Origin of the sequence: Streptomyces sp. NPDC050704 (genome assembly GCF_040654355.1) — a bacterium.
Lineage (GTDB): Bacteria > Actinomycetota > Actinomycetes > Streptomycetales > Streptomycetaceae > Streptomyces.
Genome location: NZ_JBFAHW010000017.1, coordinates 57672 through 115342, shown reverse-complemented (window position 1 = coordinate 115342; position 57671 = coordinate 57672). Strand labels below are relative to the sequence as shown.

Below are 57671 nucleotides of genomic sequence, written 5' to 3'. Positions count from 1 at the left end.
CGTCCCTGACCACTGCGACATCGTCGTACTGGCACCCAGGACAGGCCGGGCACTCCGAGGCAGTCAACCTCAGCTTCCGACCGGGCTGGCGCAAGAAATTCCGGTAGCTGTGGAGGAATTGCGAGGTTCGCCCAGGCTGGACCTCATAGCTGTGAGAGCTATGTTCCACCAAGTGAATCGCGGCACTCGTGTCAGCCGACAGACGGTCGATGGTGGGCAGTTCACGCGCCCATTCGGGAGGTTGGCGCTCGCGCATGGCGCGGATTGCACCCGGGCGCTTACGCGGCATGAGCCTTTCTGGTGATCATCATGGAGGCCATCCTGCCATCAGCGGTACTTGCCGCGCCAGAGCAGTGGCTGCTGACCCCAGACGAGGGCACGACGAAACGCGTTCAGGGGCGCGGGGGCAGTATCTCGATCACGGTGGCCGTGCCAGCTACAGGTCGGGCTTCGTGCATGGTGATGACATCGCCGCACTTCAGATGTCTCCACTGTTCGGGGCTCAGAGGAGCCAGCCGAACGTCGGCGGTCTCTCCCGGGCCGAGCTCCTGCGCGTACTCCACCCACAGCCTTGCGATGCTCAGCTCTCGTTCTCCACGAGCATTGCGGTTGCCAATGTCCCACGTCGGCCGGAGTCGACCGTCTCCAGAAAAGGCAGTCCGGCGTCGGCCCTCCTCCGCACCCACCAGGCTCAGGGTTGCCCGGACGGTGCCGTGTTGAAGTTCCCAGCCCCGCCACTCGCACCAACGGCAACTGCGGTCGAGCATCATCTGGCGAGCGGCCTCGGCAAGGAGTTCCCAGAAGTCCACTGACACGGGGTGGATATCCCCGATCTCGATGAGAACGCCGAGCACTATCTCCCACTCCTGGCGCCCGATGTCCTCGCGAACGTCCCCAACCGTCTGCCCGTTCTCTGCTGCGGCGTCCTCGGACAGCAGGTCGACGGCCCGCCGAAGGAGTGTGAACGCGTCATCCATGTCCTGCATTCTCCCCTGTCCCCGGACGCCCGTTCATCGGCGACAAGGCAGGAGCCAGCCGCACGACACACCCGGATGGTCCCAGCAGGCGAGATTTCTGCCCACTACTTTCAGCAACTCGACGGCGATCCACCCCACCAGGCTGCCAGCTGGGCTAGTTCGGATAAGCAGGCATCCGCTGCCCCGTGCTCCAGCTCGATCCGCAGCAGCGGCCCCACCTCATCGAGATCATCCGCACCCTCCGTGAGCGCATCACCGAGGCCCGCGCCAACGGCTGGCTCGGCGAGGTGGAAGGACTTCAGGTCAGCCTCAACGCCGCCATGGCCAAACTCACCAGCCTCAACCGGACCTCCACCGACGGGCGCCCCCAGCTGGTCGACCTCGGCATGCCTCTCTTCACCGACCCACCGGTATCAATCCGACTCGGCTCCATGACAGGGGACCCACATGCAACTAATCCTCCCGATTTCGGTCAGTTCAGGTCAGGAGGATCGGATTGCTGAGCGCCGCCATGTGCCCCTCGGGATGGCGTACCTCGATACGGATGAACGCCGAATCCGCCGCACTGATGGGCCACTCCACGGCATCCGATCCCGAGCAGGTAAGCGACGCGCGGTGCACCATCCCTTGCTCAGTGTGAAAGCTGACAGTGCCCGACGGCACACCACGTACGTCCACTCTTGCGACGGCCGGCTCATCGCTGGCTTCCAACCGTTCACCGATCCCGGCGCTCTGATCACCCGCAGAGACCGTGAAGAACAGCTCGACTGCTACCGATTCAGTGATCCAGCTCCGACCCGCACGGATCCCGGCGAGGATCTCGTCGGCACGCAGTTCCTCGGCCAGTACGACGGTGTGCGGGACGGCGATCTGGTCCTCAAGATGGGTGTCGCTGTTACCTATCGCCGGACGCCACCGTCCCTGGTGGATGTCCGCAGCCAGGCTCCGCCCCCATTCGGCCAGGGCCGCCTCGTTGTCTGCCTGCCATGGCACGTCCGAACTCCACTGCCCGTTCCATACCTCAACCACATCGAACCCCTGGTACGGGTACATGAAAGTGCCTGAAGGGTATGGCGCGTGCGGGTGGGCGGCGACGCAGAGCCCACCCGCACGGTGGACCTTTTCCAGATGCCGGTCGATCATGTTGTCCCGCACGCCATAGCGCCAATCGACCACTTGCCCTGAAGGAATCCCCAGAGCGAGCCAGTGCCCGGTCCGGGTGACAACCTCCTGGCCCAGGATCACCAGCGGATCGTCGCCGACCTGCCGACTCCAGGCGCCATGCGTCTCGGACGTGTTGTGCTCGGTGGCCGCGAGGAAATCAAGCCCCGCCGCACGGGCATCAGCCACAAGCTGCTCCGGCGTCAACTCGCCGCCGCTCGAAACTACCGAGTGCACATGGCAGTCACCCCGGTACCAACCGCGCCCTCGGTCGGACAGTGGCGGTGAAAATTCCAACTCGGACACCCGTTCCCCCTGCTGCCTCATTGGGAATCTCGAAGTTCGCGAGCCCACCACCTGGCTTCGAGATCATCCCATGGGCCCCTTTGGACCTGCCCCGGCCGCGTCTCTCAGTCCGGAAAAGAGCGGACTCACAGAAATCCTTGCCCGAACCCCCCGCGAACGCGTCCACCAGGTCGAAGTCGAGCATCTGCACGTCCACCTGCCCCGCGTGCTGAAGACGACGGCCCTGTGATCGCCGGGATGCATGCGTCAGTGGCTCGTGGCTACAGAATGACGGCGACCACGGCGGCCGCGGTCAGAAAGGCCATGCCCGCAAGCATGAGCTCTACTGCCCATCGAACATAGGTGAACTTCGTCCGGGCCAGGTCCGAGAGAACTTTGATGCGACCTGCACGCCTGTCCTCGCCCATCCGTCCATAGATCTCGTCGCGATTGAGCCTTGACCAGTGAGGCCAGCTTGCGCAGTCGTCATTGCTCAGATGCGGACGAATAGTCGGAAGTAGAAACACGATAGCCGCGGCCCAGGCTGCTGATCCAAGTCCGCCCATCGTGAGTACGGCTGCGGGCGGATCTGCTTCTGCAGAAGCAGGAACGACTATCGCCAGCCTGGCGCCTGTCAGAGCCAGCAACACGCTTGCCTTGTTGTCGCATCTCCCGAGGGTTCCGGTCAGCGTCTCAACTGCCACGTCCAGGCGTCGATCTATCTGATCTGACGTCGTCGGCGCTGTTCCGTCTGGCTGCGTTGTCGTCACTGCCACTCCTTCGCCGGATGCAGAGACCTCTCACAGTTTGTCCCGACTCCTGACCGTCCGGGAGCGGCGCGACGCTGAATCTGAAGCGACGGAGGCACCGAGCAGATCGGTTCGAGAGACACCCTTACTGAGGATCTTCGTGTGGTGTCGCACTGCGGCCGAAAGTTGCGCCAGCTCAAGGGGCCTTCAATCAGCGACAACACGTGGGTCAGCTCAGTAGTCCGGAAAAGGGGCCTGTTTCAGGCGGCGGGCCTGGACTCGGCCGTGCGTCGCCGGAGCGCCGACGTGGTGAGCGAGGGCGGAGCCCAGGCGCCGTCCGGGGAGTAGACGTCGGTTCCGGGCGACACGATTTCGTCGATCCGGTCGAGGACGGCGTCGTCCAGCACCACGGACATGCCCTTGAGCGTGCTCCGCAGTTGCTCCATCGTGCGCGGGCCGATGATCACCGACGTGACGGCTGGATGCGCGAGCGGAAACGCGATGGCCAACTCCGGCAGCGAGCAGCCCACTTCCATGGCCACGGCCACAAGCTGCTCGACCACCTCCAGCTTCGCGGCGGTGCGCGGCGCCGACGGATCGAAGCGGTCCGGGTTCAGGGTGGGACGTCCGCTGCTCAGATCCAGAGCCCGGCCCTTCCGGTAGCGGCCGGTCAGGAAGCCCGAGGCCAGCGGGCTCCAGGTCAGCACTCCCATTCCCAGGCGCTGCGCCACCGGCAGCACGTCCTTCTCGACGCCTCGGGCCAGCAGCGAGTAGGGCGGCTGCTCGGTGCGGAACCGCTGGAGCCCGCGGCGGTCGGCCACGTGGTACGCCTCGACGATCTCGTGCGCGGGGAACGTGGAGCAGCCGAACGCCCTGATCTTGCCCTGTCGCACAAGATCGGTCAGGGCGGAGAGCGTCTCTTCGATGTCGGTCGTGTGGTCCGGCCGGTGCACCTGGTACAGGTCGATCCAGTCCGTTTCCAGCCGCCGCAGGCTGTCCTCCACCTCCCGGATGATCCAGCGCCGCGAGTTGCCACCGCGGTTGGGGCCGTCACCCATGGGGAAGTGGACCTTGGTCGCAAGCACCACTTCGTCGCGGCGACCCCGCAGGGCCTTGCCGACGACGGTCTCCGACTCTCCGGCCGAGTACATGTCAGCGGTGTCGATGAAGTTGATCCCCTCGTCGAGCGCGGCGTGGATGATCCGGACGCAGTCCTCGTGGTCGGCATTGCCGACGAAACCGAACATCATGGTGCCGAGGCAGTAGGGGCTGACCTCGATGCCGGTCCCGCCCAGAACACGGTGGCGCATGCATCTCTCCTTGGACGTCGTCCTGTTGGGAATACCACGACATTACGAGCTGGAGTCCACTTCAGGGCAAGCATCGCCTCCGCTTGCTCCGGCCCTGCCGGAGCGACCTTCGTTCACAGCTGTTCGCGGCGTTCCTCGGTGCGGGCTGGAAGGTATGTCTCGCGTACCTCTTCGGGTTCGCCGGCGAGGACTTGGTCCATGCGCTCGCGGATGTACCGCTTGAGGTTGACGTGTTCCATGAACACCTCGGTGATGCGGGCCTCGACGAGCTGCCCGAGAAGGTGGTCCAGGAGTTCGACCGGGTGGCGAAGTGGGGGGTAGGAGCGGGCCGACGAAGGCGTAGGTGGGGATGCCGGCGGCGTTGAGTTCGGTGAGGGTGCGCACGCGGCCGGGCGACTTGGTCAGGATGCGGACCAGCCCCGGGTATTCGACCGCTCTGAGTTCGCGCAGGATGCTGCGGGTGCGCCGGTACTTCGCCTCGTGGCCCTGGTAGGGCTCGGTGAATGAGCTGAGCAGGATCGTGCCCCGGCGCTTGCGCTCGGGTATCTTCGCGAGCTCCTTGCGGGCCAGGTCGACGGCGCTCTTCTTCACGTACAGGTAATCGCCCATTCCGTCACCGACCGGCCGAACTGCCGTCCCGCGAAGCTGGCGAGGCAGTAGGCGCAGCCCAGCATGCAGCAGGTGTACGGGTGGTGACGTAGTCGTTCGACGGCGTCTTCGACTTCTGGATCAGGGACTTCGCCTCGATCTCCACCGGCTCCATGACAGGCCTCCTGGCTCTTGCGGGCCACACGCCCCTCCGCGTCGTTCCTCGATGCCTGGCAGGCCGTACGCCACACCCAGTCAGATCATCGCCACACGGAACAATGATGCCAGGAAGTTGCTTCTATGGAATCTAAATGCTTGGCTGGACGGTGACGGACCGGGGACCGACTGATCGAGGCCATGGCCCGCTAACGCCGCATCCCGGACAACGTCAGCGCGCAGGAGCGGTCGGATCGTCAACGCGGCTCCCCGCGCTGGCCGCCCATGGACGGGACGCTGCGAGGTAGTCGTCGCCGCGGTGCCGATACGGCTCCAGGCGCACCACCTCGCCGGGCCTCGGTGCGTTTGATCATGTAGCCGTTTCCGACGTACAGGCCCACGTGGTGCACGTTCGACGGGCTTCCGTAGAACACGAGGTCGCCCGGCAGCAGCGGTTCCCCAGCCGGCACACGAGGGCCGGCATCGTATTGGTCCTGAGCCACCCGCGGCAGCGTGATCCCGGCCGCGGCGTACGCCGCCTTCGTCAACCCAGAGCAATCAAAACCACCCCTGACCTGGGTAGCCTCCGAAGGAAGTTCAGTCAACGAGGGGCCGTCGCCGCCCCAGAGGTAGGGGAGGCCGAGTTGGCCCTCGGCGTAGTTGATGGCGCGCAGCGCGGCCGGGCTTGATGTCGGGACGCGGCGGTGAGAAGTGCTGGCGCGGTAGGTCTGGGCCTGGGCCAAGACCTTCGAGACGTACCAGTTTGCGCGGTTGTACGTGAAGATCGCTTTGCGCAGGTTGCGGCCGTCGCGGGCGCCGGAGTCGCACAGGTAGGCGGCGGCCGCGTGGACCGCGTCCTGCGGGTTGTACGGAGACGGCGCGCGGGAGCGGCTCTCCGGTAGGTCATGCCTAGCCACGACCTGGGCGAAGGTGGAGCTGAGGAACTGCATGGGTCCTCGTGCCCCTGCGTAGTTGGCGCCGCTGTGGACGCCGGGCAGTGTGGAGCGGCCGTGGTCGGTTTCGACCTTTCCGATGGCGGCGAGGACGGACCAGTCCAGGCCGGAGCATGTGGTGGCGGCCCTTCGGTAGAGGGCCAGGTATTCCGTCGGAATATCTTTGATCGCGACGGTGCTGGGGCGGCTGCCCGCTCCGCCGACCAAGGAGGAGAGGACACTGCCGGCCCCGGCGGCCGTCACCGCGAGGATCAGGCACAGGACTCCGGCCACGGCGGCAGCGAGTTTGAGCACGGGGATCACCTCCTGCCGTGTGTGCCCCGGGAGTTCGGGGGGCGTGGCGTGGGCGGAGGGAGACGGTTGTACGCGGTGGCCGTCGCTGCGGTTCCGTCGTCCGGTGTGCCTGACAGGGGTGGCAGGTGGGGCCACACCGTGCCCAAGTCCGCGAGGCGAAGGCGCTGTTCGCGCGCTTCGCTCAAGTCGAGGGGGAGCCAGTAGGCGGACGACGGGTCGTGTAGACCTGCGTCGGCCATGTGTTCGGCGCTGGTGGTCGCGACCGGTACGGACCGCGGGTCGGCGAGTGCGGCGTGTGCCTCGGTGAGGGCGCGGCGGACGCGGGCTTCCCGGTGTGCGGTGGGCGTCCATACGAGAACCGGCGTGGCGATGCCGGTGTGGTCCGCGAGCTTGGTGTATGCGGCCAGCTTGGCGCCGACGCGGTCGGCTGGGCGCTCGGTGCCGCAGTCGTATTCGAGGAACCACTCGAACTCGCCTGTCGGTTGGCGCCAGCGGCCGTAGGCGTCGGGGCGCACGATGTCGCCGAAGTGGCGGTGGCAGCGGGCTTCGGACCACCAGGCGGTGAGCCGTCCGCGGGCGTCCGGTCGGCGGGAGTGGGCGGTGAGCGCGGTGAAGAAGCCGTTGGTGCCGGTCGTGTGGGCCAGGCGCAGTGCGTGCGCGATGCCGATGGCCTGCTCGTGCCGGTAGCCCAAGTCGCTGATCTCCAGCCCGTGTTCGCGGACGAGTACGGCGGCTCCTGCGACGTCGAGGACGTAATGCATGGGAGCGGAGCCGTACGTGGTGAAGGGCTGGAAGCGGTCCAGGATCCGCCACTTGTACAGCTGCAGGAGGCGGAAGTTGGCTGCGCGGGTCGTGGGCCAGGCGAGTTCGGTGATCTGGTCGGTGGTGAGGACCTTGTGCTCGTAGAGCATGTGCGTCAGCCATCGGTCGCGGGGCGTGAGGCGGGGAGCGAGCCGGGCTATTTGTTCGCCGGTGGCGGCGACTCGGCCGCTCAGGCGCCTGGGGTGGTGGCCGCGGAGGGAGCGCTGGGGAGTGGGGTTGGTGATCACGGCGGCTTTGGTCCTTTCCTGCGGCGGGGGTCGGTGCTCCGCTGGTCGGGTTTGAGCAGGGCCGTGCGTTCGGGTGCGACGCGGGCGATGCAGCGGGCGGCGGCGCGGATCTGCCGGGCCCGGCCGGGAATCGGCGGGGGGAGTTTCTGCGTGACCGCGGTGAAGGCGGGGGCCTCGGCACCGTGCAGCACGGGGCGGACGGCGGCGTGGAAGGCGTCGAGGTGGGACAGGTCGTGCGCGGTCACGCGGGGCTCGGTGTGCCGGGTGAGGTGTTGGGCGTCCCCGGGGGAGGCGTTGAAGAAGATCTTGGTGCGGGCGTTGGTGCTGATGCCTTCTTCGAGGTCTTTGGGGAGCTGGCGCAGGTACTGGTGGGCGAGGGTCATCGACAGCCGGTAGCCGCGGGCCTCGGCGAGCATGTCCTCCAGGGCGTAGGGGAGGTTGAGGAAGTGGTGTGCCTCGTCGATGTAGAGGGAGGCGTCGGGGCGTTGGGCCTGGGGGAGGCGGGCGCGGCGGGTGGCGGCCTGCCAGGTGTGGGCGACGACGACGGAGCCGACGAGGTGGGCGGTCTCGGCGCCGAGGGCGTCGCGGGCGATGCGGACGAGGCAGATGCCTCCGTCGTTGAGGACCTGTTCCAGGTCGATGGTCGAGGTTCCTCCGGCGAGTGCCTCGCGGACGAAGGGTCGGAGCAGGAGGCCGCGGAGCTTGTTCATCAGCGGGGCGGTGACCTGGGCACGGGCGGGCGCTGACAGGTCGTCGTACCAGAGCCAGAAGCCGCGCAGTATGTCGTCGTGGATTTGGCTTACTGCGCGCTGCCGGAAGGCGGGGGTGGACAGCAGCTTGGGCAGGTCGGTCAGTGTCGGTGTGCCGGGCAGGGCGCGCAGGGTGAGCAGGCCGGCGCGGAGGATGTCGTCGGTGCGTGGGCCCCAGGAGGAGGCGTAGACGCGGGAGAAGATCGACACCAGGTTGTCGACGGCGCGGGCGGTGTCGTCGCCTTCGAGGGGGTTGAGGACGGGTGGGCGGGAGCGGCTGTCGGCGTCGAAGAGCACGACCTTGTCGCCGAGGTGTTCCGGCAGCCGCATCAGGACGTCGGTGACCAGGTCGCCTTTGGGGTCGACGACGACTTGCCCGCGACCGGCTGCGGCGTCGGCGAGGATCATGTGGGCGAGGAGTTCGGACTTTCCGGAGCCGGTGGCGCCGAGCAGGTGCACGTGCTGGCGCGCATCGGGAACCCGGAGGCCGACCGGGCGAGGGCGACCGGCGTCGGTGAGCCCGATGGGCTTGGCCGAGGGACCCGGGGCGGTGATGCCGGGCGGCGGAGGGACCGCGCGGGCACCGGCGCGTTGCAGGCCGGGGACGGCGGTGTCCCAGGGCAGGTGCGCGAGCGCCGCCAACTCCGCGACCGACAGGAGATCGCCCTTATCGAGGCGGCGTTCGGCGAGATTAACGAGGGCGTGGCGGGGCCGGGTGCGACGGAAGTAGTTGTGGTCCGTGTAGGTCGCGTAGGCGCTCGCGAGAGCGTGGGCGTGGCCCCGGAGGCGGGCGCGGACACGATCGCGGTCCGCCGTGCTTGCGATGTCCGGCAGGGCGGTGGTGACGGCGTAGCGGACCCTTGTCTCGTACGAGGCACCGCGTTGCTTGGCCACTATCGCCCGGTCCTCGGCAGCCGACGCGAGTGCCGTCTGATGATCTGTCGTGGGCGGTGTCGAATGCCCCCGCGCGTGCAGGCCGGGAGTGACGGCATCCAGCACGCGGCTCACGAGGCGGGCGGAGCCGCCGGATCGGATGCGCCGGGCCGTGCGACGGGCCTTCTTCAGGCGGCGACCGGTGACCGGGCGGGCCAGGATCTGTACGACGGCGAGCTCGCCCGGGCCGAGGCCGATCGGGGCGCCCATCAGGGACCGCAGAGGATCGACGGGAAAGTCGGTGCGCAGGGGCAGTGCTTCGCTGCGTGCGAGCCGTAGTTCTCCGGTGGCCGCCTCGTGACGATGCCCCGCGTGGAAGGGGATGGTGGCCGCGTTCGTACGGGTGTGGGCTCCCGGCCATGCCGCCTCGATGGCGCGTTCCACCATTCCGGGCGGTGGGCCGCCGGGGATCCACAGCTGGATCCGAATGGTGTCGTGGTCGAGAAGGTACTCCCAGGCCAAGTGCGGTTGCCCGGTCAGCCATCGATGCCAGGCGGGCCTCAACAGGCCGATCAAATGGGACCACAGGGCCACGGCTCCCGCCTGGTCGACCTCGGGTGGCGGGAGGATGCGGATGATGCGTGCGCCGTCGGCCAGACGTCGTCGACAGCGGCGATTCCACCACCAGCGGATGGCGATCAGCGCAGACAGGACGAGCGCCAGCACCGGGGCCGCAATCGGAGCCCACCCGGTGAGCTGTTCCTTCAGGTACGCGAGGAGGGCGTTCATGGCGCCCTGCGGATCTCGCAGGTACCTCTCCAGCGGCGAGGTACCTTGCGCGACGCCCCAAGCGATGCCGACGGGAGACATGACGGCTACGTCCGGTCGAGCGCGATCTGATCGTCCGACGTGTCACCAAGCCCGTCTGTCGGGTCGGTTGACGCATCGAACTCGACGAACGCGCCCTCGGAGGTGGCGGTCGGCGGCTCGTCGTCGGCGTACGCGGCGAGCTCGGCCGGGTCTGTCGTGACGAGATAGTGCTCCGTCGACGAGGCGACGCTCTGGAACGAAACGCGCTGCGAGCCTGCGCAGAGGAGACCTTGTCCGCGATCCGCAGTGAGTACGAACTGTCGTTCGCCTTCGGAGAGATCGAAGGTCCGGGCGATCTCGTCGATGGCCTGGGGAGCCTGGCGGAGCAGGATCTGGGTGGCGGCGTTGGCGACCACGGCCTTGCCGAGCTCGCTGCCCAGCACGTCGGCGGTGTCCTGGGTGGCGACGGTCAGTCCGGCCCAGTGCTTGCGGCTCGCCTTGGCCATACGGAACAGGAAGTCGGCCCCGGCCGGCTCGCGCATCAGCAGCCAGGCCTCGTCGACGACCACCAGGCGAGGCCTGCGCAGCGCGGGGTTGGACACATGCCGCCACACCGCGTCCAGGGTCAACAGGGTGCCGATGGGCTTGAGTTCGTCGGGCAGGTCGCGCAGCGAGAAGACCACGAGATGCCCTTCGGGGCGGTGGGTGGTGGGCCCGGCGAACGGGCCGGAGAAGGCGCCGCGGACGTAGGGGTGCAGGCGCGCGGCCAGTCCGTCGCCTCCGCCGGAGCGTTCCAGCACGGCGGCGAGGTCGGACAGCAGGGGTGCCGGGCGCGTCCAGGTACGTGGATCCGCGATGATCCCCGCCTGCTGGTACGCCGCCACGAGGGCCCGGTCCAGGGCGGCCCGCTCTGCCGGATTCAGGACTCCGCCGAGCAGGACGCCGATGACGGTGTGCAGGAACAGCGAGCGGCGCACGAGCGCGTCCCTGGGGGCGGTGCGGCGGCCGTCCGGGCGGGTGTGGACGGGCAGGTCGAAGGGGTTGAGCCGGACGTGCTCGGCTCCGAGGTGGAGGTAGGTACCGCCCACCGCATGGGCGAGGCGGGCGTATTCGTCCTCGGGGTCGATGACGTGGATTTCGATGCCGCGGTAGAGCGAGCGCAGCAACTCCAGCTTGGCCAGGTAGGACTTGCCGGAGCCGGAGCGGCCTAGGATCACGGCGTTGTGGTTGTCCTGGGCGAAGCGGTCCCAGTGGACCAGGCCCTGGCTGCCGGTGTTGTACCGGTACAGCACGCCGCTCGGCGCGGTCGCCGTGGCCGGGTCGGCGGGCGGCAGGGCGGGGCTGGTGAACGGGAAGGCCGCGGCCAAGGCGCTGGTGTCGAAGGTGCGGCGCAGCTTTAGCTGGTCCAGGCCCATCGGCAGGCAGGTGACCCAGCCCTGCAGGCTGCGGTAGGTGGCCGGCTTTGCGTCCAGCAGCAGGCTGGCGGCCAGCGAGCGGACGGCGGCCACCTCGTCCACCAACTCCTCCTCGCCCAAGGCGTGCACGGTGAGGTAGAGGCCGAAGCGGTAGAGCTTGCCCTCGCCGCGGGCGACGCGGGCGGACAGGTCGTAGGCGTCCTCGGTGGCGGCCTCGACGTGCGGGTCGAGCAGGCGTCCCTTGTCCTGGGTGTAGCGGCGGCCGGACTCGAGCCGGGCGAGCTGCCGTTTGAGGCGGTTGGCGGCGGTGACCGGGTCGATCGGCTCGATGTGCAGAGAGACGTCCACGCGTCCCGGGTAGGTCAGCAGCGGCTGCAGCCAGCCGGGGTGCACCTCGCGCGGGTAGCCGGTCACAGCGAAGGAGGCCACCCGCTCGGCACCGATCTCCAGATGCCGGGGTGCCACGGTCAGGACGTCCGGCGCGAAGGCGCTGCCGTCGTACTCGGCCGCAGTGATGGACGGGTGCTGTCGGGACGCGAGCTCGGAGGACCGGCCGCGTCGCCGATCACGGTGCTTCATACAGGTCGACCTCCGTTCCGGCCGGGAGATATCCGCGGTGCGTGGACCGGTCGGTCTCCACCCGGCGGAGACCAGTGATCACGTCGCCGGACGCGGCCACGGCGGAGGACGGCGGCACGAGGCTGTCCGGATTGCACGCCGCGGCCAGGACGGCGGTGGATTGCCCGGCGTCCAGCGGTGAGACGACGATGCCGACGGGGCCCAGCAGCTCCGCGGCCTCCGCGAGCCGCCGCATCAGCCGTACCTCGGCGGCACGGTGGACGGCGTGGCCACCCGCGGGCGAGTGACGATCGGCCCTGCGCCGACCGGGCCCGCCGAACGGGGAGGCACCGCCGAGGCCATCCGCGGGACGCATGGAGCGGAGCGGTTCCCGCAGCACCAGCAGTACCTGGCGGCGCAGCAGGTCCGCGTCCCGAGCCAACTGCTGCAGGTAGTCGGCGTGTTCACGGGCGGCCGTCTCCAGCGCGGGGTGCGGCAACTGTGCGGCGTACTCGCGCAACTCGCTGATCTGATCGGTCCGATCGAGGTGTTCGGCACGTACGAGGATCTGCACCGGAGCAGTGAGCGAATGCAGGTAGCGCCTGAAGGCGCCGACGAGCGACTCCTGCTCGGCCGCAGTGCGCAGCGCGAAGTTGACGGTGCCGCAGACCGCGACGACGGCGACGCCGTCCGTCCCCAGGTCCACCACACCGGGCTCAGTGACATCTTGGACTGGCAGCCGCAATGGAGCCGGAGTCGGAGCGGTGTCCGAGGACATCTGCGGCGAGTTCGCCCCCGAGGGATCGTTGGGGGCGCGCTCCAGCAGCCAGGCGGGCGGCGGCGCGATGCCCTCGGGAGCCGTGATCAGGTGCCGCGGGGCCATGCGCTGGCGTACGGCCGCCAGGGCAAGCCGATCCAGCGACACCCCGTCGCGGCTGCCGAGCGCGAGCAGCACCGCCGTACCGCCTAGGGGGACGGCTGCGAGTAGGAAGACCGCTGGTGGCACCACGTCCCGGGTGAGCGACCAGATGCCGTAGAGCACGATGCCGGTCACCGCGAGGATGAGGAGCTGTCGGGCGTTCAGACCCGCGAGAAGATCGTCTTCGCGCTCGACGTCGGCAGGGATACGGACGGGAGTGGTCATCAACGATCACCTCCGGATCGGGTCGGGCCGCCGGGTGGTGGAGGCGGCGGTGTCCTGCGCGGCGGCCGTCCGGCGGGGAGGGGGCGCGGAATGTGGTGGGGGCCGGTGGCCCGTTGGTACGCAGCGGGGGCGCGGAGGGCGGTTGCGGGATCGGTTGTTGGAAGCGGGGCGGTCCTGGGGCCTGGGTGGCGCGGCGCACGAGCCCCGGAGCGGTCTCGGCCCCGCCACCGGGCGGCCGGAACAGCGGCGGCCCGGGGGCACGGGTGGGCCGAGGAACCTGGGTGCGCGGTGTCCCGGTAGCCCCGCCCGGCGGAAGGAATTGCGGCATGGGCGGGGTACCGGCCGCAGGCCTCACGGTCGGCGGCGTGGCCTGGCCGGGCGAACCCGGTCCCTGCGCAGGCTGATTCGGCGCGAGGAAGAGGGGCGGACCGGGCGGCCGCCGCGGCACCGCGGGTGCCAGCCCTCCCGGCTGAGGGCCGCCCCCGCCGGGCCGACGCCGGGCACCGGTCGGCGGCGGTCCGTGGCCGGGCGGCGGATTCGGGTTGACGGCAGTGGGCCCGGTGCCGCGGTGGATGTTCCGGCTGCTGCGGGTCGTGCCCGACGTGCCGCGCAGCAGCCCGATGGTCTTGTAGACCACAGCGGCGCGCACAATCCGGCCGGTGAACGACCGGCCGTGGCCGATCCGCACCGCGCCCAGGATCCAGAACGGGATCTTGAACAGGACGTAGACCAGGGCCAGCGCGACGAGAACGTTGACGAAGCCACGGGAGGTCGTCGTGCCGAAGGGGCTGAAGTTCCCCGGCGTCAGGAACACCCGGATCGCCACGATCAGGGCCATCGACTGGGCGACCTGGATGGCCAGCAGTCCGCCGAAGATCCGCCACCACCAGCGGGCGACGCCCTCGGTCACCGGCAGCGCATGGCACATCAGGGCCAGTGGAGCCCCAGCGACCAACAGGATGGTGAGGGTGACTCGCACCACGTAGGTGACCAGCAGTGCTACCAGGAGGACGGCGAACACGCCCCACATCAGGACCAGGAAGATGCTGTCGTCGGAGGTGAAGGAGGCGAGCACGAACTGCTGCAGTGCCTCCCCCGCGGAGTCCTCGTCCAGCCCGGCGCCGAGCACGCTGCGGGACAGCGCGTTGGCGAACTCGACCGCCTTGGCGGCCAGGACGAGCGACAGCGCGGCGGTCAGGAAGCCCAGCGGGATGCGCGGAGCGAGCTCCCGGAGTGAGTAGCGGGTCTGGACCGTCTCGTGTGCCATCAGCAGCACTCCGGCGGCCATGACCAAGAGCGCATAGACGGCGATCGTGATCTGCCACGAGTGGTCCCACAGGTCACGGACGCCCGGCAGGGTCGTGGGATCGGGCGTGGCGAGCAGCGTGTCCCCGAGGAGTTCGAGCAGTGGGTTGAGCGCGGCGCGCACCAGCCCTTTGAAGAAGGCGTTGATGGCGGCGGCGACGCCATCGGCGATCCAGTCGTCCACGCCGACAGGAGCGGCGTCGCCGACCGCGTGCGGCCTCTCCGCCGAAACGGTGGTGGCCGCGAACGCAGGGGCAGTCTGCTGAGACCGGCAGCCGTCAGCGACGCAGGGAACGGGGGCGTCGACCGGTGCGACGGTCGGCACTGCCACCAACGCTGCATGACCCTGGCCGACAGTCACAGGAGCGGGGGCGGGATCATCACGCCCCGCGTGCACACCCGCCAGCGCGGCCAGCAACACGCACGCAAGCGCGACCGCGGTGCCCCACCGCCTCGTGCGGCTCCGCGGTCGCGGGCGGCAGGCCCGGTAGGGCAACGAGACCGGAGGGGTCACACCGAAGGCCATCACCCCTCCGCCCCGACGATCCCCTTGAGGATCGCCACGACCAGCGGTGCCAGAGCCGCCAGGCCGTAGCCCCACCCGGCGCTCTTGAAAGCGGTCTTGGCCTTCTCGACCTCCCCGGGGTCCCCGCCGGCCATCAGGTAGCGGACTCCGCCAACGGTCAGGAACACCGTCGCCAACCCGGCGAGGATGCCCATGATCCAGTTACGGATGTTGTCCAGCACCTCGTTGACGGACTCGGCCAACGCCAGCAGCTGGCCGGGTCCGGTTTCCACTGCGTGCGCGGACGAGGCGCAGAACACGGATATCGAGGCGGAGAGGAGGGCGAGCAGCGCCCACCGGGCTGCCCGCTTCCGGGCTGTGCGCAGAGACTTCCGGTACATCTGGAGCACCTCCGATGGCGGGAGGGAACGAGCGGACGCGGAAGCCGATGGGGAACCCCCGCACCCGACAAGACCGCCCTACGCGGCGCCTTTGGACACGCCGGCCGAGACCGCGGCTCCGATCCCGGGCCGAGCGCCAACCAGCCGTGTGGATACGGACGGTGACGACCGGGCCATCCGATGACCGGGCCGCGGAGTGGCAGGGCTCGCGACATTCGCCATCGCGGCACCGGCCACCGGATCCTCCTCCCCGCCGGTCCGGATCCCCTCCCGCAGGAACTCGATCAGTCGGTACTCGGCCCGGCGCCGGGCCTTGTAGACGGCGCCAACGGTGGCACCGTGCGCGACCGCCCAGTCGGTGACGGACTCCTCATCCAGCCGCGTACTCCCGATCAGGTCCGCCTCGGTCCGGGTCAGGACTCCCGCCCGGACCGCACTGGCCAGCACCAGATCGGGATGCCCCCACGGATGCCTCGGCGGAGCGGACTCGAATCCGGGCCCCACGGGAGTAGGCGCATCCAACTCCTCGGACAGCGCGGCGAACCCCCGCCGGTACGCGGCCCACTTCAGCCGTACGAGCACACGCGGCCGATCCAGATCCACCGTGGCCAGCGCCGCCAGGAACCCGGAGAGCACCTCGGCATGCACGTCGTACGGGTCCGCGGGATACCGCGCCGTCAGTTGGCCCGAGACCTTGGCCAGTGCGGGCAGTGCCATCCCGGCGCAGGCCAGCGTCCAGGTGGCCCCCTCGGCCCGGGAGCGCCGCACCAGCACGGACCAGACGGCGTCCTTCGTCGCACGCGGGCAGTTGCCGCGGAGCAGCCGGCGGAGCAACTCATCCAGCGGGACCTGGCCATCGGGAAGTCCAGGAAGGTCGCGGCAGTCCAAGGACAGCGGCTGCGGGCCCGTCACCAGCAGGGTGAAGCACTCCCGGGCGATGTCCAGCGGGAGCTGTCGATCCGGGCGCGTACCCGCTGTCTTGTCGGCGCGAGTCCGTTTGCCTGACATGGCGGCGCCTCCTTCACGAGCGAGCGAACGTGATGACGCCCCCAGCAAGCACGCCCGCCGCCAAGAAAAGAGCAACGGACACCTAAAGCAGAACGTCGGCGGTCCGCTTTGGCGTCTAACGGTGCGGCGGTCTCATTGCGGCGTGCGACACCGTTGTGAGACGGCTCTGGGCGGAGGGTCGTAAGCACCGCTTAGTAACGCCGTAGTAGGGGCTGACCAGCCCATTTAGTAGCGCTCTAGGAGTTGTTCAGTACGTCGGTAGCAGCCGCGACGTCGATCACGAGCGCGCCAGCTCGTCGGCCAGTGTCGAAAACCAGGACGAATCCCGGCCTCTTGAAGCGACAGAGCACCTCGCAGCCGAGGAACAAGAGGGATCGGAGATGTCGCAGCCACATGACCCGGCGTACAGACACCGCGACACCGGCTGGCTGACAGAGATCGTCCGAGAGGTGGTCGCTGCTACTGGTGGTCTCACAAGAGCGTCCTCATGCCGGCAGCACCCCCAGAGGGACCCCACGAATCGAAGGTGCAGGTGGGGTCCGAATCCGCCAGCCTCCAGCAGCGACCGGTCCGCCGTCGGCGCCCGTGCGCCGACGCCTCAGTCTTCCTCGTCGCTTCCGCGCCGACGGAGCACTCGCTCGGCGATCCCGCTGGACAGGTTGCCTGTCACGGATCTGGCTCGGTCGAGGGTCTCGCTACCGAGACGTCTGGCGGCATTGACGCCCTCTGCTCCCGTCTCGAGCGCCCTGTCCCTCGCCTCCGCGGCCGCGTCCCCCCATCGTCTCGCGTCCAATGACCGTCGGCCGTTCTCGATCCCGAGCCGGCCGTGGAAGTCGACGACGGCGATCGCGACGTGGTTGCCCGAATGCACCACGGCCGGGGACGCGGTCGGGTGCAGCAGCACCTTCGTGTTGGCCGTGCCGACAGCCGCATCCACGCGGGCCATCAGACGCTCGGTGCTCCGTGAGATGAGTTCCATCCGGTTCTGCCGGGCAGCCCGAAGGGCGAGGCGATGGCTGTCCAGCTCATCCGGAGACGCATCCAGCACGCGGTCGAGTTCGAGCACGGCGATCGCGTCGTGCAGTTGGAAGCAACGAGCCAGAACGGCGAGCCACTCCCGAACGATGGACTCCGCGTCCTTGGACACTTTGGCGAGATCACCGATCTTGGTCTTGTGCTCCATCTTCTCGGCGAGCGCGTCGAGTTGGCGCAACGCGTAGGCTTGGGTCCGCGCGATCGTCATCGGCGTGGCCTGCACCTTCGGCCACGTGATCTCGGAGACCCGACCCACCTGCTCCCGGACGGTCATGGCCTCCTCGATGACGAAGCCCGCTCCGATCATGTCCGCCAACACCGCGTCCTGCTGAGCGCGGAGCACGTCGTCGACCTTCTCGTCGATCGCGGCGAGATAGTTGGTGATCTCGTCCATGGTCTGCTGCATCGCAAGCTGCGCCATGAGCCCCGCGGCACCCGCCAGACGCGCCGGATTGGTCAGAAACGAGCCGGGCGTCCTCGCCAGTTCGAGGAGGCCCTTGATCTTGCCGTCCTTTGTCAGCACGGCACGGCTGACATCCGCGTGCGAACCTTTCATCAGCTCGTACTTCTTGAGAGCTTGCGCGGACTGCTCGGTCAATTTCACCCAGCGACCCGAGCCGGCTGCAATCTCGGAACCTGTCTGCGCGGCTCCGGCCACGGCACTGAGGGTGGATCCGAGCCTTGGCAGTCCGAGGTCCTTCGACGGCAGTCCTTCGGAGACGAGGAAGCGCTCGACAGCCGTCGGACTTCCGATGACCGCCAGGCCATCGCCGTCGCTGATCAGCTGAAGGTCGTCATCCATCGTCGGCTCCTGAAGTGGCTCTTCGCAGTTGAGGGTGTGGGCGGTGTGCGCGGCGGTGGCCGGGTGGGGGGCGAGGTCCTCCAGTGAGGGAAGTTCTCACACTGCCCATCTGGAAGACCTTGACGTGCCTGACGCTATCTTCGCCTGTCCTGACCCGACTACGTTCTGGCGCCTCGATGAGCTCGGCCTGGAGATGATCAGGCAGCGATTGGAGCTGGACGAGGGCCGCCGCCGCGTCCAGCAACAGCACGGGCAACCGATCCGCTGTAGAGGCCGACGCACCCTGCGCACCGGCGCCGACGGGCTCACCGAACGCCGGCACGAGCGGATCACGGCCCTGTTCGCCGTCCAAGAGCACGTCGAGGTCGAGGCGACCTGGGGCATCTGACCAGCGCATGATCGCCGCCTACCGGCACCTTGAACGTGCCCGCTGGCGCGAGCGCATGAAGACGGTCATCGACGCGGTCGCCACCGGCGCGCCCGCAGCGTTGAGCGAACTCGTCCCGCCGACGTCCTGGCCTACTTCGCCTGCCCCTGCACCGGCAACGGCCCCGCCGAGGCGATCAACGGCAGGCGCGGGCACTTGCGCAGCCCCGCGCTCGGCTTCCGGAGCCTCACCAACTACATCGCCCAATCACGACTCGAAGCCGGCGGCTTCAGGCCGCGGCTACACCCTGGATCGTGAAGAGCCTCCAAGTAGGTGTTGTTTCGGTACCTGCCTGTAGGGCTTTGCGGTGAGTAGCAGCACAAGCGATCGCGCCCAAAGGATGGAGCGGTGTCGAAAACGCGGCCGATTTCAGGCCTCTTGTAGCGACAGAACACTTCGCCCGAAGAGGAGTGGCTCATGCCGCAACCGGACCGGCCTGGCAGCAGGGGAGACGCAACCTGGCTGACCGACGGCGTCCTCGACGTCATCGCTCGCTACAGCCGGCCAAGTGACCGCGTGCTCCTGCTGGCCTCGCGCTCGGACGTGGCTCAAGCAGTCCGTCTCGCCGCACTGAAGCGGGCCGCGGAGTCGGCCACACGACTGGGCAGGACCGTGGAGACGCGCAGGGTCGACCTTGCGCGCCACTTCGGCACTCCCTGTACCGAGGATCCGACCGAGCCCGAGTCCGTCTACGGACCGACACATCCCCCTTCGGACCCGCAGCCGCCGGGCGCAGTCGCACACCGGACTCCGGTGCATCGACCGGAGTCCGACGCGGTCGGCCCCGAGCGCTTCGACACCGTGATCGCCTACGTGGACTCACGGTCCGCGGCCTGGGCCGATCATGTTCCTTGGAATGAGCTCCTCGGGCGCGCTGGGCTCCTTGCCTTCCTCACGTACAGTCACCGCGGCTGCGATGGCCCGACCGGCCTCGCCGACTTCTTGGCGGGTATTGCCCACCGCGTCGGGCTGGTCCAGCTCGACCAGGTCGCGGTACCGGGCGCGCCGGATCAGACGTATGCGGACCTGCTGCTATTCATCCCACCGCTGCCAGGCGCAAGGGACGAGCGATGAACACGCGCACCCGCCCTCAAGCAAGCCAAGGGCCTCCCCGGCAAAGGTTGTTGAGTATTACTCTGGGTTCTCCGCCCCGCCGACGCGGTGTAGACCCAGTCAGGCGACAAACGGTCTCCGTGCCAGGCCCTTCGGCATCGAATCTCGTTTCCGTCGATTGGGCATCCCCGTCTCCTGGATCTGTTCCCGCATGGCTGCACAGTGCGGGAAACCGGAATGACGGGCTTCGAGGCCATGGCTGAGGCCGCCGCCGAGCGCCCCGACCGGTCGGCGGGCGGACGCTTCGCCCCCGGCGAGCGGGTCCGGATGGTCTTCGAGATCCAGGTTCTGGATGGTCCGGAGGGCGCCCGGCTCCGCCGCGAACAGGCGCAGGTGATAGGGGAGGTCGTGGAATGGGTGGCCCAGAGGCGATCCGAGCCTGGATCGAGCGGGGATCCGGAAGAGCAGAAGCGGCAGCCGGGACGCGATCCCAGCTGATCCGGGTGGCATGGCTGGGCCGCACCTCCACCCGTGATCTCCAGGACCCCACGCTTTCCCTGCCGCGGCAACTGCGCAACAGCCGGGCCGCCCTGCCCGAGAACGCGGCGATCGTCGCCCACTTCTACGACGTGGAGTCCGGGCGCATGGCTCTGGATGCCCGCGGCCACGGCACCGCGCACGAGGCGTTCCAGATCTCGATCCCGCGAGACGGCAGCATCCAGGACCTCCTGGAGGAGGCGCAGCGGCCCGACCGACGCTTCGACGCGGTGATCTGCGAAGCGATCGACCGGATCGCACGTACCACCTACTTCAGCACCAGGATCGAATACCAACTGGAACAGGCCGGCGTGCCCCTGCTCGCAGCGGACGAGCCGATCCGCCTCGATGTCGGCCCTCGCAAGGCCAAGGCCGCCACCCAGGTCCTCACCCGCCGGATGAAGCAGGGCGTGGCCGAGTGGTACGTCACCGAGATGCTGGAGAAGTCCTGGGCGGGCTTCGAGATGCACACCGAGCAGGGCTACAACATCGGCAAGCCGTGCTACGGCTACCGGGCCAGGCCGATCCCGCATCCGGTCCCCGCCAAGCGCGCCAAAGGGGTCAGGAAAACCCTGCTGGAGGTCCACCCCGTCGAGGGCCCGGTGGTGCGGAGAATGTTCCACTGGCGAGTCGTGGAACGCCTCAGCTACCAGGCGATCGCGGACCGGCTGAACCGGGACCCGGCTCTCAACCCGCCCCCGTCGCCGATCCTGGCGGACACCGCGGTCGGCTACTGGACGTACTCCAGCGTCCGCGACGTGCTCACCAACCCGAAGCACACCGGGCACATGGTCTGGAACCGGCGGGCCCGCAAGGGCGGTGGACGCAACCGGCCCAACCCGGTGGAGGAGTGGGTGTGGTCGACCGAGCCCACCCACGAGGCACTGGTGGACCTCGAAACGTTCGTCCAGGCCCAGCAGGTCGCCGAACACCGCGAACGCTCCCGTAGCGCCGCCGGAGCGAGCCGGCATCCGCAGGCGCAGCGGATCTACCGGCTGCGCGGTTTCGTGTTCTGCACCCGGTGCGAGCGCCGCTTCTACGGCAAGCCGAGCAAGGGCCTCAATTACTACGTCTGCGCGCCGAAGAAGCCGTACCGGCCCGCAGATCACCCGGCGAGCATCTGGGTGCCGGAGGCGGGCATGCTCCGAGGACTCAGCATCTTCCTGTCCGACCGGGTGTTCGGCGAATACCGGCGCGACCTGCTCACCGAAGCCTTGGACCAGATGGACGCCGCCACCGAGCACGAACGAGAGGCCCGGGCGGTGTCTCTGCGCCGGGCCATCGCCGAGGCCGAGGCGAAGAGCAAGCGGCTCCTCCGTGGCCTGGAACTCGTCGACAACCCCGACCGGAACTTCATCCGGGACCTCAACGAGCGCCGCGCCGAACTCCACGGACAGCAGCTGGATCTGGAGCGGCAACTGGCCGGACTGGAAGCCGAGATCCGGGAGACGCCGAACCCGGAACTTCTCACCGGGCTGCCGGTCACCTCGGTCGACCTGACCGCTGCGCCGGACGCGCTGTCGCGCCGCCTCTTCGAGATCCTCCGCTTGGAGATCCGCTATGACCACAGGACGGAATTGGCCGTCTGCCGCGTCACGCTGACCGGTGGCAGCATTACCGCTATCGCCGATACGGCGGGCCTCCTGCCCGGCTGGCAGGAAGAAACGCCCCGAACGAGCGAGACGACTGAGGAGGAAGGAATGGCAGCGGAGAGGAAGACGCCGCCGCCAACCTTCTGCGGAGCGCCCCCGGCAGGACTCGAACCTGCGGCCAAGCGCTTAGAAGGCGCCTGCTCTATCCACTGAGCTACGGGGGCCGGGTGTGGTGGCCTGTGGTGCTGGTGCCCGGGTGTGGGCGGGTCCGTGACCTTGCCGGGGACAAGGATAGGGCTCCCGGGTCCCTGTCCCTTGTGCTTCCCCTCCGTGGCTCGATGTGGAGGTTCGGTGAAGCGGTCCTGATAATCGCAGGCAGGTACGAATCGTGCATCGCTTTTGGCGTCTCGCGCCCCGGGTGTTGTGCACTCGTTATGCCTGCGCCCCACTCGCCCCTTCCATCCCATGTGTCCGATCGGCGCGCAGACATGCCCATATGCTTCAGAAAGCCTCCAAAGTTGGGCATTCTTCGCATGTGGTGACCTTGGACGTACGGCCTCAGCTGCTCGACGCACTCTCCGCCCTGCGCGACCGTGTCGCCGCCGCACGCTTCCCGCTGCCCCTGGCGGGGGCTCCACGCGCGCGTGCCAACCGCGACGAACTCCTGGCGCAGCTCGACGATTATTTGGTGCCCCGCTTGAGAGAGCCCGAAGCGCCCTTGCTCGCCGTGATCGGGGGATCCACCGGAGCCGGCAAGTCGACTCTGGTCAATTCCCTGGTGGGACGCCGGGTCAGCGAAGCCGGGGTACTGCGGCCCACGACCCGTACGCCGGTGCTCGTGTGCCATCCGGAGGACCATCACTGGTTCAGCGGGATGCGCGTACTGCCCGACCTCACGCGCGTGTGGGTGCCCGAACACGACGACACGGAGGACCCACTGCTGCCGGGAGAGGACGGCACGCGCGTGCTGCGCATCCAGACCGCCGACACCCTCCCGCGCGGGCTCGCCCTCCTCGACGCGCCCGACGTCGACTCCCTGGTGGCCGACAACCGGGTGCTCGCCGCCGAACTCATCTGCGCGGCCGACATCTGGGTCATGGTCACGACGGCCGCCCGGTACGCCGACGCCGTGCCCTGGCATCTGCTGCGTACCGCCAAAGAACACGACGCCACCCTCGTCACGGTGCTCGACCGGGTGCCCCACCAGGTGCTGTCGGAGGTGTCGCGCCAGTACGGGGCGCTGCTCGCCAAGGCCGGGCTCGGCGACGTACCCCGGTTCACCGTGCCCGAGTTGCCCGAGTCCGCGTGGGGCGGAGGGCTGCTTCCGGCCACCGCGGTGGCACCGTTGCGGGCCTGGCTCACCCAGCAGGCGCAGGATCCGGCGGCCCGGCAGCAGGTGATGGCGCGTACGGCGTACGGGGTGCTCGACTCGCTGAAGTCGCGGATGCCCGAGCTGGCCGGTGCGGCGGCCGCGCAGTACGCCGCCGCGCTGCGGCTCACCGCGGCCGTCGACGGGGCGTACGACAGCGAGTACGCGCGCGTGAGGGGCCGTCTGCAGGCCGGGGCGGTGCTCGCCGGTGACGCACTCAAACGGTGGCGCAGCTACCCGCTGGACTGCACCCCCGGTGAACTGCTCGACGCGCTCGCGGAGAGCCTGGCCGCGCTCGTGCTGTGCGCCGTCACCGCCGCCGACGAACGCATCGACGAGGCCTGGCGGCGTGAACCCGCCGCGAGCGCACCGGGGCTGGCAGACCGTGAACCGGCGCCGGAGAGCGCCGAGCACCGCATCGGGATGGCCGTACGACGCTGGCGCCGGGTCCTCGAGGAGTACGCCGAGGACGAGGTGCGCGACTTGGAGAAGAGCGTCGCACCGGACGCCGAGGTGGTGGCCGCGCTGGTCGCCACGGCGCTCCTGGGCGGGCGGCGGGCCCGTGCCGCGGGTGAAGGGCTCGCCGAGCGGATCGGGGCCCATGGCGCTCTGCGGCTGCGCGACAAGGGCGGTCGGCTGCTCACCGACTATCTCGACCGGGCGCTGCACACCGAGCGGGAGCGGCGGCTCGCTCCCCTCGACGCACTCGACGTACGCCCGGAACCGCAGGCCGAACTCATCGCCGCGCTGTCCGTACTGCAGAAAGAGAGGTGACCGCGGTGACTGCCGTCTCGGACCACACGGATCACGCCGACCACCCAGAAGACGACGACGAGGGACGCGAGCACCACCAGGACGGTGGGCACGCGCGCGTGGAGGGCGATTCCGCGCCCGTACGCACATCCGGCCGCGATGCCCATGACGCCCGCGACGCTCACGCCCGCGACGCCCACAAGGAGGCGGGCGATTCAGGGGACACGCGCGTGGAGACCGACAAGGGTGCCGGTGCCGGGGAGTCCGCTGCCAGGGAGTCCAGGGAGTCTACGGACTCCGCAAGCTCCGCAGATTCGTCGGATTCCGCGGACTCCGGAAGCGTCTGGGACGACGGGCTGATCGCGCGGCGCGTGTCCGCCACGGCCGAGGGACACGCCCGGCCCGTACCGGAGGCGGTCGTGGAATACCGGCCGCCGGCCGTGATCCCGCTCGCGTACGACGGGCCGCTACGGTCCCGTCTCGACGCGCTGCGTGAGCTGGTGGGGCTCTCCCGCACCCGCCTCGACAGCCGGACGCTCGCCGAGGCGGGACAGATCCTCGACGAGGCGGCGGCACGGCGCAGGCTCTCCGGGCAGCACACCGTCGTCGCCATCGCCGGGGCCACCGGCAGCGGCAAGTCGCAGCTCTTCAACGCGCTCGCCGGAGTGGCCATTTCGGAGACCGGAGTGCGCAGGCCGACCACCGCCGCGCCGATCGCGTGCAGTTGGAGCGACGGCGCCGCGACCCTCATCGACCGGCTCGGCATCCCCGGACGGCTGCGTCGGCGCCCGTTGCAGAGCGCGGAGGCCGAGGCGCAGTTGCGCGGGCTGGTCCTGGTCGACCTGCCCGACCACGACTCCGCGGCCGTCCAGCACCGCGAACAGGTGGACCGCGTCCTGGCACTCGTCGACGCCGTCATCTGGGTCGTCGACCCGGAGAAGTACGCCGACGCCGTGCTGCACGAGCGCTATCTGCGGCCCATGGCGGGACACGCGGAGGTCACCTTCGTAGTGCTCAACCAGATCGACCGGCTCCCCGGAGAGGCCGCCGACCAGGTCCTCGACGACCTGCGGCGACTCCTCGACGAGGACGGGATCGCGCTCGGCGAGTACGGCGAGCCGGGCGCGACCGTCCTCGCGCTGTCCGCGCTCACCGGGGACGGCATCGCTGAACTGCGCGAGGTGCTCGGCCACTTCGTGGGCGAGCGGGGAGCCGCGGCGCGCCGGATCTCCGCCGACGTGGACGCGGCCGCGGCACGGCTGTGGCCCGTCTACGCGAACCGGCGGCTGGCCGGGCTCAGTGAGGAGGCGCGCGACGAGTTCGCGGACCGGCTCGCGGACGCGGTCGGCGCCACGGCGGCGGGCGACGCGGCGGAGCGCGCGTGGCGCCGCAACGCGAACCGCGCGTGCGGCACGCCGTGGCTGCGGCTCTGGCGCTGGCACCAGGACCGGCGCGAACCGCCGACCGGACGCATCTCCGTGCGGGCGCACGCCGACGAGGAGGTCACGGCACGCCAGCGCGTCGAACAGGCGGTGCGTACGGTGGCCGAGCAGGCGTCCGACGGCCTGCCCGCGCCCTGGGCGCAGGCGGTGCGCGAGGCGGCCGTACGGGGTTCTCAGGGGCTGTGTGAGGCTCTGGACGAGCTGGCCGTACGGGCCGGCACGCCGGTCGGACGGCCGCCCCGGCCCGGCTGGTGGCCGGTCGCCGTGCTGGCCCAGGCATCCATGACGATCCTCCAAGTCATCGGTGGGCTCTGGCTGGTGGCCCAGGTCATCGGCTTCATGTCGCCGAATCTCGGGGTGCCGGTGCTGCTGATGGTGATCGGCATCGTGGGCGGTCCGGGCGTGGAGTGGGCCTGCAGGCTGGCGGCGGGCGGGCCGGCCCGGCGGTACGGGCTGGAGGCGGAACGGCGGCTGCGGGAGGCGGCGTCGGGGTGCGGTCGGGCGCGGGTTCTCGATCCGGTCGCGGCGGAGTTGCTGCGGTATCGGGAGGTGCGGGAGCAGTACGTGCGGGTCACGGGGGTCGGGGTCTCGGCGGGGTGACGGGCGCCGCTTCGATGGGACGAAGTGCCTCGCTGATGGGACGAAGTGTCTCGTTGTCGGTGGGGCGCCCCTCGTTCCGGTGACGGCGTTGTCCACAACCGGGCGGTAGCCCACAGCGCTCAGCGGGCTCGGGCCGGCGGAGGCAGTCTGGGTTCGCGGCGATCACGACACGGTCGCTGCGGCAGACGCAGACGCAGCCGTACGGGACGGGCCCGTACGTGTGGGCAAGGGAGGGGTTCGCGATGAACGAGACGATGGTGTGTGTGGTGGGGAACGTGGCCACGCAGCCGGTGTACCGGGAGACGGCTTCGGGTCCGTCGACGAGGTTCCGGCTGGCCGTGACACAGCGGTACTGGGACCGTGAGAAGGACACGTGGAAGGACGGGCACACCAACTTCTTCACGGTGTGGGCCAACCGTGCGCTCGCGACGAATGTGCAGGGCTCCGTGTCGGTGGGCGATCCGCTGGTGGTGCGCGGGAGGCTGAAGATCCGCTCCGAACAGCGCGACGGGCAGTCGCGGACAGACGTGGACATCGAGGCGTCGGCGATCGGCCACGATCTGGCGCGCGGCACCGCGGCCTTCCGGCGGGCGTACAAGGGGGAGGCGGCAACAGCACCCCCGGACACACCGGCCCGGCCGGAGCCCAGCTGGGAGACGGTGCCAGGGGTTCAGCCGGTCGAGGAAGCTCAACAGCAGCGGGAACCCGTTCTGGTGACGTGATGTCAGGTAACACGTCCACCGCCTGACCGAAGTGTGGCTTATCGGCGAATGCGTTCCGAACGGTCCTCGTGGATTTGTCGATAAGCCCTGCTCACGCGGGGTCTTGGCGATAACGATTCCGAGTCGGATCGCTTATCCGACGGCAGGACCGGGGAGGGCGATGCGCCCCGTCCCTAGGATGCCGGGCATAGCTCTCGGGGCTTCTGATTCTGCTGGTGGGACCGTAACCCCCCACGTCAACGGGTCCTGCTCGAAGGGGAATTCTGTGTTTTCTTCGTTCTCTGCGTCGCCCGCGCACGGGCGAGGGGCCGCCCGCCTCGCCGCGGCGGCGCTGGTGTCCGGACTCGTCGCCGTGAGCGTCATGGCTGTCACAGGTACGGCCGTCGCCGACGAGTCCCCCCAGAGCCACGGCGGCGCGACCGCCACCATAGGTGGCCTGAAGACGTCCGGACCCGCCGTCATCCACGAGAACGGCGAGGACAAGCATGTGTCCGCGGGGCTGTTCGAGATGTCCGTCGACAACGGCGGCACTCTGCAGACCTACTGCGTCGACATACACAATCCGACGCAGAAGGACGCCAGATACCAGGAGACGCCCTGGAGCGGTACGTCGCTGAACGGCAACCCCGACGCGGGCCGGATCCGCTGGATCCTGCAGAACTCCTACCCGCAGGTGAACGACCTGGCCGCGTTGGGCGTGAAGGCGGGCGTGAGCGGCCTCACCGAGCAGGACGCGGCGGTCGCCACCCAGGTGGCGATCTGGCGGTACTCGGACGGTGCCGACGTGGACGCCGTGGACCCGCGGGCGGAGCGGCTCGCCGACTATCTGCAGCGGAGCGCGCGGAACCTCGCGGAGCCCAAGGCCTCACTGACCCTGGATCCGCCCGCGGTCTCCGGCGCCACCGGTGAGCTGCTCGGCCCTGTCACGGTGCACACCAACGCGGCCGGCGCGACGGTGACGCCGCCCGCCGACGCGGCGAACGGGGTGAAGGTCGTCGACAGGGACGGCGAGAAGATCACGTCCGCGGCCGATGGCAGCGAGCTGTTCTTCGACGTCCCCAAGGGCGCCGCGGCCGGTTCGGCCACGCTGACGGTGCAGGCCTCGACCACGGTGCCGGTCGGCCGGGCCTTCGCCTCCGAGACCAGGAGTCAGACCCAGATCCTGGCCGGCTCCAGCGAGTCCACGGTCTCCGCGACGGCCACCGCGAACTGGGCGAAGACGGGTGCGATACCCGCACTGTCGGCCGAGAAGAACTGCGCCAAGGGCGGCGTGGACATCACGGCGACCAACGAGGGCGACGAGCCCTTCACCTTCGAGCTGATGGGCTTCGAGCACACCGTGGAGGCGGGCGCGTCGCAGACGGTGACGGTCCCGTTGCAGGAGGACCAGCCGTACGACTTCACGATCAAGGGACCGCACGGCTACGAGAAGCGGATCGCGGGCGTACTCGACTGCCAGACGCAGAGCAGCGCCGTCGGCAAGACGACCCAGACACTGAGCGAGCCCAGCCCGGCCACGCTCGGCGGCGGCACCGCCACCGCGACCACCGACCTGGCCGAGACCGGCGCCTCCAGCGCCACCCCGGTGATAGCGGGGGTCGCCATCGCCCTCGTCGTGGTCGGCGGCGCCGCGGTGGTCCTCGTCCGCAAGAAGAAGACGCCGACGCAGGACTGAGCCCGGGGAAGAACAGGACCCGGCTCACGGAAGAGCAGGACTGGGCGCACAGCAGAAACAGCACCTTGACAACTGGACAGTGAGTGACAGCTCGCTGACCGTTCGGCTCGCCGCCCGGTGACGCTTGCCGCGACAAATGGTGACGAGCCGACTACATAGCGCGAGTTGAGGGCGGGTGGGCCGGGGGTGCGCCGAAGTACTGGTTTCCGCCGAGGGGTGGCCGTACGGCAAGATGGGGTGTATCTGCCCACTGCCGATTTCAAGCGTCCGGACGGTTTCTCTTGGCTGAGTACATCTACACCATGCGCAAGACGCGCAAGGCGCACGGCGACAAGGTGATTCTCGATGACGTCACCCTGAACTTCCTGCCGGGAGCGAAGATCGGCGTCGTCGGTCCGAACGGTGCCGGTAAGTCGACCGTGCTGAAGATCATGGCGGGCCTTGAGCAGCCGTCGAACGGTGACGCGTTCCTGTCGCCGGGCTACTCCGTCGGCATGCTGCTGCAGGAGCCGCCGCTGGACGAGTCGAAGACGGTTCTGCAGAACGTGCAGGACGGCGCTGCCGAGATCATGGGCAAGCTGCACCGCTTCAACGAGGTCGCCGAGCTCATGGCGACCGACTACTCGGACGCGCTGATGGAGGAGATGGGCAAGCTCCAGGACGACCTGGACCATGCCAAGGCGTGGGACCTGGACACGCAGCTGGAGCAGGCCATGGACGCGCTGGGCTGCCCGCCCGGTGACTGGCCGGTCACCAACCTCTCCGGTGGCGAGAAGCGCCGCGTCGCGCTCTGCAAGCTGCTGCTCGAAGCGCCCGACCTGCTGCTGCTCGACGAGCCCACCAACCACCTGGACGCCGAGTCCGTGCAGTGGCTGGAGCAGCACCTCGCGAAGTACGACGGCACCGTCGTAGCCGTCACCCACGACCGGTACTTCCTCGACAACGTCGCGGGCTGGATCCTGGAGCTCGACCGCGGCCGTGCCATCGGCTACGAGGGCAACTACTCCGTGTACCTGGAGAAGAAGCAGTCCCGCCTCAAGGTCGAGGGCCAGAAGGACGCCAAGCGCGCCAAGCGGCTCAAGGAAGAGCTCGAGTGGGTGCGGTCCAACGCCAAGGGCCGGCAGGCCAAGTCCAAGGCGCGGCTCACCCGTTACGAGGAGATGGCCGCCGAGGCGGACAAGATGCGGAAGCTGGACTTCGAGGAGATCCAGATCCCGCCGGGCCCGCGGCTCGGCAGCATCGTCGTCGAGGTCAGCAAGCTCTCCAAGGGCTTCGGCGACAAGGTCCTCATCGACGACCTCTCGTTCACGCTGCCGCGTAACGGGATCGTCGGCGTCATCGGCCCGAACGGTGCCGGCAAGACCACCCTCTTCAAGATGATCCAGGGCCTGGAGACGCCGGACTCCGGCGAGATCAAGGTCGGCGAGACCGTCAAGATCTCGTACGTCGACCAGACCCGCGAGAACATCGACCCGAAGAAGTCGCTGTGGGCCGTCGTCTCCGACGAGCTGGACTACATCAACGTGGGCCAGGTCGAGATGCCGTCCCGCGCGTACGTGTCCGCCTTCGGGTTCAAGGGCCCGGACCAGCAGAAGCCGGCCGGTGTCCTCTCCGGTGGTGAGCGCAACCGCCTGAACCTCGCGCTGACCCTCAAGCAGGGCGGCAACCTGCTGCTCCTCGACGAGCCGACCAACGACCTCGACGTCGAGACCCTGTCCTCGCTCGAGAACGCGCTGCTCGAGTTCCCGGGTGCCGCGGTGGTCGTCTCCCACGACCGGTGGTTCCTCGACCGAGTCGCGACGCACATCCTCGCGTACGAGGGCGACTCCAAGTGGTTCTGGTTCGAGGGCAACTTCGAGTCGTACGAGAAGAACAAGATCGAGCGGCTCGGACCGGACGCCGCGCGTCCGCACCGCGCCACCTACAAGAAGCTGACCCGGGACTGATCTTGCGGCACATCTACCGCTGCCCGCTGCGCTGGGCGGACATGGACGCGTACGGCCACATCAACAACGTGGTCTTCCTCCGCTATCTGGAGGAGGCGCGTATCGACTTCCTGTTCCGCCCGGACAAGGATTTCCAGCAGGGGTCCGTGGTGGCGCGCCATGAGATCGACTACAAGCGGCAGTTGACGCACCGGCACGCGCCGGTGGACATCGAGCTGTGGGTCACGCGGATAAGAGCGGCGTCGTTCACCATCGCCTACGAGGTCAAGGACCCGGACCAGGTGTATGTCCGCGCCCAGACGGTGATAGTGCCGTTCGACTTCGAGGCGCAGCGGCCGCGCCGGATCACCGCTGAGGAGCGGTCGTTCCTGGAGGAGTACGCGGACGACGAGGACGATCCTGCGGGGGCCGTCGCGGCATGACGGTCCTGCACCTCGTCGACGAGGGGGAGGTGGCGGACCTCTCCGCCTTCCTGGCCCGGCTGATCCACTACGACCGCGCGGCCGCGGTACGGCTGCAGGCGTCGGGGCAGACGCTCGCGGTGTTCGGCAGGCCGCCGTCGTTCGAGGTGCTCGCGATCCGTACGGCGCGGCTCGCGAAGCCGTACGAGGACGGGCTCGACGACACGCTCGACGTGACCGTCTCGGCCGGTGAACTCCTGGAGTCAATCGACGAGTCGGCGGCCACGGCGAACGTGCCCGCCGCCGTCACCGGTCCGCCGTGGGCCGGGGTGCTGCCGCCGCGTGGCGGCTGGCGGCCGGAGCCGGGGCTGCCCGCGCCGGCCGCGGTGCGCGCGATGGTGACCGCGGTGGTCGCCGAATTCCGGTCGCGCATCGATGAGTTGGCGCCCGAAGAACGCACCCGGGCAGCGCTCGACCGGATCGGGCGGGAGATCTGGTCTCGGCCGGTCGGGGACACGGACCTGCCGGTGCGGGCCGCGCACGCGGCGCAGTCGCTGGGATTCCTGCGGCCGCCACGCACGGCCGCGCCCGACGCGCCCGACGAGGCCGTGTTGAGGCTGCTCTCGTCGGGCGCGTGGCTCAGGCTGCGTACACCGTACGGGTCGATCGCCGTACGCAGGGCGGGACTTGGGGCGTTGGACGTCAGCGTCCGCTGACCCCTGACCCTCCCCGGACCGTTACATGAGAGGCCAGAGGGCTGCCGTGAGGCCGAAGCCGATCATGCCCATGATGGTCGTGAGGACCGTCCAGGTGCGCAGGCCGGAGGCCACGTCGAGGCCGGCGAGCTTGGTGAACATCCAGTAGCCCGCGTCGTTGATGTGCGAGACGGCGAGGCCGCCCGCGCCCATCGCCAGGGCTACCAGGGAGAGTTGGCCCGTGGACAGGTCGGCGCGCTCAAGGAGCGGGCCGAGGATGCCGGCCTTGGTGATCAGGGCCACCGTTGTCGAACCCTGGGCGGCGCGCAGGGTCATTGCCATCAGGAAGGCGAGGAAGAGGGCGGGCAGGCCGGTGCGGTCGAGGACGTCGGCGATCGCGTCGCCGATGCCGCTCGCCACCAGGACCTTGCCGAAGACACCGCCCGCGCCCGCCACCAGGATCACCATCGCCACGGGCGGCAGGGCGGAGCCCATGACCTCGGCGATGCGGGTGCGGTTCCAGCCGCGGCGGGCGCCCAGGAAGTACCCGCACAGGGCGACGTCGATCAGCAGGGCCACCATCGGGGCGCCGAGGACCGTGAGGACGGCCCGGAGGGTGGAGCCCTCGTCGAGCAGGTTCTGGCCGAGGGTGCCGAGGAGGATCAGCAGGATCGGGGTGACGATCAGGGCCAGCACCATGCCGAAGGAGGGTGGCGGGCCGGCCTCGGCGGTGCCGGCGGCCGCGGCATTCGTGGCGGTCGCGGAGGGCTTGGTGAGTACGGCGGTTCCGTGGCCGTCGTCCCCGGCGGGCTCGGTGGGTACGGAGGTGCCGCCACCCGGGGCCGGAGTGGCTCCGTCATCGGAGACATCGGGGGCATTGGAGGCATCAGGGATGTCAGGGATGACAGGGGCATCGGCGGCCAGGCCGTCCTCGCCGTAGACCTCGGCGTACACGGTCGGGTCCATCGGGTACTCGCGGCGGGTCATGCGGCGCGACACCAGGAAGCCGAGCAGGACCACGACGGCGGTCAGCGGGATGCCGACGAGCAGGACCAGGCCCTGGTCGGCGCCGATGGCCTGGGTGACGGCGACCGCGCCCGGGTGAGGGGGCAGGAAGGCGTGCACGGTGAGCATCGCGGCGCCCATCGGGAGGGCGTACACGAGCAGGGGCTTGCGGGAGGCGCGGGCGACGCCGTACGCGATCGGCATCAGGATGATCAGGCCGACCTCGAAGAAGACCGGGATGCCGAGGACGAATCCGGCGACGGTGAGCGCGAGCGGGGTGCGCTTGGAGCCGAAGCGGTCGATGAGGGAGTGGGCGAACGACTGGGCGCCGCCGGAGAGTTCGATGATCCGGCCGATCATCGCGCCCAGGGCGATGATCGTCGCGATGTGGCCGAGGGTGGAGCCCATGCCCTCCTCGATCGTCTTCACCAGGTCGGCGGCCGGGACGCCGGCGGCGAGCGCGACGCCGATGGAGACGACGACCAGGGCGACGAAGGGCTGGACCTTGGCGCGGAGGATCAGCAGCAGAAGGGTGGCGACTCCGGCGAGGGCTATCAGAAGGAGGGTGGTGTGGCTCATCGGGTCTCTCCCTCTGGGGAGTCGTTCTCGGCGGTCTGCGCGGTCTGCGCGGTCTGCGGGGTGCTCTCGGGGGTCGGGGTCGGGGTCTTCGGGGAGAGGACGGTGACGACCGAGGAGTCGTCGTGGGCGGCGAGGCCGGCGTGCTCGCCGAGGAGGTAGAGCTGTTCGGCGGCGGCCGCGAGGGGGACCGGGACGTGGGCGTCCCGGGCGATGCCGGTGACGATGCCCATGTCCTTCACGAAGATGTCGAGGCGGGACTTCACCTCGGGGTCCGGGCCGTCCTCGTACGTCTCGACCATGCGGGGGCCGCGGTCGGCGAACATGAACGAGCCGGCCGCGCCGTGCCGGAGGCTCTCCACGACCGTGGCCGGGTCGAGGCCCAGGCCGCGGGCGAGGGCGACGGCCTCCGCGGCGGCGGCGATGTGGACGCCGGCCAGGAGCTGGTTGATGGCCTTGAGGGCCTGGCCGTCGCCCGGGCGGGGGCCCACGACCGTGAGGGTGGAGGCGAGGAGGTCCAGCACCGGGCGGGCCAGGTTCAGGGCCTTGTCCTCGGCGCCGACGACGATGAGGAGGTCGCCGTTGCCCGCGCGTACGGGGCCGCCGCTGACCGGGGCGTCGACCGTGAGGATGCCGTTCCCCGCGAGGCGGGCGGCTGTGGTGCGGGCCGCTTCCGGGCCGACCGTGCTGGTGAGGATGACGGTGGCGCCGGGGCGGAGGGTTTCGGCCGCGCCGTGCTGGGCGAAGAGGGCGCTTTCCACTTGGGCTTGGTCTCGGACTGCGAGGAGGACGATGTCCGCGTTCCGGGCCGCCTCGGCGGGGGAGTCGGCGCCGGTGCCGCCCGCCTTTGTGACCAGGGCTCGGCGGGTTTCGGCTATGTCGTAGGCCGTGACCGGGAGGTGGGCGGCCAGGCGGGTGGCCATGGGGAGGCCCATGGCGCCGAGGCCGATCACTGCGGTGCGGGGAGGGGTTGTCATTCGGGGGTCCTTCGGGGAGGGGACGGGGGTGCGTGGGGAGGAAGTACGGCTGCAGGTCGGAGGGGGCTGGTCGCGCAGTTCCTCGCGCCCCTGAGGGGGCTGGGGGTTGGGGGGCGTGGGACGTCTGCGGGCTGGCTGGCTGGGGGGCGCGCCTACGTGGCGGAGCCGCATATCGATGCAGTCCCGCGCCGCTGGAGCCGGCCGGGGTGATGGGTGGGCTCGCCCGGGTGGGCGCCCTGCGGCGCGGTCGCCTGCGGCTGTAGGAAGTCCGGCAGTTCAGCAGTTCAGCAGTTCAGCAGTCAGGCCGTCCGTCGCCCTGAACTACGCGGGCTGTGGCGTCAGTTGAGTGATGACTCGGGACGCCGCCTCGGTCACCGCGTCGTGGCCCGCGTGTTTGAAGGGGCTCGAACTTGCCTGGATCAGTACCGGGTGATCTGCGGAGGCTTCGGCCGCGGTGACGATGCCCTGGACGGTTTCGAGGTTGTACGCGACGAAGCCGGGGAGCGCGTAGCCGGTCTCGTACGCCTCGGTGAGGGCCTCCAGGCCTTCCGTTCCGGTCAGCAGCATCAGGCGGCGCTCCTCAGCAGGGCGAGGGCGTCGGCGAGGGCGTTGTCGCCGCCGACGTTGCCCGCGAAGACGACGTACGGGATGCCCGCGGCCGGGCCGTCGACGGGCTGCCAGAGGGAGACGATGCCCGGGAGCAGCGTGCCGCGGGCCCAGGCGCGGCGGATCTCCAGGCCGTGGGTGGCGGTGTCGCTGGAGGTGATGCCGCCCTTGGCGATGACGAAGGCGGGGCGGCGGGCGGCGTTGACGAGGCGTACCGCTTCGACGAGGGCGGCCGAGACGCTCCGCGAGATGGCGAGGCTGGTGTCCGGGTCCGTGCCGGTGACGAGCGTGCGGGTGGTGCGGATGACCGCGTCGGAGGTCTCCAGGGCGGCCGCCGCGGCGGTGGCGATCTCGCGGATGTGGGTGGCGCGGCGGGTGTCGTCGAGGAGTTGGGCGACGTCGAGCTCGTACTCGGTGAGGTTGTCCTGCGGACCGCCCGGCTGACCGTCTGGCTTACCGCCCCGCTGACTCTCCTGCTGTTCGCGCAGGCGGTCCAACTGGCGGGTGGTCAGGGAGACATGGGAGCCGACGACGATGAGGCCGTGCGGGGCGTCGCCGCGCAGCGGGCGGAGTTCGGCGGGAGTGAGCGGCGGGTGGGCGGACTGACCGGCTCGGGCGCGTACGAAGGAGGGGCCCACGCGGTAGAGGAGGTGGGCGCCGTTCTCCTCGGCCTCGGCGAGGGCCAGGGCGAGGACGCGGAGGTCGTCGTCGCAGACCGCGTCCACCACGGCGGGCGCGCCGTCGCGAAGGGTCGAGAGGAGCGTCGCCACGTGGGAGGGGCCCTCGACGCGCAGGTCCGTGAGCGTGATGCGGAGGACCTTGCCGGCGGGGGTGCGGCCGTGCGTCTTCTCCTCGATCCAGTCGGGGAGGCGGGAGGAGCGGTAGCCGAAGGTGGCGTCCTTGGCGAACTCGCTCTCGCCGACCGGGAGAAGACCGTCCGGGGTGCGCATCCAGTGCGTCGAGTCGACGGTCAGGCGGCCGGCCTCGATATAGGCGGGGACGACGACGACTCCGTCGGGGGCGGGGGCGCCCTGGGCCGTCAACTCCTCGGCCAGCACGTCCGTTTCCAGGGGGAAGTGGCCGCGGAGGGTCGAGTCGCTCCGGGAGGCGATGGCGTAGGGGACGCCCTCGGCCCGGGATGCCTGGTGGAGGGCGCGGACGATCTCGCGGTTGCGGTCGGCGGCGTCGGCGGGGGCGAGGCTGCGGGTGTTGGTGAGGACGAAGAAAGCGGTGCTGTCCTGGCGCAGGGCCCAGCGGAGGTCGTCGACCGTCCAGGTGGTGAGGACGGGGATGTCCTTGACGGTCTGGGTGCCGGTGGGATCGTCGTCCAGGACCACGAGGCGGGGTGCGGACCGGATTCTCGCGGCTACCTCGGCGGCGGGGACCTCGCGGACCGGAGGCAGGCCGGCGAGGACTTCGGGCTCGGGAAGGGCATGACGGGGTAGGGACATGGCGATTCCTGGGGATTTCAGTCGGGGCTGGGGCTGGGGCTGGGGCTCGGGGATGGGAGGTGCGTGGATCTGCTGCGGGTTGTGGTGGGCTGGTCGCGCCCACGCGGCGGAGCCGCATGTCGATGCAGCCTCGCGCCCCTGAGGGGGGCTGGGGTGGTGGGTTGCCTGCGGGTGGGACCCGGGGGTGAGGCCTGGGCGTGGGACCGCTCGCCCGTGCCTGTGGGGTGTCGCTCGGTTCGGAACGGTGCCGCGCCCGGTGGCAGGTGGCACAGGTGCCCGCAGCGGCACGCGTGCCACCAGCCGCGCCGGCCGTGTGAACTGCCGCCGCTACGTCGGCGGTTCATCGGCATGGCGGTTCGCCGCCGCGTACGTCAGCGGGTGTCCGGGTCCTTGATGACGTGCGTGCGCAGGTCGTTCGCCGTCTGGTTCATGTGGGCGTCCATCGCGCGGCGGGCCTTCTCCGGGTCGCCGGACTCCAGGGCGATCAGGACCGCTTCGTGGTGGGCGATCGCGTTGACCCGGATCTGGGGGACCGCCGAGGTCTCGCGGCGGCCCTCCGCCAGGAGCGGGCCGAAGGGCTCGAAGAGGAGCGGGACGAAGAGGTTGCCGGTCGCCCGCATGACCGTGGCGTGGAAGTCGATGTCGGCCTGGACGAACTGTTCCGTGTCGCCCGCGTCGGCCGCCTCGCGCATCGTCGCGAGGTGCTCGCGCAGCTCGGCGAGGTCGGCCTCGCCGCGGCGCACGGCGGCGAGTTCCGTCGCGCCGTTCTCGATGAGGCGGCGGGCCTCGATGAGCCGCTCGGAGAGGGCGGTGTGCGAGGAGCGGGACGCCACGCGGACCACGTGTTCCAGGGCGGTCCAGCGGTCCGGCGGGTTCACGTAGGTGCCCCGGCCGCGGACGACACGTACGACGTTCTGGGCGCGCAGCTGCTTCACCGCCTCGCGGACGGTCAGACGGCTCACGGACGACTGCTCGGCGAGCTCGGCCTCCGGGGGGAGGGCGGCGTCCGGCAGGTACGTGCCGTCGATGATCGCGCTGAGCAGCTGCTCGGCGAGGTCTTCGGAGAGCGACATCGTTGGGCCTCCGGCGGGCGGGTCTCGACGGGTGGTGACCAGAAGTCTGTCATCAGGCGATCACCGTCAACCACCATCAGCATGGCGATCACGAGATCTGACGTCAGACATCTGATGTCTCGATGGGCGTAACCATGACACCGGGGCCGGGGCCCGTCAATACCCGTGCGTGATTGCGGTTCGGTTACGGCGGTGGGGCCTCAGCCCTCCGTGTTCACCATCGACGCCGCCGCGTACGTCAGGTAGTTCCACAGCGTGTGCTCGTGCTCCTCCGAGAGGCCGAGCTCGTCGACGGCGACCCGCATGTGCTTCAGCCAGGCGTCGTGCGCCGCGCGGTCGACGGCGAAGGGCGCGTGACGCATGCGCAGCCGCGGATGGCCGCGGTTCTCGCTGTACGTCGTCGGGCCGCCCCAGTACTGGATCAGGAACAGCGTGAGGCGGTCCTCGGCCGGGCCCAGGTCCTCCTCGGGATACATGGGCCGCAGCAACGGGTCCTCGGCGACACCTTCGTAGAAACGGCGCACGAGTCGCCGGAAGGTCTCCTCGCCGCCGACCTGCTCGTAGAAGGTCTGCTCCTGAAGAGTGCCGCGGGGAATCTCGACCACGTCGGTTGGCCTCACATAAGTCGCTTAAGTCGCTCTGGTCAGCCCCTGGCCCGTTCGGCCGGGGGCCCGGGGGTCGTCCCCGGAATTGCAGCCACGCTGTCCATGGTCTCAGACGGCGGGACCGAGGACTCAAGACTTAGGACCATGACTCTCTTTGGCGCCCTGGGGTCCTGGCGCTCGCCTCCCGGCCCGTCCCGCCGCACAGTGGACGTATGGGTACGCACGCCATCGACCACGGCCTCGACGACCTCGCCGCCACGGCGCGGGCGGCCCTGGTGCGCGAGATCGGGGCGAGCGGGGCCTGGGACGCCGACCCGGTGTGGCGGGAGGCCTTCGAGAGCGTCCCGCGCCACCTCTTCGTGCCGTACTACTACGTCGGTGTGCAGGGCGGCTACGAGCGCAGATGGGGCGAGGACCCCAGCCTGCGCAGGCGCGAGAAGTGGCTGCGCGGCGCGTACGCCGACGCCCCGCTGGCCACGCGGCTGCGTGACGGCGAGCTGCTGTCGTCCAGCAGCCAGCCGTCCCTGATGGCGAAGATGCTGGCCGAGCTGGAGGTGCGGGACGGGCACGCGGTCCTGGAGATCGGCGCGGGCACCGGTTACAACGCGGCTCTGCTCTCGCACCGGCTGGGCGACGAACTCGTCACCACCGTCGACCTGGACCCGGAGATCACCGAGTCCGCCCGGCGGCACCTGGCCGCCGCCGGCCACCACCCGGCCGTCGTCACCGGCGACGGCGCGCGCGGCTGCCCCGAGCGCGGCCCCTTCGACCGGATCATCGCCACCTGCACGATGAGCTCGATCCCGCGCCCCTGGCTGGCCCAGTGCCGCCCGGGCGCCCGGATCCTCGCGCCGTTCGCCACCGGGCTGATCGCCCTGCGGGTACGGGACTCCGGGTACGCCGAGGGCCGTTTCCTGTCCACGCCCGCCTACTTCGTGCCCCTGCGCGGCGGCGGCCGGCCCGAGGCGGAGCTCCCGGACATGGACCTGGAGGGGCTGCCGCGCCCGGCCGGGCGACACGAGCTGTTCCGGTTCCTGCTGACGCTGACGGTGGGCACCCTCGACCCGCACGAGGCGTACGCGCTGTGGGAGCGCGAGGAGCGGCCGGTGCGCGGGCGGTACGGGATTACTGTCAGCGGCGAACGAGCGTGGGCGTGGCTGGACGACCCCGAAGGGCCGTACGCCTGGCCGCTGCCGTGAGCTCCGCTGGTTCGGGTGGTTCGTTTGCCGCGGGCCGTTGGGGGCTGGTCGCGCCGTTCCCCGCGCCCCTTGCGGGGCCCGCGCCCCTTGCGGGGCCCGCGCCCCTTGCGGGGCTCAGCCCCGCCTGATCGTGATCGTCGTCCATGCCCCCACGTGCACCCGGTCGCCGTCCTGCAGTGGTACGGGGACGAAGGGCTGGATGGGCTCCTCGGCGCCGTTGACCGTGGTGCCGTTGGTGGAGTTCTGGTCGACGACCGCCCAGGTGCCGTCGGGCTGCTGGACGAGGACCGCGTGCTGGTGCGAGACGCCCGGGTCCTCCGGCGGCACCGACAGGTCGATGTCCGGGGTGTCGCCGGTGGAGTGCCGGCGGCGGCCGATGGTGATCTGGTTGCCGGTGAGCGGACGCTGCTGTTCCGGTGAGTACGCGGGCAGGTTGAGGCCCGCGGCCTCCGGCCCGGAGCGCTGCATCATCGCCATGAAGTAATCGCGGTCGGGACCGATCGTGATGTTCCACGGCAGCGGCTGCTGCTGGTACCCGGGAGGCGCCTGGGTCGAGCCGGGCTGCGGGTATCCGTAACCGCCACCGGGGCCGGGAGGACCGCCGGGGCCACCCTGACCGCTCTGGCCGCCCTGAGCGCCGCCGGGACCGCCGGTGGACGGCGGCGGAAGCACCCAGTCGTCGTCACCGCCCCCGAAGGACGGCCCACCGGGTCCCTGCGGATGTCCGGTCTCCTGCGGGTACCCGGGCGGAGCGGACGGACCGGCCTGCTGGAACCCCTGCGGCGCACCCGGACCGCCCTGACCACCAGGGCCGCCGGGCCCGCCGTAACCATTCGGTCCGCCCTGGCCGCCGGAACCACCAGGCCCACCAGGTCCACCGGGCCCACCAGGCCCGTCGGGACCGCCGTATCCACCGGACCCGTCAGGACCGCCGTACCCGCCGGGCGGCATCCCCGGCCCGTTCGCCCCGGGGCCCGTGCCTCCGGGCCCTGGCGGCGGAGGAAACGGCCGGGACGGATCGCCGGGGAACCCGGACGGGTCCTCGCCGTACGGCGGAATCGGTTCCGCGGGCCGGTTCATCTGTGACGGCCGGGAGCCCTGGTAGTCGAACCCGCCGGTACCGGTGTTAGTGCCAGGAGCGGGCTGTCCGGGCGGCTGCTGCTGGAACCGGAGCGCCGGGTTCGGGCCGCCGGGGCCAGGCCCGGGGCCGGCGCCGGGTGACGGCGGCCGCGGCGCGGCCGGAGTGTACGAAGTCGCGGTGTTCGTCAGGAAGTTCCACCGGCACTCCTCGCAGAACGGCGCCCCGCCCTCGCGCGGCGTACGGCACTGCGGGCAGAGCTCCTGCTCGGGAGACGGGTCGGGCACCGCGGACAGATGCGGGCGGCCGCCCTGGCCGGGCGGCGGCGGGGGAGAACCGGGCGGCGGATAGCCGTAGCCGGCCGCCGGGGGCGGCGGCGGAGGTGGCGGGGGCACGGCACCGGCCATGCGGTGACCGCAGACCTCGCACCAGTCGTCGGAACCCGACTGGTGTCCGTTCGGGCAGGTCGGCATGTCGGCGCTTCCCCCTCTCCTGTTCCGGCCCGGGGGGCCGAAGTTCTCCGCCCCAAGAGGGCCGGGCTCGTTGCTGCTGACGGCCCCGGGAGGAGCCGTACCGCACTACTTCTTTACACGAACAGTCTTTGTGGACCGGGTTTCGAGAGTCATCTCGTCGGCCGACTCGACCTTTGCTTTCAATCGCACAGTACCTGCCGCGGCATCGACCACGTCCACCACCTTCGCAAGCAGTTTCGCCGTATCCGCGTTTCCGGAGGCACTTGCGAGCTGAACCGCGCGGCCCAGCTTGGCCGTTGCCCCGTCGGCATCTCCCGCTTTACGGGCATCCAGACCCTGTTGGATGACTTGTGCCAGTTCCGCCTGACCCGTGTAGTGCGCGACCTGCGGATTGATCGACGTGGACGCCACCATGTCGTCGGTCCACACGGCCCGTACGAGACCCTGCGCGCCCAGTGTCTGCGCGGTTCCGTCGCCCTGCGGGATCACCAGGGAGACCCGGGCGGCGAGCATCTCCTGGCCGATGCCGGCCTCGGGCACCTCGACGCAGACGTGGTAGTCACGGGACTCGTCTCCCCAGGAGCCGGTGGGATAGTCCCCGGCGCGGGGGCCTGCCTCCGTACGGCGGTCGGTCAGCTGTTCGACCGTGGGGGCGACCTGCTTGACGAACTTGATCGCCGTGCCGACCGGGGTCCACAGCCGCAGCGCGACGTCCGCGACCTCCTTGCCCATGGCCGTCTCCATCATCTGCGTGAAGTCGGCGGACAGGCCCGCCGGGTCGGCGACGATGTCGGCGGTGCCGAGCAGCGCGGACGCGATCCCGGTGACCTCCTTGACCTCCCAGTCCGTGCCGACGCCACGCGCGTCACAGGTGAACCGGCCCGCGCAGGCGTCCAGGGAGGCCTTGAGGTCCTCGGGCGACTCGTGTTCGTTGCGGCCGTCGGTGAGCAGGATGCCGTGCCGGATGGCGACGTCCGCCGAGGACAGCAGGCGGTCGGCCAGCCGCAGCCAGGTGCCGATCGCCGTACCGCCGCCCGCGCTCAGCTTGCGCAGCGCCTGCTTGGCCTGGTCGCGGGTCTGCGCGTCGGCGACGGCGAGGCGGCCGCCGCCGGGGTAGACCTCCTTGGCCACGTGCGTGCCGCCGATCACCGCGAAGTGCACCCCGTCGCGCAGGGCGTCGATCGCGGCGGCCGTCGCGTCCCGGGCGCCCCGCATCTTGGTCGGCGGGTAGTCCATGGACCCCGAGCAGTCGACCATGATCGCCACGGCCGCGTCCGGGCCCTGGCCCGGTGTGTAGAGGTGGGGCGCCGAGACGGCACTCCCCATCGTGCCGCCGCCGGTCGAGGTCACCGTGACGATCGCGTTGACCTCGCGGCCGCCTTCCGGCAGGTACTCGTTCTGGTACACATCCACCGAGAACTGCGGCACGTTCGACTTCGAGAAATTGGCCATGCCTTCTCTGCTCCCCCTCAGGACTCCCACGAAGCGTGGGTGATGTCAGTAGGCGGACCGGTCCCCTCCGGTCCTCGGCCGGTCCCGACCGGCCGTCGAAGCCGACACCGCTGCGGCCTCAGGCCGATCCTGCCCCCTGTGACGGGGCCGGGAACGGCAGGACGGCCACTGTTACGTTGTCGTGGCCGCCGCCGTCCAGGGCGTGGCCGACGAGGACCTGGGCGCTGTGCAGCGGCCGGTCCGCGGCATCGGGCGGCATGACCTCGGCCATCTCCTCGGCCGCCTCCGCGTAGTTCCACAGTCCGTCGGTGCACACCACCACTACACCCGGCCGGTCCGGTTTGAAGGAAGCGGTGTGCGGCTCCAGTTCGTACGCGTCCGCCCCGAGCCAGCCCGTGATGGCGTGGGCCCGCTCGTCGGCGTACGCCTCCGCCTCGCTCATCAGGCCCGCGGCGACCATCTGGGCGGCCCAGGAGTCGTCCTCGGTGAGCCGGGCCGGGGGCTGGGTCCGGTCCACCGGGACCCAGTAGACGCGGCTGTCGCCGACCCAGCCGACGATCAGCAGGCTGGGGGTGACGACGGCGCCGACGAGAGTGCAGGCGGGGGCGTTCACGTGCGGCTGGTGCTCGTGGGCCGGAGCGGAGCGGTCCGCGAGGGAGTTGACCGCCTCCGCGGCCGCGAGGATCGCCTCGTGCATGGCCTGCTGCGGGTGCGTACCGCGTGGCAGGGCCGCCAGGAGGGACTCGTTGGCCACCCGGGACGCGGCGAGCGAGGCCTCGTCGGGGCGGGTCGCCGAGGACACGCCGTCGCAGACGATCGCGACGACCGCCGGCGAACCGTCGGGCAGCGCGGTCGAGGAGACGGCGAACGCGTCCTCGTTGCGGTGGTGGCGCAGACCCCGGTCGCTGACCGCGGAGACCGCGCTCAGCTCCTGTTCCATGTGGTCGCGCTCGCGCGGCTGGGCGTGCCCGCAGTTCTCGCAGTAGCCGTCCCGGTCGACCTGGCCCGCGCGGCAGGCCACGCAGACCTTGGTGCCCGCGGCGGGTGTCGCGGGGCCGGCCGTACGGGGATCACCGGCCGCCCGCGGGTCGGCGGGCGGCGCCTCGGGAGGCAGCGGCGCGGCCAGCGGGTACTCCTCCGGCTCGGCGGGCACCCCGGCGGGCCGGTCGAACCGTACGCCGGGGCTGTCGGAGCCGCCCGACTCCCGGCCGTCGATGTCCGTCGGCAGGACCACGGGCGCGGGCGTCTCCGAGCTGTCCACCTCGGGGGCGACCGGCCAGTCCACGGACGCGGCGGCCGCGGGGGGCTGTGCCGCCGTGCCGTTCATGGTGACCGTGGGGTTGTCGTCCGGCGGCGCGGGTACGGCCGACAGGTCGTACCCGCACGCACCGCAGAAACGGTCACCCGACTCCAGCGGTTCCTCACAGCTGGGGCAGGCGGACAGTTGGGGGATCTGCGACATCAATTACACCCACGTCCGGGGGCGGTAGCGGTTGGCGCGCTCCACCAGATCGATCCTCTCCTCGCCACCCTGGGCGAGCCGGGCCAGCGTCCGGTACGAGCGTTCCAGGCCGAAGCGCAGGCCGCGCTCGTCCAGTTCACTGCCGAGCAGTACGGTCCGTGCTCCGGTGCCCGGCGGGGCGGAACCCCGGCTACCGGAGAGTACCCAGTCGAGGGCACAGCCGAGGACCTCTGTGGACAACTGCTCGCGGCGCACCGCGTCAAGACCGTACCCGTTGAGCGCCTCGACCTGAGACGCGGCCGAGGTCAGGTCGTCCAGGAACGGTGCGTCGGCCACCCCCGGCGCGGGCGGGGCGGCCTGGCTCAGCCGCTGCCTCAGCCGGGCCCGTACGGCGGCGACACGGGCCGCCGTGTAGTGGATCGACGCCTCCGGCACCGACTCCAGCGTCCGTACGGCGCCCCGGCGGTCGCCCGCCGCGAGCTGGACGCGGGCCAGGCCGAACGCGGCGCTCACATAGCTCGGGTCGGTCGTCCACACCAGGCGGTAGTACTCGGCGGCGTTGTCCAGCTGTTCGAGGACCTCCGCGCACAGGCCGAGGGCCAGCTTGGGCGCGGGCTCGCCGGGGAAGGCGTCGTAGATCGCGTCGAAGGACACCGCCGCGACCTCGCGGTCACCGCTCGCGAGCGCCGCCACGCCCCGGTACCAGACCACCCGCCAGTCGTCGGGATGGTCCACCTCCAGGGCTTCGAGCGTCCTGGTGGCGCTGCCCAGCTCGCCCATCTCCAGGCGCGCCCGCAGCTCGCGCAGCCGCAGCTCCAGGGAGCCGGTGGGCGCCGCGTGCAGCGCGGTGATCAGCTCCGCGGGCGCCGAGGCGATGAGGCCCGCCAGGAAACCGGCGTTCGGGTCGCCCGGGTCCACCCGCGGCACCGGGAGCGCCAGCGCGGCGGACGCGGTGTTCAGTGGCCTGACCAGGCCGGGCGCACCGCCGTTGCCCGAAGTCCCGTACGTGTCCGCTCCGTTGCCCGGAGTCCCGTATCCGCCGGGCCCGCCGGTCAGGGCGGCGCGGGCGGCCGAGGGAGACCCGGTGGGGCCGCCGTTGCCCGCCGTGAGGGCCTTCGACCGGCGCCCGAGCGGCACCTCCCGCACCCCGAGCCGCGACACGTCCCCGTCCAGCTCGCCGAACAACTCCGTGTCCGTGACCCTCAGTTCGGGCCCGAACAGCGTGGACAGCGAGGGCCGCGCCCGCCCCGTCTGCACGGAGACGACCTCGCGCAGCACACCCGTGAGCTGCTCCGCCATCTCCTGCGCGGAGGCGAACCGGCGGGCCGGGTCGGGGTCGGTGGCCCGTACGAGGAGCCGGTAGAACGACTCGTACGTCCGGAAGACCTCGATGTTGCCGGGGTCGGGCAGGGAGTCCACGAACACGTTCGTGTAGCCCTGGAAGTCGAAGGTCAGCACGGCCAGCGTGCGGGCGACCGTGTAGAGGTCGGAGGCGACCGACGGTCCTGCCTCGGCGACCTCCGGTGCCTGGTAGCCCACCGTGCCGTAGATGGCCGACTCGTCGTCGTCCATCCTGCGCACCGCGCCCATGTCGATCAGCTTCAGCTGGTCCTCGGTCTGGATCGCGTTGTCGACCTTGAAGTCGCAGTACAGCAGGTTGCGGCTGTGCAGATGGCCGAGGGCTTCGAGCGCCTCGATGCCGTACGCGCAGGCCTGCTCCACCGGCAGCGGATCGCGCTTCCCGCCCTGTGTCCGGCGGCCGTTGGCGATCTCCTTGAGGGACTTGCCGCCCACGTACTCCATGACGATGTAGCCGTCGAGGGAGCCCGTGCGCTGGTCGAGATGCTCCACGAAGTTGTAGATCCGCACGATGTTCGAGTGCTCGATCTCGGCGAGGAAGCGGCGCTCGGAGATCGCGGCCGCCATCGCGTCCTGGTCGCCCGTGTCGAGGAGGCCCTTGAGGACCACCCAGCGGTCGGACACCGCGCGGTCGACGGCGAGATAGACCCAGCCGAGCCCGCCGTGCGCCAGACAGCCCACGACCTCGTACTGCCCGTGCACGATGTCGCCGGTCCGCAGCTTCGGCACGAACGAGTACGGGTGGCCGCACTTGGTGCAGAAGCCCTCCGTGCGTCCGGGGCGGTCGCCGCGCGAACGCCCCACCGGCGCCCCGCAGTCGGAGCGCGAGCAGAACCGCTTGCGCTCCGGGACCTCGGGGTTCTCCTGGACCATCTGCCGCGGGTCGGGGCGCGGCACGTCCGGGACCTGCACGAGGCCGACGCCGAGCCGGCCGCGGCCGGAGGACCCGGCGGTCGAACCGGAGCTGCGCACCGACACCGAACGGCCCGTCGTCCGCCCCGACACGGAGCGGGAGAGGCGGCCGGACACCGAGCGCCGGGACTGCGCGGAGCGAGACGATGAGCGGGAAGCGCGGGACGAAGCGCGCGAGGAGGCCCGGGAGCTGCTGCTGCCTGAGCCGCGCGAACCCTTGCCACCCGCGGTGATCCCGGTCGGCGGCGACCCCACCATGCCGCTCGCGGAGACGACCGGCGCCAGACCGCACGTGTCGCAGTACAGCTCGCCGCCGCCCACGTCCTCGTACGACCCCGAGCAGCCGGGCCGCTGGCACTGCTGCTGCGGACCCTGACCCTGTCCGCTCACGTTCTGCTCACTCACGATTCCCCCCTCCGGTCCTGAAGCCCCCCTGGCCCGGGGACCCTGGGCACCAGCAGTTCGGCGGCCGCGTGCTGGTAGCGCAGCACCGCCTGTTCCGCCACACGCAGGTCGCAGGGCGCGCTCCACAGCATGCGGCGCGCCGCGTCGTACCGCTCCACGAGCAGCGGGTCCTCGGCGAGGCCGTGCCGGGCGACCTTCGCCTTGTACGCGTCGAGGCGGCCGCGCAGCTCCGCGCGGACCGCCAGGGGCGCGGTGACCGCGGTCAACGACTCGCGGGCGCGCATCAGTTCGTCCTCGGCCTTCTCCTCCAGGGACTCCAGGAGCGGCGAGAGCCGGTGCCACTGGGCGTGCCTGCGGTACTCGGAGGCGGTCGCCAACTGCTCCTGCAGCTGGGTCGGCGGACCGCTCACCGCGGGCACCTCGGACGCGGCGATCTTCGCCAGCACCTCGCCGCGGGCACTTCTCGCCTCGGCCAGGGTGCGGTCCGCGCGGGAGAGCACGTCCCGCAGCTTCACCAGCCGCGCCTCCGCGTCCTGCCGCACGGTGAGCACGGCGTCGATCTCGCGGCGCACCTCCTCCAGGGCGCGCGCCTGGCGGTCGTAGCGCGTGGTGTCGGGGCGGCCGCCGCCCGGCGCCGAACTGCCCTGCGCGGGAACCCAGAAGTCCAGCGGGTCCGAGATCACCTGCTCGCGCAGAGACGTCAGCGTCCGCGTGATCCGCTCCAGGTCGTCACCCGACGGGTGCTCACCGGGCCGTACGCCCACCGAGTGCGCCAGCCGGCGGGTGCGCTGCAACTCCGCGGCCAGTAAGTCGATCCGGGCGGGCAGCGCCGACCACACCGCGTCGGCCGCGACGACCATGTCGAGCGAGGTCGCGTACAACTCGTTCATACGGTCCACGAGTTCGGCGAGCGTGAAGCGTTCGCTGAGTTTGCCCGTGCCGGCCATCGTGGGCGCGGAGGCCGTGGCGGACGCGCTGCCGGCCACCGTGACGCTCTCGCCGCGCAGCAGTTCGGTGAGCTCCACGAGATCGTCGCGGTTCGACCAGCGTCTGCGCGAGCGGATCTGGCGCGCGGAACGCAGCGCGTCCGAGTACGCGTCGAAATACGCCCACAGCAAGGTGATCGACGCCTCGGCGGCCCCCCAGCGCTCCTTGGTCGTGCCCGTGAGCTCAGCGCCTTCGAGGAGTCTGCGGCCCGCGTGGTCCTGCAGGGCGAGGAGCGAGGTCTCGATGGCCTCGTGCTCCGCGCCGAGCCGCGCCAGCGCACGGTCCACCTCGTCCCGGTCCATAACCGGCCCGGAGGCTCCCGTGACGCCCATCGATCACCTCTCACTTTCGGTCGTTCCCGGTAGTTCCTGGTCGTCCCTGTCGGCTGTTCCCCGTAGGACCGTGTTCCCCGTCCGGCCGTCGGCTACTTGTACGCGACCGGCGGCGGCCCGGACGATGTCCCGAGGCTCGCGGCGAGCCAGTTGTCGTACGACTTCTGCCAGCCGTCCTTGCGGTAGTCCACCAGGATCTGGTTGACCCGGCGTACCAGATCGTCGGCACCCTTCTTCATCGCCACGCCGTAGTACTCCTGGGTGAACGGCTTGCCCTTGAGCTCGACCGTCGGGTCCTGCGCGGCCTGGCTCGCGGCGAGCGCGCCGTCGGTCACCACCGCGTCGACCTCACCGAGCTGCAGCCTTACCAGGCAGTCGAGTTGGTTCGGCACCGTGGTCCTGATGTCGGCGGACGCGACGAGGGTGCCCTTCGCCTTGTCCGCCTCCAGGGTGTCGAAGGCGGTGGAGCCCGTCGCCGAGCAGATCCGCTTGTTCGCCAGTGATTCGTCGTATCCCGTGATCTCCGGGCCCTTCGCGGCGAGCACCTGCTGGCCGGTCTTGAAGTAGGGCGACGAGAAGTCCACGTCCTTCAGCCGGTCGCAGTTGATCGTCATGGTGCGCACCACCATGTCGACCTTGTCGCCCTGGATCGCCGGGATGCGCTGGTTGGTCGGGATGGCACGGAAGACGACCTTCGTCGGGTCGCCGAGGATGTCCTGCGCGATCGCGTGCACGAGGTCGATGTCGAAGCCCTCCAGCTCGGCGGTCTCCGACTCGCTGTTCGGGTCGCGGTAGCCCCAGCGGTAGCTGTTCTGGTCGACGCCGACGATCAGCTGGCCGCGCTCCTTGATCCGCTGGACCGTCTCGCCGTCCTTGTCGCCGGACGCCGGGTTCAGGCTCTGCGCTTCGGGTTTCACGCACTTCGGGGCCTTGGCCTGCTCGCCGTGGGCCACTCCCTGGCCGTCGACGCCCGCACTGTCGCCGCCGCGTGACTGGGCCACCGGCAGCAGCAGCGCGAAGACCGCCGCGAGGGCGCAGACGACCGCCATCGCGCCGACCCCGCCCCAGCCCTTCAGCCTGGACCGCAAACGTCGTGCGTTCATCGTCATGCCCCCTCTCACCGGTACTCCGACAGCCTGCGCCCGATGCCGAGCACCGCGCCCGCCGCGGCCAGCACGGCGAGCACCGCGGCGCCGACCGCGAGACCGTTCATCGCGCTCCGGCCGTCGCCGGCCGCCTGCTTGAACTGGGCCGACTCGTGGCCGATCGCCGTCTGCAGGGCCTTGTCCACGTTGTCGAAGCACTCGCCCGTCGGCTTGTCGACCTTGGCGCCGATCACCTTGTCGAGCGCGCCCTGGTAGTTGCCCGCGTTGTCCTGCGCGCGGGCTTCCTTGTGCCGTTCCTTCCAGACCTTCATGTTGGCCGCCGCGGCCTCCACCGGCTTCACGCCCGCGCTGTCGTTGTCGGCGAGGTTCTCGGCGGCGCCCAGCTTGGCGGTGAGTTCCTTCATCTGCAGCTCGTAGTCGCTGTCGAACACGTCCACGACCTGCTTGTTCTCGCCCGTGCCGACCTCTTTGGTCTCCGCGCCGCGGGCGACCAGCGTCAGGTTCTCGTTGCCCCGGGCCTTGAGCGAGGCGATCCTGGCGTCGTTCAGCGTGTTCAGGGAGCGGACCGCGTCGTCGTACGACTCGTTCAGCCCGGCGCGGGCGACACTGTGACCGACGACCAGCCACAGCAGGACGACCGTGGACGCGGCGGTGGCGGCCACCAGGCCCTGGTTCAGCACCCGGTTCGTCCGCCGGTAGTTGCGCCGCTGGGCCCAGCCGAGTCCGCCGATCGCGACGACGCCGACACCGATCGCGATCCACGGGTAGGGGGTCGCGTTGTCGTAGTCGGAGCGCAGCTGCTGGTTCTCCACCTTGTACAGGTCCTCGGCGTCGCCGAGCATCACCTGCATCTTCGCGTTCGCGTACCGCAGGTAGGCGCCGCCGAGGGGGAAGCCCTGCCGGTTGTTGGCCCGGGCACGCTCGACCAGGCCCTTGTACTCGGGCAGCAGCGTGTTGAGCTTGGTGATGGTCTTCTCGGACGGCGAGCCGGGCTCGGAGTTGGTCGCGGCGGTCACCAGCTTGTCCGCGGCCAGGCTGATGTTCTCCTCGTACCGCTTGCGGGACTCGGCCGTCTCCTGGCCGCCCGCGAGGAAGCCGCTGGACGCCGCCGTGTTGGCGGCGGCCAGGGAGCGGTAGATGTCCGCCGCGTCGGCGCTCAGCGGCTGGCTGCTGTGCAGCACGTCGTCGGCGGCGGCCGAACGCTCCGTCATCTGCCAGGCGGTGACCGCGCCGAACACGATGACGAGGAAGGCGAGCGCGGCGCCGATGATGCGCAGCCGCCCGGGCTCCGTGGTCGCCGCGGCCCGCAGCCGGTCGACGCCCTCCGCCCAGGCCGTACGGCGTGGGGGCGTCGCGGCGTCGGGCGCGGCCGGCCGGACCGGCGGCCCCGGAGGCGGAGCCTGCGGCGGCACCGCGGGCAGGGTGGACACAGGCGGCGGCCCCGGTGGACCCGGTGGCGCCGAACTGCCCTTCTGCTGGTACGTCACTTGACCTCCCCCATGGTCATCGGCCGGTCACCTCCGCCCGCCGCCGGGAAGCACGGAAAGAGGTGCACGGCCGCAAGTATCGCCGCCGGGACTGACATCCGCACAGGCCTTGACTCGATCTTGTTCGGATTGCAGCACAGTCGCAGTACGGCGAAGATCCCGTCCCTCCCCTGCTGATGAATACGCCATCCCGAACTGTTCGGTTCCCGGCGCGTCAGACCCGCTCGTAAAACTCCCGCACGCGGGCGTGCGCCCGGGCCGGGGCGCCCAGGTGGTCGAGACCGAGGAGGGCGGATCCGAGGACCGGTCTGGCGGCGACGACCCGGGGTACCGCCTTGGGGGCGCGAGCGGTCAGCAGTTCCCGTACGCGGTCGTCGAGTTGGGGGTGCCGGGCCGCCAGGATGCTGCCGCCCAGCAGTACCGGTGTCTTCTCGTCGACGAGGTCCAGGCGGGCCAGGGCGACGGCGGCCATGGCCACCACCTCCTCCGCGAGCCGGTCGACGAGCGCGCGGGCCACCGGATCGCCGTCCGCCGCCGTGGCGAACAGGACCGGCGTCAGCTCGTGCCGCCGTTCGTGCGCGAGGTGCTTCAGGTGCAGGGCCTCGATCAGCGCGTACATGGAGTCGAGGCCGAAGTGCGCGGGCAGGGCGTGGGCCAGCGCGGTCGGACCGCCCCGGCCGTCCTCGGCGCGCGCCGCGTGCCACAGCGCCTCGTCGGCGAGACCCCCGCCGCCGCCCCAGTCACCGGACAGCCGGCCGATGGCGGGGAAGCGGGCGACGCGCCCGTCGGGCCGCATGCCGACGCAGTTGATGCCCGCGCCGCAGACCACCGCCACGCCCCGCGGTTCGTCGATCCCGGCGCGCAGGATCGCGAAGGTGTCGTTGCGGACCTCCGTACTCGTCCCCCACGCACGCGCGTGCAGGGCGGCGGCCAACTCCCGCTCCTCCACCGGGAGATCGGCGTTGGCGAGGCAGGCGGAGACATGGTCCACGGAGCTGACGCCCGCCTCGGCGAAGGCCCGGCCGACGGCCTCGGCGAGCGTGTCCACGGCCTGCCGGACCCCGACCGCGGGCGGCCGGAACCCGCCGCCGCGCGCCGCCGCGAGCACCCGCCCGTCGGCCCCGACGACGGCCACGTCGGTCTTGCTGTTCCCCGCGTCCACGGCCAGCACGGCGGCCGTCCCGGACGCGGCCGTACCGGACGCGGCGCGAGCGGGTCCGGCGGCCGCCCGGGCGCCGGATCCCGATGAGGTCATGCCCACGCGAGGTGCTCCCGGTTGTGCGCGATCAGCTGGTCGGTGAGGGCGTCGGCGTACGCGTGCTGGCCGATCAGGGGATGGGCGAGCAGCGCGCGGAAGACCCGGTCGCGGCCGCCGCGCAGGGCGGCGTCCAGGGCGAGATCCTCGTACGCCGTCACGTTGGCCATCAGGCCCGCGTACAGCGGGTCCACCGGCGGCACCGGCAGCGGCGTGGCGCCCCGGGTGCCGACCGCCGCCTGCACCTCGATGACGGCGTCGTCCGGCAGGAACGGCAGCGTCCCCTTGTTGTACGTGTTCACCACCTGGTACGGACTGCCGCCCCCGGCTCCCCCCAGGAGGGCCGCCGCGAGGTCCACGGCCGCCTCCGAGTAGTACGCCCCGCCCCGCTGGGCCAGCAGCGCCGGCTTCTCGGCGAGGTCCGGGTTGCCGTACATCTCCAGCAACTTCCGTTCCATCTCCGCCACTTGGGAGGCCCGCGACGGCTTCGTACGCAGCTCTCGTACGACCTCGTCGTGCGCGTAGAAGTAGCGCAGGTAGTAGGAGGGGACGACGCCCAGGCGGTCGATGACGTCTCGCGGCAGGCGCAGGTCGGCGGCGATGGCTTCACCGTGCTCGGCGAGCAGCTTGGGGAGGATGTTCTCGCCCTCCGGGCCGCCGATTCGCACACTGGTTTCCCAGGTGAGGTGGTTGAGGCCCACATGGTCGAGGTGCACATCGGCGGGCGCGAGGCCCAGGAACCCGGCGAACTTCCGCTGGAATCCGATCGCCACGTTGCACAGTCCGACCGCCTTGTGACCGGCCTGGAGCAGGGCGCGGGTCATGATCCCCACCGGGTTGGTGAAGTCGATGATCCAGGCGTCCGGGTTGGCGCGCCGGACGCGCTCGGCGATGTCGAGCACCACCGGGACCGTACGCAGCGCCTTGGCGAGGCCGCCCGCGCCGGTCGTCTCCTGGCCGATGCAGCCGCACTCCAGCGGCCAGGTCTCGTCCTCCTGGCGGGCGGCCTGGCCGCCGACGCGGAGTTGGAGCAGGACGGCGTCGGCGCCCTCGATGCCCGCGTCCAGGTCGGAGGTCGTGACGATCCGGCCGGGGTGCCCCTGCTTGGCGAAGATGCGCCGGGCCAGGCCGCCGACGAGCTCCAGCCGGTCGGCGGCCGGGTCGACGAGCGCGAGTTCCTCGACGGGCAGGGTGTCCCGCAACCGGGCGAATCCGTCGATCAGTTCCGGCGTGTAGGTCGAACCCCCGCCGACGACTGCCAGCTTCACCCTTTGACTCCCGTCAGTGTCACGCCTTCGATGAAGGCCTTCTGTGCGAAGAAGAACACGGCGATCACCGGCGCCATGACGAGCAGCGTCGCGGCCATGGTCAGATTCCAGTTCGTGTGGTGGTTGTCCTTGAAGGATTCCAACCCGTAACTGAGCGTCCAGGCCGCCGGATTGTCGCTCGCGTAGATCTGCGGCCCGAAGTAGTCGTTCCAGCAGTAGAAGAACTGGAACAGCGCGACCGCCGCGATCCCCGGCTTGGCCAGCGGCACCACGATGCGCAGCAGGGTGCGCAGGTCGCCGCAGCCGTCGACCTTGGCCGCGTCGAGGTACTCGTCCGGGATGGTCAGCAGGAACTGGCGCAGCAGGAAGATGCTGAACGCGTCACCGAAGGCCATCGGGATGATCAACGGCCACAGGGTGCCCGTCAGATGCATCTGCTTGGCCCAGAACAGGTACATCGGCACGATGACCACCTGCGGCGGCAGCATCATCGCGGAGATGACGAGCATCATCGCGATCCGGCGCCCGCGGAAGCGGAACTTGGCGAGCGCGTAGGCCACCGGGACGCTGGACAGGACCGTCAGGACGGTGCCGAGTCCCGCGTAGAGCAGGGTGTTGCGCCACCAGGTGAGGAAGCCGGGGGCGTTCCAGACCTTCGAGTAGTTGTCCCAGTTCCAGGAGCGCGGCCACAGGGCGCTGGTCAGGGCCTGCTGATCGTCCATCAGGGAGGTGAGCAGGATGAACACGAACGGCATGACGAAGAACAGCGCGGCGGCGATGCCGAGGGAGTGCACGGCGATCCAGTGCAGCAGCTCTTTGCGGCGGGCGGCCCGGGCCGCCGGGCTCCGGCGGCCGGTCGTGGCGGCCGGACCGCCCGTGGTCGGGGTCGGCGGGCGCGCGGTGACGGTGTGTGTCACGAGGATCAGTCCTCCACCGAGATCAGGCCGCTGCGGCGGCGCATCAGCAGCGCGGTGAACGCCATGGACAGAGCGAAGAGCACGAGCGCGACCACGCAGGCGGAGCCGGTGTCGAAGCGCTGGAAGCCCAGGGTGTAGACGAGTTGGGGGAGGGTCAGCGTCGACTTCCCCGGGTAGCCCGGCTCGTAGATCTGACCGGCTCCGGCGCCGATGACACCGCTGGCCGTCTTACCGGCGATGAGCGGCTGCGTGTAGTACTGCATGGTCTGGATCACGCCGGTGACCACGGCGAACAGCACGATGGGCCGGATGTTCGGCAGCGTGACGAAGCGGAACCGCTTCCAGGACCCGGCGCCGTCGAGTTCGGCCGCCTCGTACTGCTCCTTGGGCACGTCGAGCAGCGCCGCCATGAAGATGACCATCAGGTCGCCGATGCCCCACAGGGCGAGCAGCGTCAGCGCCGGCTTCGACCAGGCCGGATCGTTGAACCAGCCGGGCTGCGGCAGACCCAGGTCGCCGAGCACCTGGTTGACGGGCCCCGTACCGGGGTTGAGGAGGAAAGCGAAGGCCAGCGTGGCCGCCACGGGCGGGGCGAGATACGGGAGATAGAAGGCGGTGCGGTACCAGCCCGCCCCCGTCTTGATCTTCGTGATCAGCATCCCGATGCCGAGGCCGAAGACCACCCGGCAGGACACCATGATCACCACGAGCCACAGGGTGTTGCGCATCGCGGCCCAGAAGAACGGGTACTGGCTGAAGACGTAGGTCCAGTTGGTCAGACCGTTGAAGACGGGCGGCTTGAAGCCGTCGTACTTCATGAAGGAGAAGTAGACGGTCGACAGCAGCGGATAGACGAAGAAGACGCTGAAACCGATGAGCCAGGGGGAGAGGAACGCCAGCGTACGCAGCCCCTCCCGACGGCGCTTCGAACGAAGCGCCGCCGAGTGGCCGGAGATGATCGCCACCGGGCTACTTCGCCTTGGCGATGTCGGTGTCGATCTGCCCGGCGGTCCTCTTCAGACCCGCGTCCAGGTCCTTCACCTTCCCGGACTCGAAGTCGTACGCGAGGTTCTGGAGCGTTTCCTGGTAGGCGCTGCCGTTGACCGCGGCCGGTGCGGTGCTGCTGTTCGGGTTCTCGGCGATCTTCACGAAGGCCTGCATCGTCGCGTCGTCCTCCAGCTTCGGGGACTTCAGCGCCGCGAAGGTCGAGGGGACGTTGTTGATGGCGTTGGCGAAGGAGACGACCGCGTCGGTGTCGGTCGTCATGTACTTCGTCAGCTCCCAGGCGGCGTTCTGCTTCTTGCTGGTGGCGGCGATGCCGATGATCGTGCCGGTCAGGAAGCCCTTGCCGTACGTGTCGGCCTGGTCGTCCGGGACCGGGAACGGCGCGACTCCGACCTCGAAGTCCACACCCGCGTCCTTCATCATCCCGCCGCGCCACTCGCCGTCTATGTTCATGGCGATCTGCCCGGTGTGCAGCGGGTTCTGGGCGGACCACTCGTCACCGAAGGTGGAGCGGTACTTCTCCAGCTTCTTGAAGCCGCCGAGCGACTTGACCATGTCCTGCTGCCAGGTCAACAGCTCCTTGAAAACAGGGTCCTTGGCGACGTTCGACTTGCCGTCGGAGGTGAAGTACTCGGGGCTCCACTGCGCCGCGAGGTGCGGCACGGTGACCTCGTAGCCGTGGAAGTTCGGCATGAAGCCGAGCTGCGAGTAGCTGTCACCTTTGCTCTTGGTCAGCTTGATCGCGTCGGCCTTGAACTCGGACAGCGTCTTCGGCGGGGAGGTGATCCCGGCCTTCTCGAACGCCGTCTTGTTGTAGTAGAGGCCGTACGCGTCACCGAGCAGCGGGAGCGCGCAGCGCGTGCCCTCGAACTGGGTGTAGTCCAGCATCGGCTTCGGGAACGTCTTCTCGGTGTCGATCTTCGACTTCTCGAGGAACGGATCGAGATCGGCGAACACCCCGGACGAACAGAACTTGCCGACGTTGCTGGTCTCGGGGGAGGCCACCACGTCCGGGGCGTTGGACCCGCCGGCCCGCAGCGCCTGGTTCACCTTGTCGGCGTCGACGTTGCCGACGACCTTGACCGTGATGTTCGGGTGCGCCTTCTCGAAGGCGTCGACGTTGGCCTGGATCGCCTTGACCTCGGTGGGGGCGCTCCAGGGGTGCCAGAAGGTGATGGTGGACGGCTTGCTCGCGTCGTCGGTCGCGCCGGACGTGCTGGAACCGGTGCAGGCGGAGGCGGTCAGGGCGAGCGCGGTGACCGTACCGGCGAGACAGACTCGGCTGATTCTGGGCATGACGGAACTCCTCGGGGCGGGGACGGGGGCAGGAACGAATTCGAGCGAGTACGGGTACGTGTACTGCGGTGCGCGGGCATGCCGGAGACAGGCGGGACCGACGCGGGGGTGGCGTCTGAGGGAGGAGGGAGGGAGTGCCGGTCAGGACGGGCGGGGCAGAAGGTGGGAGTCGAGGGGCGTACGGGTCAGGGGGTGCGGCCCGTGGTGTCGAAGACCTCGTCGCGGGTGGCCGCAAGGGCGGACTGCAGGGCGCCGGCCAGTACGGGGTCGCCCGGGGTCGTGCTGAGCCGGATGGCCGGACGGGGTACGGCCAGTTCGGCGAGCTCGGACTGGATGAGGCCGCGCAGGGGTTCTCCGCCGGCCGTGATCACCCCGCCCGCCAGGATGATCAGTTCGGGGTCGACCACCGCGACGATCGCGGCGAGTCCGGTCGCCAGCCGGGTGGCGAACTCGGCGAGGACGGCTTCCCCCGGTCCGGGGGAGTCGGCCGTACGGGCCGCTTCGGCGACCACCGCGGTGGCCTTCTGGGTGAGGCTGCCACCGGGTGCGGGGGCCAGACCGTGGTCGCGGGCCAGCCGCAGTACGGTCCGGTTTCCGGCCAGTTCCTCGAAGCCGCCCGAGTTGCTGCGGGCGACATTGCGTACGAGGGGGGCGCCGGGCAGGGGGAGGAAGGCGACTTCGCCGGCGCCTCCGGTGGCCCCCCGGTGCAGTCGGCCGCCGATCACGACCGCCGCGCCGAAGCCCCGCTCTCCCCAGAGGAGGGTGAAGTTCTCGCAGCCGCGCGCCTCGCCGACACGCTGCTCGGCCACGGCGGCGAGGTTGACGTCGTTCTCGACCTCGAAGGGGACCGGGCCGAGCGCGGTGGCCAGCTCCTCAAGCAGCCGGGGCGAGTGCCAGCCGGGCAGATTGCTGGCGTAGCGCAGGTTGCCGGTGCTGGGGTCGACGGCGCCGGGTGTGCCGATGACGATCCGGTGCACGTCGGCGCGGTGCAGCCCGGCGTCCTTGACGGCTCCGTCCAGTGCCTGGAGCACCCGGTCGATGGCGCCCTGGGCGCTGCGGCCGGGGGTCGGCAGTTCGAACTGCCCGACGGTACGGCCGGTGATGTCGGCGACCGCGGCCCTGATGCCGGTGGGCGTGACGTCGAGTCCGGCGACCCGGGCCGCGGCGGGGTTCACCGCGTACAGCTGTGCGCTGGGGCCCGGCCTGCCTTCGCTGGTGCCGGTGGCGAGGACCAGGCCGGCCGTTTCCAGCCGGGCGAGGAGCTGGGAGGCGGTCGGTTTCGACAACCCGGTCAGCTTGCCGATCCTGGTGCGCGACAACGGCCCGTGCTCCAGCAGCAGATCGAGGGCGGCCCGGTCGTTCATGGCGCGCAGGACGCGCGGGGTGCCCGGCGTACCGGCGGTTCCTGCCATGTGTGTCGACACCTGCCTTTCGGCCGCCCAGCTTCCCAGCGTCGCCGCCGGGAAGTCCACTTGCCGGAGTCACTGTTAGGAAAGTTTCCTATCGGATGACGGGAAGGTAGGCCCGGGGTCGGGGGGACGTCAATACCAGTCAGCGGCGGGAAATGAACTTGTTACGCGGCGCGGGTGCGGGCCGCTCCGCGGGGGAGGTCGGTCCCGGGAGAACGCGGAGGCGGCGCCCGGAAGACTCCGGACGCCGCCTCACGCGTATGAATGCGTAGGAAGGTGCAGGAACATGCAGGAAGGCGCAGGAACGCCTACGTACGTGAACGCGTGTGACCGCATGCGACCGCGTATGAGAAAGCTCTCTCCCTACTTGGTCACATTCGTCGGCACCACTGGTGTTGCCGGCGCCACCGGCGCTATCGGGGACGCCGCCTGTGCCTGGGGTGAGCCCGTGTTCGCGTAGGCCGACGGGGCCGCCATGCCCGCCGTCGGGTCGGCGGCCGGTGATTCCTCCGGCTGGGCCGGAAGGCCGCCCACGAGGCGGATGCTGGCCGCGTCGAAGGCCCGCTTGATGCGCCAGCGCAGTTCGCGTTCCACGGAGAGGGCCTTGCCGGGCATGGTCTTGGCGGAGACGCGGACC

Annotated in this window: 45 protein-coding genes, 1 tRNA gene and 3 pseudogenes (1 of these 49 only partly in view); 14 read left to right on the top strand and 35 right to left on the bottom strand. The window is 70.4% G+C overall.

Annotation, left to right across the window (positions count from 1 at the left end):
* Positions 1 to 392: 392 nt before the first annotated feature.
* Positions 393 to 986 carry a hypothetical protein gene (locus AB0I18_RS12660; protein WP_363105430.1) on the bottom strand — a complete coding sequence of 198 codons (594 nt, stop codon included), beginning with the start codon at positions 984 to 986 and terminating at the stop codon, positions 393 to 395.
* 176 nt (positions 987 to 1162) lie between these two features.
* Here AB0I18_RS12660 and AB0I18_RS12655 point away from each other — a divergent pair, with 176 nt between their 5' ends.
* Entirely contained in the window at positions 1163 to 1480 is a 318-nt protein-coding gene (locus AB0I18_RS12655; protein WP_363105429.1) for a hypothetical protein, read from the top strand.
* Here the strand turns inward: AB0I18_RS12655 and AB0I18_RS12650 are convergent.
* The 10 genes and pseudogenes from AB0I18_RS12650 to AB0I18_RS12605 form a co-directional block, all read right to left on the bottom strand.
* On the bottom strand, positions 1455 to 2444 hold the full coding sequence (locus tag AB0I18_RS12650) for a CehA/McbA family metallohydrolase (protein WP_363105428.1): 990 nt from the start codon (positions 2442 to 2444) through the stop codon (positions 1455 to 1457). The genes AB0I18_RS12655 and AB0I18_RS12650 overlap by 26 nt on opposite strands.
* A 260-nt stretch (positions 2445 to 2704) precedes the next feature.
* Complete coding sequence (locus AB0I18_RS12645; RefSeq protein WP_363105427.1) at positions 2705 to 3193, bottom strand: Pycsar system effector family protein; 489 nt, start codon at positions 3191 to 3193, stop codon at positions 2705 to 2707.
* 239 nt (positions 3194 to 3432) lie between these two features.
* Positions 3433 to 4482 (bottom strand): aldo/keto reductase, encoded by a 1050-nt coding sequence (locus AB0I18_RS12640; RefSeq protein WP_363105426.1) that lies wholly within the window; start codon positions 4480 to 4482, stop codon positions 3433 to 3435.
* A 113-nt stretch (positions 4483 to 4595) separates the two neighbouring features.
* Positions 4596 to 4721 carry a hypothetical protein gene (locus AB0I18_RS12635; RefSeq protein ID WP_363105425.1) on the bottom strand — a complete coding sequence of 42 codons (126 nt, stop codon included), beginning with the start codon at positions 4719 to 4721 and terminating at the stop codon, positions 4596 to 4598.
* Positions 4722 to 5483: 762 nt separating this feature from the next.
* Positions 5484 to 6473 carry a bifunctional lytic transglycosylase/C40 family peptidase gene (locus tag AB0I18_RS12630; RefSeq protein WP_363105424.1) on the bottom strand — a complete coding sequence of 330 codons (990 nt, stop codon included), beginning with the start codon at positions 6471 to 6473 and terminating at the stop codon, positions 5484 to 5486.
* A gap of 5 nt (positions 6474 to 6478) precedes the next feature.
* Positions 6479 to 7522: a replication-relaxation family protein gene (locus AB0I18_RS12625; protein WP_363105423.1), complete on the bottom strand. Its 1044-nt coding sequence runs from the start codon at positions 7520 to 7522 to the stop codon at positions 6479 to 6481.
* On the bottom strand, positions 7519 to 10014 hold the full coding sequence (locus AB0I18_RS12620) for a type IV secretion system DNA-binding domain-containing protein (RefSeq protein ID WP_363105422.1): 2496 nt from the start codon (positions 10012 to 10014) through the stop codon (positions 7519 to 7521). The genes AB0I18_RS12625 and AB0I18_RS12620 overlap by 4 nt, the downstream gene beginning before the upstream one ends.
* Positions 10015 to 10019: 5 nt before the next feature.
* Complete coding sequence (locus AB0I18_RS12615; protein WP_363105421.1) at positions 10020 to 11948, bottom strand: DUF87 domain-containing protein; 1929 nt, start codon at positions 11946 to 11948, stop codon at positions 10020 to 10022.
* Positions 11935 to 12636 (bottom strand): hypothetical protein, encoded by a 702-nt coding sequence (locus AB0I18_RS12610; protein WP_363105457.1) that lies wholly within the window; start codon positions 12634 to 12636, stop codon positions 11935 to 11937. Before AB0I18_RS12610 ends, AB0I18_RS12615 begins: the two co-directional genes overlap by 14 nt.
* 213 nt (positions 12637 to 12849) lie before the next feature.
* Positions 12850 to 13071 (bottom strand): annotated as a pseudogene (locus tag AB0I18_RS12605) (PrgI family protein); the annotation flags it as partial.
* Between the two features lie 673 nt (positions 13072 to 13744).
* Here AB0I18_RS12605 and AB0I18_RS12600 point away from each other — a divergent pair.
* Positions 13745 to 14308 (top strand): hypothetical protein, encoded by a 564-nt coding sequence (locus AB0I18_RS12600; RefSeq protein ID WP_363105420.1) that lies wholly within the window; start codon positions 13745 to 13747, stop codon positions 14306 to 14308.
* Between the two features lie 593 nt (positions 14309 to 14901).
* Here the strand turns inward: AB0I18_RS12600 and AB0I18_RS12595 are convergent.
* The 3 genes from AB0I18_RS12595 to AB0I18_RS12585 form a co-directional block, all read right to left on the bottom strand.
* Positions 14902 to 15282 carry a pilin gene (locus tag AB0I18_RS12595; protein ID WP_363105419.1) on the bottom strand — a complete coding sequence of 127 codons (381 nt, stop codon included), beginning with the start codon at positions 15280 to 15282 and terminating at the stop codon, positions 14902 to 14904.
* 78 nt (positions 15283 to 15360) lie between these two features.
* Positions 15361 to 16290 carry a hypothetical protein gene (locus tag AB0I18_RS12590; RefSeq protein ID WP_363105418.1) on the bottom strand — a complete coding sequence of 310 codons (930 nt, stop codon included), beginning with the start codon at positions 16288 to 16290 and terminating at the stop codon, positions 15361 to 15363.
* Between the two features lie 598 nt (positions 16291 to 16888).
* Positions 16889 to 18127 (bottom strand): hypothetical protein, encoded by a 1239-nt coding sequence (locus AB0I18_RS12585; protein WP_363105416.1) that lies wholly within the window; start codon positions 18125 to 18127, stop codon positions 16889 to 16891.
* Positions 18128 to 18401: 274 nt separating this feature from the next.
* Here AB0I18_RS12585 and AB0I18_RS12580 point away from each other — a divergent pair.
* From AB0I18_RS12580 to AB0I18_RS12565, 4 genes and pseudogenes are all read left to right on the top strand, one after another.
* Positions 18402 to 18812: pseudogene (locus tag AB0I18_RS12580) on the top strand (transposase); the annotation flags it as partial.
* Positions 18813 to 18971: 159 nt separating this feature from the next.
* On the top strand, positions 18972 to 19628 hold the full coding sequence (locus tag AB0I18_RS12575) for a hypothetical protein (RefSeq protein ID WP_363105415.1): 657 nt from the start codon (positions 18972 to 18974) through the stop codon (positions 19626 to 19628).
* Between the two features lie 216 nt (positions 19629 to 19844).
* Complete coding sequence (locus AB0I18_RS12570) at positions 19845 to 20105, top strand: hypothetical protein (RefSeq protein ID WP_363105414.1); 261 nt, start codon at positions 19845 to 19847, stop codon at positions 20103 to 20105.
* Positions 20021 to 21061 (top strand): annotated as a pseudogene (locus tag AB0I18_RS12565) (recombinase family protein); the annotation flags it as partial. The gene AB0I18_RS12570 and the pseudogene AB0I18_RS12565, both read left to right, overlap by 85 nt.
* 826 nt (positions 21062 to 21887) lie before the next feature.
* Here the strand turns inward: AB0I18_RS12565 and AB0I18_RS12560 are convergent.
* Positions 21888 to 21960: transfer RNA gene (locus AB0I18_RS12560), tRNA-Arg, on the bottom strand.
* 311 nt (positions 21961 to 22271) lie between these two features.
* Here AB0I18_RS12560 and AB0I18_RS12555 point away from each other — a divergent pair.
* The 7 genes from AB0I18_RS12555 to AB0I18_RS12525 all read left to right on the top strand — a co-directional run bounded on the left by AB0I18_RS12555 (position 22272) and on the right by AB0I18_RS12525 (position 31360).
* Positions 22272 to 23879, top strand: a complete 1608-nt coding sequence (locus tag AB0I18_RS12555; RefSeq protein WP_363105413.1) for a dynamin family protein — start codon at positions 22272 to 22274, stop codon at positions 23877 to 23879.
* Entirely contained in the window at positions 23876 to 25900 is a 2025-nt protein-coding gene (locus tag AB0I18_RS12550; RefSeq protein ID WP_363105412.1) for a YfjP family GTPase, read from the top strand. The genes AB0I18_RS12555 and AB0I18_RS12550 overlap by 4 nt, the downstream gene beginning before the upstream one ends.
* 242 nt (positions 25901 to 26142) lie before the next feature.
* Positions 26143 to 26622 carry a single-stranded DNA-binding protein gene (locus AB0I18_RS12545; protein ID WP_363105411.1) on the top strand — a complete coding sequence of 160 codons (480 nt, stop codon included), beginning with the start codon at positions 26143 to 26145 and terminating at the stop codon, positions 26620 to 26622.
* 265 nt (positions 26623 to 26887) lie between these two features.
* Positions 26888 to 28297: a Cys-Gln thioester bond-forming surface protein gene (locus AB0I18_RS12540; protein ID WP_363105410.1), complete on the top strand. Its 1410-nt coding sequence runs from the start codon at positions 26888 to 26890 to the stop codon at positions 28295 to 28297.
* 281 nt (positions 28298 to 28578) lie between these two features.
* Positions 28579 to 30243: an energy-dependent translational throttle protein EttA gene (gene ettA, locus AB0I18_RS12535; RefSeq protein WP_363105409.1), complete on the top strand. Its 1665-nt coding sequence runs from the start codon at positions 28579 to 28581 to the stop codon at positions 30241 to 30243.
* A 2-nt stretch (positions 30244 to 30245) separates the two neighbouring features.
* The gene (locus tag AB0I18_RS12530; protein WP_363105408.1) at positions 30246 to 30665 is read left to right on the top strand and encodes a thioesterase family protein; all 420 of its coding nucleotides are present in this window, start codon (positions 30246 to 30248) and stop codon (positions 30663 to 30665) included.
* A complete protein-coding gene (locus AB0I18_RS12525) occupies positions 30662 to 31360 on the top strand; it encodes a hypothetical protein (RefSeq protein WP_363105407.1) in 699 nt (232 codons plus the stop codon). Before AB0I18_RS12530 ends, AB0I18_RS12525 begins: the two co-directional genes overlap by 4 nt.
* A 21-nt stretch (positions 31361 to 31381) precedes the next feature.
* Here the strand turns inward: AB0I18_RS12525 and AB0I18_RS12520 are convergent, their stop codons facing one another.
* The 6 genes from AB0I18_RS12520 to AB0I18_RS12495 form a co-directional block, all read right to left on the bottom strand.
* A complete protein-coding gene (locus AB0I18_RS12520) occupies positions 31382 to 32923 on the bottom strand; it encodes an SLC13 family permease (RefSeq protein WP_363105406.1) in 1542 nt (513 codons plus the stop codon).
* The gene (locus tag AB0I18_RS12515) at positions 32920 to 33897 is read right to left on the bottom strand and encodes an NAD(P)-dependent oxidoreductase (protein WP_363105405.1); all 978 of its coding nucleotides are present in this window, start codon (positions 33895 to 33897) and stop codon (positions 32920 to 32922) included. The genes AB0I18_RS12520 and AB0I18_RS12515 overlap by 4 nt, the downstream gene beginning before the upstream one ends.
* A 321-nt stretch (positions 33898 to 34218) precedes the next feature.
* Positions 34219 to 34464 carry a class II fructose-bisphosphate aldolase gene (locus tag AB0I18_RS12510; protein ID WP_363105404.1) on the bottom strand — a complete coding sequence of 82 codons (246 nt, stop codon included), beginning with the start codon at positions 34462 to 34464 and terminating at the stop codon, positions 34219 to 34221.
* The gene (locus tag AB0I18_RS12505; protein ID WP_363105403.1) at positions 34464 to 35954 is read right to left on the bottom strand and encodes a four-carbon acid sugar kinase family protein; all 1491 of its coding nucleotides are present in this window, start codon (positions 35952 to 35954) and stop codon (positions 34464 to 34466) included. Before AB0I18_RS12505 ends, AB0I18_RS12510 begins: the two co-directional genes overlap by 1 nt.
* Positions 35955 to 36325: 371 nt before the next feature.
* On the bottom strand, positions 36326 to 37027 hold the full coding sequence (locus AB0I18_RS12500; protein WP_363105402.1) for a FadR/GntR family transcriptional regulator: 702 nt from the start codon (positions 37025 to 37027) through the stop codon (positions 36326 to 36328).
* Between the two features lie 200 nt (positions 37028 to 37227).
* Complete coding sequence (locus AB0I18_RS12495; RefSeq protein WP_363105401.1) at positions 37228 to 37632, bottom strand: globin; 405 nt, start codon at positions 37630 to 37632, stop codon at positions 37228 to 37230.
* 212 nt (positions 37633 to 37844) lie between these two features.
* Here AB0I18_RS12495 and AB0I18_RS12490 point away from each other — a divergent pair, with 212 nt between their 5' ends.
* Positions 37845 to 38831, top strand: a complete 987-nt coding sequence (locus tag AB0I18_RS12490; protein WP_363105400.1) for a methyltransferase domain-containing protein — start codon at positions 37845 to 37847, stop codon at positions 38829 to 38831.
* 114 nt (positions 38832 to 38945) lie between these two features.
* Here the strand turns inward: AB0I18_RS12490 and AB0I18_RS12485 are convergent, their stop codons facing one another.
* The 14 genes from AB0I18_RS12485 to AB0I18_RS12420 all read right to left on the bottom strand — a co-directional run.
* Positions 38946 to 40382: an FHA domain-containing protein gene (locus tag AB0I18_RS12485; protein ID WP_363105399.1), complete on the bottom strand. Its 1437-nt coding sequence runs from the start codon at positions 40380 to 40382 to the stop codon at positions 38946 to 38948.
* Positions 40383 to 40487: 105 nt separating this feature from the next.
* Positions 40488 to 41834 (bottom strand): VWA domain-containing protein, encoded by a 1347-nt coding sequence (locus AB0I18_RS12480; RefSeq protein ID WP_363105398.1) that lies wholly within the window; start codon positions 41832 to 41834, stop codon positions 40488 to 40490.
* A 118-nt stretch (positions 41835 to 41952) separates the two neighbouring features.
* Positions 41953 to 43299, bottom strand: a complete 1347-nt coding sequence (locus tag AB0I18_RS12475) for a PP2C family serine/threonine-protein phosphatase (RefSeq protein WP_363105397.1) — start codon at positions 43297 to 43299, stop codon at positions 41953 to 41955.
* Positions 43300 to 45972: a tetratricopeptide repeat protein gene (locus tag AB0I18_RS12470; RefSeq protein ID WP_363105396.1), complete on the bottom strand. Its 2673-nt coding sequence runs from the start codon at positions 45970 to 45972 to the stop codon at positions 43300 to 43302.
* Complete coding sequence (locus tag AB0I18_RS12465) at positions 45969 to 47291, bottom strand: hypothetical protein (RefSeq protein WP_363105395.1); 1323 nt, start codon at positions 47289 to 47291, stop codon at positions 45969 to 45971. The genes AB0I18_RS12470 and AB0I18_RS12465 overlap by 4 nt, the downstream gene beginning before the upstream one ends.
* A gap of 92 nt (positions 47292 to 47383) precedes the next feature.
* The gene (locus AB0I18_RS12460; RefSeq protein WP_363105394.1) at positions 47384 to 48394 is read right to left on the bottom strand and encodes a glutamate ABC transporter substrate-binding protein; all 1011 of its coding nucleotides are present in this window, start codon (positions 48392 to 48394) and stop codon (positions 47384 to 47386) included.
* Between the two features lie 14 nt (positions 48395 to 48408).
* Positions 48409 to 49884, bottom strand: a complete 1476-nt coding sequence (locus AB0I18_RS12455; RefSeq protein WP_363105393.1) for a hypothetical protein — start codon at positions 49882 to 49884, stop codon at positions 48409 to 48411.
* Between the two features lie 214 nt (positions 49885 to 50098).
* Entirely contained in the window at positions 50099 to 51139 is a 1041-nt protein-coding gene (locus AB0I18_RS12450) for a BadF/BadG/BcrA/BcrD ATPase family protein (protein ID WP_363105392.1), read from the bottom strand.
* Positions 51136 to 52407 carry a 6-phospho-beta-glucosidase gene (locus AB0I18_RS12445; protein WP_363105391.1) on the bottom strand — a complete coding sequence of 424 codons (1272 nt, stop codon included), beginning with the start codon at positions 52405 to 52407 and terminating at the stop codon, positions 51136 to 51138. Before AB0I18_RS12445 ends, AB0I18_RS12450 begins: the two co-directional genes overlap by 4 nt.
* The gene (locus AB0I18_RS12440) at positions 52404 to 53219 is read right to left on the bottom strand and encodes a carbohydrate ABC transporter permease (RefSeq protein WP_363105456.1); all 816 of its coding nucleotides are present in this window, start codon (positions 53217 to 53219) and stop codon (positions 52404 to 52406) included. Before AB0I18_RS12440 ends, AB0I18_RS12445 begins: the two co-directional genes overlap by 4 nt.
* Positions 53220 to 53329: 110 nt before the next feature.
* On the bottom strand, positions 53330 to 54289 hold the full coding sequence (locus AB0I18_RS12435; RefSeq protein WP_363105390.1) for a sugar ABC transporter permease: 960 nt from the start codon (positions 54287 to 54289) through the stop codon (positions 53330 to 53332).
* Between the two features lie 4 nt (positions 54290 to 54293).
* On the bottom strand, positions 54294 to 55625 hold the full coding sequence (locus tag AB0I18_RS12430; RefSeq protein WP_363105389.1) for an ABC transporter substrate-binding protein: 1332 nt from the start codon (positions 55623 to 55625) through the stop codon (positions 54294 to 54296).
* A gap of 185 nt (positions 55626 to 55810) precedes the next feature.
* Positions 55811 to 57037: an ROK family transcriptional regulator gene (locus AB0I18_RS12425; protein WP_363105388.1), complete on the bottom strand. Its 1227-nt coding sequence runs from the start codon at positions 57035 to 57037 to the stop codon at positions 55811 to 55813.
* Between the two features lie 360 nt (positions 57038 to 57397).
* Positions 57398 to 57671, bottom strand: partial view of a mechanosensitive ion channel domain-containing protein gene (locus tag AB0I18_RS12420; RefSeq protein WP_363105387.1) — the 3' end only. The gene runs 821 nt beyond the window's last position; 274 of the gene's 1095 nt are visible here — the last part of the coding sequence; the start codon falls outside the window, past its right edge; it ends in the stop codon at positions 57398 to 57400.

What these genes read in the sequence shown, in the direction of transcription:
- AB0I18_RS12660 (WP_363105430.1), bottom strand. Translation starts at nt 986, where the DNA reads ATGCAGGACATGGATGACGCGTTCACACTCCTTCGGCGGGCCGTCGAC.
- AB0I18_RS12510 (WP_363105404.1), bottom strand. Translation starts at nt 34,464, where the DNA reads ATGCTGCTGACCGGAACGGAAGGCCTGGAGGCCCTCACCGAGGCGTAC.
- AB0I18_RS12590 (WP_363105418.1), bottom strand. Translation starts at nt 16,290, where the DNA reads ATGTCAGGCAAACGGACTCGCGCCGACAAGACAGCGGGTACGCGCCCG.
- AB0I18_RS12450 (WP_363105392.1), bottom strand. Translation starts at nt 51,139, where the DNA reads ATGACCTCATCGGGATCCGGCGCCCGGGCGGCCGCCGGACCCGCTCGC.
- AB0I18_RS12585 (WP_363105416.1), bottom strand. Translation starts at nt 18,127, where the DNA reads ATGGATGACGACCTTCAGCTGATCAGCGACGGCGATGGCCTGGCGGTC.
- AB0I18_RS12545 (WP_363105411.1), top strand. Translation starts at nt 26,143, where the DNA reads ATGAACGAGACGATGGTGTGTGTGGTGGGGAACGTGGCCACGCAGCCG.
- AB0I18_RS12505 (WP_363105403.1), bottom strand. Translation starts at nt 35,954, where the DNA reads ATGTCCCTACCCCGTCATGCCCTTCCCGAGCCCGAAGTCCTCGCCGGC.
- AB0I18_RS12635 (WP_363105425.1), bottom strand. Translation starts at nt 4,721, where the DNA reads ATGGAACACGTCAACCTCAAGCGGTACATCCGCGAGCGCATGGACCAA.
- AB0I18_RS12425 (WP_363105388.1), bottom strand. Translation starts at nt 57,037, where the DNA reads ATGGCAGGAACCGCCGGTACGCCGGGCACCCCGCGCGTCCTGCGCGCC.
- AB0I18_RS12640 (WP_363105426.1), bottom strand. Translation starts at nt 4,482, where the DNA reads ATGCGCCACCGTGTTCTGGGCGGGACCGGCATCGAGGTCAGCCCCTAC.
- AB0I18_RS12620 (WP_363105422.1), bottom strand. Translation starts at nt 10,014, where the DNA reads ATGTCTCCCGTCGGCATCGCTTGGGGCGTCGCGCAAGGTACCTCGCCG.
- AB0I18_RS12500 (WP_363105402.1), bottom strand. Translation starts at nt 37,027, where the DNA reads ATGTCGCTCTCCGAAGACCTCGCCGAGCAGCTGCTCAGCGCGATCATC.
- AB0I18_RS12430 (WP_363105389.1), bottom strand. Translation starts at nt 55,625, where the DNA reads ATGCCCAGAATCAGCCGAGTCTGTCTCGCCGGTACGGTCACCGCGCTC.
- AB0I18_RS12480 (WP_363105398.1), bottom strand. Translation starts at nt 41,834, where the DNA reads ATGGCCAATTTCTCGAAGTCGAACGTGCCGCAGTTCTCGGTGGATGTG.
- AB0I18_RS12485 (WP_363105399.1), bottom strand. Translation starts at nt 40,382, where the DNA reads ATGCCGACCTGCCCGAACGGACACCAGTCGGGTTCCGACGACTGGTGC.
- AB0I18_RS12460 (WP_363105394.1), bottom strand. Translation starts at nt 48,394, where the DNA reads ATGAACGCACGACGTTTGCGGTCCAGGCTGAAGGGCTGGGGCGGGGTC.
- AB0I18_RS12575 (WP_363105415.1), top strand. Translation starts at nt 18,972, where the DNA reads ATGCCGCAACCGGACCGGCCTGGCAGCAGGGGAGACGCAACCTGGCTG.
- AB0I18_RS12525 (WP_363105407.1), top strand. Translation starts at nt 30,662, where the DNA reads ATGACGGTCCTGCACCTCGTCGACGAGGGGGAGGTGGCGGACCTCTCC.
- AB0I18_RS12465 (WP_363105395.1), bottom strand. Translation starts at nt 47,291, where the DNA reads ATGGGCGTCACGGGAGCCTCCGGGCCGGTTATGGACCGGGACGAGGTG.
- AB0I18_RS12595 (WP_363105419.1), bottom strand. Translation starts at nt 15,282, where the DNA reads ATGTACCGGAAGTCTCTGCGCACAGCCCGGAAGCGGGCAGCCCGGTGG.
- AB0I18_RS12570 (WP_363105414.1), top strand. Translation starts at nt 19,845, where the DNA reads ATGACGGGCTTCGAGGCCATGGCTGAGGCCGCCGCCGAGCGCCCCGAC.
- AB0I18_RS12520 (WP_363105406.1), bottom strand. Translation starts at nt 32,923, where the DNA reads ATGAGCCACACCACCCTCCTTCTGATAGCCCTCGCCGGAGTCGCCACC.
- AB0I18_RS12515 (WP_363105405.1), bottom strand. Translation starts at nt 33,897, where the DNA reads ATGACAACCCCTCCCCGCACCGCAGTGATCGGCCTCGGCGCCATGGGC.
- AB0I18_RS12490 (WP_363105400.1), top strand. Translation starts at nt 37,845, where the DNA reads ATGGGTACGCACGCCATCGACCACGGCCTCGACGACCTCGCCGCCACG.
- AB0I18_RS12615 (WP_363105421.1), bottom strand. Translation starts at nt 11,948, where the DNA reads ATGAAGCACCGTGATCGGCGACGCGGCCGGTCCTCCGAGCTCGCGTCC.